Origin of the sequence: Mesorhizobium sp. BR1-1-6, from assembly GCF_020165355.1 — a bacterium.
In the GTDB taxonomy this organism is placed as follows: domain Bacteria; phylum Pseudomonadota; class Alphaproteobacteria; order Rhizobiales; family Rhizobiaceae; genus Mesorhizobium.
Genome location: NZ_JAIUHZ010000014.1, coordinates 1 through 56,616, shown reverse-complemented (window position 1 = coordinate 56,616; position 56,616 = coordinate 1). Strand labels below are relative to the sequence as shown.

Here is a 56,616-nt window from a genome sequence, read left to right as displayed (position 1 = left end):
ATAGCCTGGAAATCGGCGCCCGACGGCGAGGCGGCCCAGCGGCCTTTCCAGCTCGGATCGGCAAGGTCGAGCAGCGACTTGGGCAACTGGTCGGCCTTGAGCTTGGTGGTATTGTAGGCAAAGACGGTGCTGCGGGCGGCAACGCCGACCCATTTGCCGCTCGCTGCCTGATAATCCTGCGGAACCTGCGCCAGTGTGTCGGCGTCGACCGGCGCGAACAGGCCGGCATTCTCGACCAGCACCATGGCCGGCGAATTCTCGGTCAGGAACACGTCGGCGGGCGAGGCGGTGCCCTCCGCGACGATCTGGTTGGAGAAATCGCTGTCGCCGCCATTGCGCAGCGTGACCTTGATGCCGGTTTCCTTGGTGAAGCCGTCGGCCCATTCCTTGGCGAGGCTCTCGTGCTGGGCATTGTAGACGATGATGCCTGTATCCTCAGCCATCGCCTGGCCAGCCATCAGGCTGACCGCCACCACCGCGGCGCCGGCAAGGGTGGAAAGAGCGTATTTCATGGGCGTCGTCCTCGATCTCGTTGAACTGGCACGCAGCACCTATCGATACATGACAGGTGTAGTCAACATTTTTGGCCTGCTTCAATCGGCCGCTGGCGGCATAGGCCCATGCCAGGCGGACAATTCCGCGTGATGGCCGCGCGCGACCGACGGTCCAGGACACAGTCGCCGTCGACGAGCCCAAGTTCGCGTTCGCCCGCAATCTTTCGTGACTTGCCGGTAGTTTGCCTTGGACATTATTTCGCCGGCCACGTAACAAATCAGCGCCGAGGCGCGAAGATCGGGGAGTGAACTCTTGTGAGCGGCAAGGACGAGGCCGAGCTTTCCCGGCTGATGCGAGCCGCGATCGCGGGAGATGAAAGGGCCTATGCCGACTTTCTGCACCGGACGGCCGCTCTGGTTCGCGGTTTTGCCAGGCGCAAGATCGTCAAAGGCGGGGTCGATCCCGAGGATGTCGTGCAGGAAACCTTGCTGGCCATTCATGTGAAACGGCACACCTGGCGCCAGGACGCACCTGTGCTGCCCTGGGTCTATGCCATCGCGCGCTTCAAGTTGATCGACGCGTTCCGGCGGCGCGGACGGCGCATCGAGATCGATGTCGACGATATCGCCGAAACCTTCGCCGAGCCGGAAACGGAAACCGTCAGCGAACGCGACATCAGCCGGGCGCTCGACGGCCTGCCGCCGGCACAGCGCTCCGTGGTGTCGTCCGTGTCGGTGGAGGGGCGCTCGATCGGCGACACGGCAGCCAAGTTCGGCATCAGCGAAACAGCGGTGCGGGTTTCTTTGCATCGCGGACTTGCAGCCATTGCCAAGCGGTTCGGGCAGGGGCGGTTTGGGCGGGAATGACATGAGGACCGAGGATCTCATCAAGGCGCTTGATGCCGACGCCCGCAGCAAGGCGATGCCGCTGCGCTCGGCCTGGTGGCTGGCTGCCGGTGTGGCCGCCGTGATCGCGGGCGCGGTTTTCATGATGACGATCGGTCCGCGCCCCGACTTCATGGCTGCCGCACATACGATGCGCTTTCTTTCGAAGTTCCTGTTCACCATCGTGCTCGCCGCCAGCGCCTTCGCCTTCGTCAGGACATTGTCGACACCGGGAGCATCGACAGGCAAGGCGGCGGCCTGGATGGCGGCTGCGCCCGTGCTCGTGGCAGTGGCCGTGGTGCTGGAGCTTTACGCCGTGCCCGAGGCCGACTGGGGCAGGCGTCTCGTCGGTTCCAACATGATGGTCTGCATGGGGCTCATCCCGCTGATCGGCATCGGCCCGCTTGCCATCTTCCTGTGGATGCTGCGCTATGGCGCGCCGACACGGCCGGTGCTGGCCGGCACGGCCGCGGGCCTGCTCGCCGGCGGGCTGGCGGCAACCTTCTATGCCGCGCATTGCTTTGATGATTCGCCGCTTTTCGTCGCCACCTGGTATACGATCGCGATCGCCGCGCTGGCGCTGCTCGGCGCGCTCGGCGGCCGGTTTTTCGTGCGCTGGTAGCGCGACGCCCGCTGCTGCATCCCGCGCATACCGATCCTTAATCATGCCGGCAAATGTTTGCCGGCCGGCGGCATCGCCGATACCCGACGCAACCTTTCCTTAAAATCGATCCGTCAGGATTTTCACGGGAAATGCGATTGCCCACGGGGTGGTACAAATCGTGGCAATGCGAAGGATCATCGGGCCGGCGCCGCACAGACATGCGGGGTTGGCTCTGCTCGTGGGCGGGACAGCGGCGATGACGGCATCGATCCTGCTGTCGCGGCTGGATCCCGGCGCCGAGACGCTCGAATTATGTGTGCAGGCGTCGGTCGGTGTGGCAGCCGGCGCACTTCTCCTGGCCTGCATGTTCGCGCGCGTCATCCGCAAGGACCGCCGCCAGATCGCCGAGAGCGAGCAGCGCTTCCGCCGTGCCATGGAGGATTCCTCCATCGGCGTCGCCATCGTCGGCCTCGACGGGCGCATTCTCGAGGCCAACCCGGCTTTCGCTGCCATGCTCGACTACCGCCGCGACGAGATCGAGGCGTTGACCTTCTTCCAGCTCACGCATGCCGACGATCTGGAGATCGGGCGGGAGACGATGGAAGACCTGAAGGCCGGCAAGATCGATTCCTTTCATTTCGAGAAGCGCTATCTCAAGAAGGACGGCACGCCCGTCTGGGCCAGGCTGGCCGGCTCCGTCATTCGCGACGGGAATAGCGGCCGGCCGCTGTATCTCGTCTCGCAGATAGAGGACATCGATGCGCGCAAGCAGGCCGAGGCGCGGATCGCCGAGGCCGAAACGCGCTGGAACTTTGCATTGGCCGGCGCCGGCCAGGGCGTCTGGGACTTCGACAAGCGCAGGGGCGGCACTAACTATTCCTCGACCTGGGTCAAGATGCTGGGTTACGCCGACGGGGAACTCGACGGTGACCCCGATCACTGGCTGGCGATGATACATCCCGACGACCGCGAAGCAGTGGCCGAGGCGGACCGCGCCCATCTCGAAGGCCGCACGCCGTTCTTCGAGGCCGAATTCAGGATGCGCCACAAGGATGGCCGCTGGCTCTGGTTCCTCGACCGCGGCAAGGCGATCGAGCGCGACGAAGAGGGGCGGCTGATCAGGGCGATAGGCAGCCTGACCGACATCACCCGGCGCAAGCAGGCGGAGGAGCGCCTCGCCGTGTCGGCGGCCATGCTGGCGGACGAAAAGGAGCGCCTCAAAGTGACGCTCCAGTCGATCGGCGATGCCGTCATCTGCACCGATGCCGCCAACCGCGTCACCTTCATGAATCCTGTCGCCGAAAAGCTGACCGGTGTCTCCTGCAATGATGCCCTCGGCAAGACGCTCGGCCATGTCTATTGGGCGGTCGACGAGGAGACCGGCCACAGGATCGGCGTGGCGCGGCCTGCGATCGGCGGCCAGGGAGCCGATGACCAGAACAGCCGCGCCGTCCTCATCCGGCGCGACGAGACGCGCTGCAGCATCCGGCAGGTCGTGTCGCCGATCATGAACGAACGCAACGAATTCTGCGGACTGGTCATCGTCTTCCAGGACTTCACCGATGCGCGCGCGCTGCAGCGCCAGCTTGCCCACGCCGCCGCGCATGATGCGCTGACCGGCCTTGCCAACCGCGCGAGTTTCATCCGCGCCATGGAAGAACTGGTCGATCAGGCCCGCAAGGAGGGGATCGGACATCAGTTCATGTTCATCGACCTCGATCATTTCAAACTGGTCAACGACACAGGTGGCCACGCGGCGGGAGACGCATTGCTCAAGTGCGTTGCCGAGGCCGTGCGTGGCGTGCTTGGTCCGCAGGACATGGTCGCGCGTCTGGGCGGCGACGAATTCGCGGTCATTCTGAAGTCGGGCTCGGCCGCCGGGGCCAGGATCGCGGCGCGATCCATCATCGATGCGATACAAGGCCTCGATTTCACCTGGGAAGGCCGTCCCCATTCGATCGGCGCCAGCATCGGACTGGCTCCTATCGACGCCGATTGCGGCGCTGTCGACGAGATCATCGCCAGGGCAGACGCCGGCTGCTACGTGGCCAAGGCTGCGGGTCGCGGATGCGTGTCCATGGCGCCCGAGAATGACGCCACGGACGACAGGATCGAAATCGAGACACCCAAGCCCCTGGCCGCAGCGTCGTAGCCCCGCGATAGGGCCGCGATCAACCCTGGCGGGTCAGCGTGTTGGAACCGGATGCTCGCCGCGATAATCGTAGAAGCCGCGGCCGGTCTTGCGGCCGAGCCAGCCGGCCTCGACATATTTGACCAGCAACGGGCAGGGGCGGTACTTCGAATCCGACAGGCCGTCATGCAGCACCTGCATGATCGACAGGCAGGTGTCCAGGCCGATGAAATCGGCCAGCTGCAGCGGCCCCATCGGATGGTTGGCGCCGAGCCGCATGGCGGTGTCGATGGCATCGACCGTGCCGACGCCCTCATAGAGCGTGTAGATCGCCTCGTTGATCATCGGCAAAAGGATGCGGTTGACGATGAAGGCCGGAAAATCCTCCGAGACCGTGATCGTCTTGTCGAGCTGCTTCACATAGGTCTTTGCCGCCTCGAAGGTCTGGTCCTCGGTGGCGATGCCGCGCACCAGTTCGACCAGCTTCATCAGGGGAACCGGGTTCATGAAATGGATGCCGATGAAGCGCTCGGGGCGGTCGGTCTGCGCGGCTAGCCGCGTGATCGAGATCGACGAGGTATTGGTCGCCAGTATGGCCTCGGGATTGAGCTGCGGACAAAGCTGGGCGTAGATCTTGCGCTTGACCGTCTCGTCCTCGGTCGCTGCCTCGATGACCAGGTCGGCACCGGCGAGATCGGCCATGGATGGCGCCGCCGCGATGCGCGCCATCGCCTGGTTGCGGAGCTTCTCGTCGAGCTTGCCGGACCCCACCTGGCGGGCCATGTTGCCGCTGACAGTGGCGATGCCCTTCTCGATACGGTCGGGCGATATATCGTAGATCAGCACCTTGTAGCCCGAAAGTGCGGAGACATGGGCGATGCCGCCGCCCATCTGGCCCGCGCCGATGATGCCGATCGTTTCGATCTTGCTCATTACACCGATCCCGTCGAAAAAGGCCTTTGCGGCCTGCTTTTTGTGCGGTGCAAACTAAAAGGGTGGGGCGACTTCGTCTACCCCACCCCTCACAATTTAATACGCTTTGCGGCAGGGCGTCAAAGCGCCTTCTGCAACTCCGGCAGGACAACGAACAGATCGCCGACGAGGCCATAGTCGGCAACCTGGAAGATCGGCGCTTCCTCGTCCTTGTTGATGGCGACGATGACCTTCGAATCCTTCATGCCGGCGAGGTGCTGGATGGCGCCGGAGATGCCGACGGCGATGTAGAGGTCGGGGGCGACGACCTTGCCGGTCTGGCCGACCTGCCAGTCATTCGGCGCATAACCGGCATCGACGGCGGCGCGGGATGCGCCGACGGCAGCGCCGAGCTTGTCGGCGACCGGCAGGATGACCTCCTGGAACTTCTCCGAGGAGCCGAGCGCGCGGCCGCCCGAGATGATGATCTTGGCCGAGGTCAGTTCCGGACGATCAGTCTCCGATAGCTTGTTCTCGACGAAGGAGGAGAGGCCAGGATTGGCCGCAGCGCTGACGGTTTCGACAGCGGCCGAACCGCCCTCGGGCGCCGCCTGGAAGGAGGCGGTGCGCACGGTAATGACCTTCGTGGCATCGGTCGACTGTACCGTCTGGATGGCGTTGCCGGCATAGATCGGCCGCTTGAAGGTGTCCGGCGAGACCACTTCGATGATCTCGGAGACCTGCGCCACGTCGAGCAAAGCGGCTACGCGCGGCGCGACGTTCTTGCCCGACGAGGTTGCCGGCGCGACGATGGTGTCATAGGAGCCGGCCAGCGACACGACGAGCGCCCCGGTCGGCTCGGCGAGACGCTCGGCAAGCTCGTCGGCTTCGGCCAGCAGCACCTTGCTCACGCCCTTCAGCTTGGCGGCGGCATCAGCTGCGCCCTTGGCGTTCTTGCCGGCCACCAGCACATGCACGTCCGAGCCGATCTGCAGCGCGGCCGACAGCGCCTTGGCGGTCTGGTCGGAAAGGGTTGCGTTGTCGTGTTCGGCGATGAGGAGAATGGTCATTTATCTGTTCCTTCCGATCTCAGAGCACGCCGGCTTCGTTCTTCAGCTTGTCGATGAGCTCGGCGACGCTCTTGACCTTGACGCCCGCCTTGCGGCCGCCCGGCTCTTCGGTCTTGATGACCTTCAGCCGCGGCTTGACGTCAGCGCCGTAGTCGGCCGGGCTCTTCTCGTCGAGCGGCTTCTTCTTGGCCTTCATGATGTTGGGCAGCGATGCATAGCGCGGCTGGTTGAGGCGAAGGTCGGCAGTGACGATCGCCGGCATCTTCAGCTCAACCGTCTGCAGGCCGCCGTCGACCTCGCGCGTCACCCTGGCCTTGTCGCCCTCCAGCACCACCTTGGAAGCAAACGTGCCCTGCGCCCAGCCGAGAAGGGCTGCGAGCATCTGGCCGGTCTGGTTGGAATCATCGTCGATCGCCTGCTTGCCGAGGATGACAAGGCCGGGCTGCTCGGCCTCGACCACGCCCTTCAGCACCTTGGCGACGCCCAGTGGCTCTGTCTGCTCGTCGGTCTTGACCAGGATGGCGCGGTCGGCGCCCATGGCGAGCGCGGTGCGAAGCGTCTCCTGCGCCTGCTGCGGGCCGATCGACACGACGATGATCTCTTCGGCCTTGCCGGCTTCCTTGAGCCGGATCGCCTCTTCCACCGCGATCTCGTCGAATGGGTTCATCGCCATCTTGACGTTGGCCAATTCCACCGCCGAACCGTCAGCCTTGACGCGAACCTTCACATTCGCATCCACAACCCGCTTCACGGGCACAAGGATCTTCATTTTCCTGTCACCTCTCTTGAGATAGTTGGGGCGCGCTATACCAGCGTGAACCCTGTCAGAGTTGTCGAAAGCCGACATTCCGGATGGAAATTCTGCTCTTCAACCGCCAAAGGCGGGCGGAAACGCTTCCGTAGTTGCGGCGAACCCGCACGTCAATATGCCACGGCGTCGGGCAATTCACTCAATCGGTTCAGTCGGGGCCGGGGGCACTTCCCCGACCCCAGCGTGGCACGGGCTGCGCGGCAATCGGCTCGTTTACGGCCGGATCTACGGCGATGGCGGGCTGGTCGGCGGGTGCGGCCTCTTCGTCCGCGCCCGCAAAAAGCGGCACGCCGCGGCTGCGCAGCACGAGCACCAGCACGGCGCCGGCGATGATGCCGCCTATGTGGCAGGCCCAGGAAATCTGGTCCTCGCCACCGGCGGCGAACATGACGATCTGGAACAGCACCCACAGGAGGAGCGGGATGAAGGCCGGGATGCGCAGCGGAATGCGGGCAAAGGCCAGCACCCAGACCTTCACCCTGGGATAGAGGATCAGGTAGGCGACGACCACGCCGGCGATGGCGCCGGAGGCGCCGATCAGCGGCACCTGCGAGTCCCACGCGATGAGGCCCTGGAAGGCGGCTCCGGCGATGGCGCACAGGAGGTAGAAGATGAGATAGCGGATATGGCCGAGCGCGTCCTCGACATTGTCGCCGAACACCCACAGGAACAGCATGTTGCCGCCAAGGTGGAAAATGTCGGCATGCAGGAATGAGTAAGTGAGATAGCTCAGGCTTTCGGGAATGACGATAAAGCGCGGGTCGAGCTCTGCCGTGTCATGCACCACGGAGGGGATGAAGCCGAGGCCGAGCACGGCGGCGTTGGTGAAATTCTCGCCCCCGAGCGCGGTGGCGCAATAGACCAGCGCGTTGGCCAGGATCAGGGCGATCGTCACATATTGCAGCCTGATGTGCCGCAGCCTGTTGGTGTCGTAGAGCGGGATGAACATAGGTGCCTGGCCTCTCCCGCCTTGGCATAGTTCAGCGGTTCTTGCCAGGAACCCATAACACGTCGGCATTTCCATTGTCATTGACCGCCCTGGCGGCGACGAACAGGAAATCGGAGACGCGGTTGATGTATTTCAGCCCGTCGCGGTTGACGTGCTCACCAGGATGCTGTGCGAGCGCCACCATCAGCCGCTCGGCCCGCCGCGCCACCGTGCGGGCGAGATGGAGCGCAGCGGCGGCCGGCGTGCCGCCGTTCAGCACGAAGGATTTGAGCGGCTGGAGGTCGTTGTTGAGGAGATCGATGTCGTGTTCGACGCGCTCGGTCTGCGCGGCAATGATGCGCAGCGGTTCGTAGCCGAGCGGCTTGCCGTCGTCGGGCACAGCCAGATCGGCGCCGAGGTCGAAGAGATCGTTCTGGATGCGGGCAAGCATGGCGTCAATCGCCGGGTGGCTTGGGGCGGTGTGAACACGAGCCATGCCAATGCAGGCGTTGGCTTCGTCGACAGTGCCGTAGGCGTCCACCCTGAGATCGGACTTCAGCCGCCGCTCACCCGTGCCGAGCCCGGTGGTGCCGTTGTCGCCGGTGCGGGTGTAGATCTTGTTGAGCTTGACCACGTCGCCTCCCGAACGGCCGGTGTCCTCATTTGCGGGTGAAATACACGGCCAGCAGGATCAGCGCCAGCGCCACGGCCTGCAGCACGACGCGCGTCTGCATCAGCTTGTTGGAGGTCATGCCGGAACCGCCGCGCATCATGTTGATCAGGCCCCGGACCAGCACGATCACCACGGCGACCATGACCAGGATGGCAAGGATGTTGAAGACGGATGCCATTTTGCGTTTCCAGTCCTTTTCTTGTTCAGGCGCGTTTGGCGAGCAGGCGGTAAAGCATCGATGCCGGCAGGATTCGTTTGAGCGTGGCGCCGACCTTGGCCGGCACTGTTACCACATAGTGCGGGCGCGGGCGCCGCGACAGAAGTGCATGGCGAAGCGCCTTGTGGACCACTTCCGGCCCGGGCTTCAGCGCCGATTGGCTGCCGCCGGTGCGCATCCGTTCCAACTGCGCCTCATAGTCCGCGCGGTGCACGGAATTCTCATGGTCGATATTCTTGAGAAACCAGGCGAGGCCATTGCTGGCGATCTTCGATTTCACCGGCCCCGGCTCGATCAGCGAGACATGCACGCCGCTGCCGGCCAGTTCCTGGCGCTGACAGAGCATCAGCGCCTCCAAAGCGTGTTTGGATGCCGAATAGGCGCCGCGAAAACGTACCGGCACCAGGCCAAGGATCGACGAGCAATGAACGATCCGGCCACGGCCCTGGCGGCGCATCACCGGCACGAGCCGGCGGGTCAGGTCGTGCCAGCCGAAGAAATTGGCCTCGAACTGCTCGCGCAAGGCGGCCACCGGCAGATCCTCGACCGCGCCCGCTTGTGCATAGGCGCCATTGTTGAACAGAGCATCGATTCTGCCGCCGGTCCGCTCCAGCACTGATGCCGCAAGCGCTTCGATGGAGGCAGGTTCGCGATAGTCCAGATAGAACGCCTCGATGCCCTCCTTTTCCAGGGCCGCGATGTCTTCGGGCTTGCGCGCCGTGGCGAACACCCGCCAGCCTTCCGCCTTGAGCGCCCGCGCGCAATAAGCGCCTATGCCGGACGACGCGCCGGTGACGATGATGACGCGCAACGCGCGTGCCGACGGATTCGTCTTATGACCAAGGGTTGCCATTTGCCGCATTCCCTTCCCATATTCGCGGCGTCGAGACAATCGAAGGGGAGCGCGGTTCTTGTTGCGGAATATCGTCGCCCTGCGCCGCGTGCTCTACGACGCGATCGGTCATTTCAACACCGATGACGGCTGGGCGATGGCCAGCCATCTGGCAATCACCTCGCTGATGGCGTTGTTTCCGTTCCTGATCTTCGCCACCACGCTGGCGAGCTTCCTCGGCGCGCAAGCCTTCGCCGACACGGCCGTGCACCTGGTCTTTGACACCTGGCCGGAACAAATCGCCAAACCGATCGCGCGAGAGGTGCTGAACGTGCTCACCGTGCGACGATCGGATCTGCTCACCTACGGCGTGCTGCTGGCCGCCTATTTCGCCTCGAACGGCATCGAGGCGCTGCGCACCTCGCTCAACCGGGCCTATCGCGTCACCGAGACGCGCGGCATCATCTATCGCCGCGTGCAGAGCATCTTCTTCGTGCTGATCGCCACGGCAGGCTTCCTGGCGATCAGCGTGCTCCTGGTCTTCGCGCCATTGCTGGCGCGGCTGGCCGAGGCGCATTTCGAGTGGATAAAACCCTATACGGGCACCATCACGCTGTGGCGCTACGTCATCGCCTCGACCGTCATCGTCGGCGGTCTGTTTTCAGTGCATTACTGGCTGCCGGCCGGCAAGCGCCGTTTCGTCTCGCTGATCCCCGGCATCGTCTTCACGCTCGCCGCATGGCTGATCGGCTCGACCATTTTCGCCACCTATCTCGACCATTTCTCGTCCTATGTGACGACCTATGCCGGGCTTGCCTCGATCATGATCGCGGTGGTCTTTCTCTACATCGTGTCCGCGATCTTCATTCTCGGCGGCGAACTCAACGCAGCAATCAGCCGCTATCTCGAGGCACGCGCGCGGGTGGGATGACCGGCTGAATTGAAGAACTGGAGAATTGGAGAATTGGAGAATTGAAGAAGAAGCCCCCAGCGCCAGATGGCACCATTTTCCTCAATTCCTCAATTCCTCAATTCCTCAATTCCTCATTTCTACAATTCTTCCCTTGGTCTGCCGCGCCGTTGCCAGACCGACACCGAAGGTCGTGATCGCCATGCCGGCAATCTGAAGCGCGTTGAGCTGCTCGTCGAACAAGGCCCAGGCGATGACGGCCGTCACCGCCGGCACCAGATAGAACAGCGAAGCGACCTTCGACATCTCGCCGTCCCGGATCATCACCATCAGAAGGAAGATGGCGCCGATCGACAGCACCAGCACCAGCCAGACCATGGCGAAGATCAATTCGCCGTTGATGACAACCGTGTGGGTCTCGAAGGCCAGTGAAGCCAGGATCATCACCGAAGCGCCGCCGACATATTGCCACATGGTCGCGGCGACGAGGTCGCCGCCGGAAGCAAAACGCTTCTGCCATATCGTGCCGGCGCTCATGCCGAGCACCGAGACCAGCGAGGCGGTCAGCGTGGCTGACGTCACGCCGCCGCCGAGCGCGCCGAGCTTTGGCCAGAGCACGATGACGACGCCGGCCAGGCCGACCGCGAGGCCGGCCCAATGGCGCGGCAGGATCGCCTCGCCGAGAAACTTGCCGGCGAGCACCGCCGTGATCAGCGGCTGCAGGCCGACAATCAGCGCCGACAGCCCGGCGGGCATGCCCCTGTGGATAGCCCAGAAGACCGCGCCGAGATAGACGCCATGCATCAGAATGCCGGCCCCGGTGGCGTGCAATGCCTCTTCGCGGGAGGCTCTCTTGGAGCCAAGCACGACCACCAGGCCGGCGAACAACGCCGCCGCCAGGACGAAGCGCGCAGCCAGGAACGTAAACGGTTCGGCCCACGGCATGGCATAGCGGGCGCCGATGAAGCCGGTCGCCCACAGGACGACGAAAGTGGCGGGGATGAGCCGCTTGACGCTGTGCATTTTCCGGGGACCGCGCTTGACGAGAATTGAGCCGTGGCGAAGCTCTAGTCCGGTTCAAGCCGGCGCGCAAAACGAAACGATTGATCCATGCATCACCGGAATTCAACCGGCCGCCTTTTCCGCAAACTGCCTCTTCGGCCTTCGCCTGCATCAGAGACCGACCATCCGCCTGACATCGTGAGCCGACACGCCCGCTTCGCGCAAGACGGCAAGGCCGGTGTCCTTCAGGCTTTTCGACAGCTTGCGCCCGTCGGGTCCCAGGATCAGCCGGTGATGGAAATAGGCTGGCTGCGGCAGGCCAAGCAGTTCCTGAAGCAGCCGCTGCACCCCGGTGGCGGAATAAAGATCCTCGCCGCGCACGACATGGCTGACGCCCTGCAGCGCATCGTCGACGACGACGGCGAGATGATAGCTGGTCGGGATTTCGCGGCGCGCCACGATCACGTCGCCCCAATCGCGCGGGCGGGCCTCGACGACGCGCGTCGCGGAAAGCGATTCGTCTGAAAATTCGTTCCATGACAAATCCTTGCCGACGCGTGCCATCGCCGCATCGACATCCAGCCGCCAGGCGAAGGGAGCGCCCTCGGCAATGCGGCGCTGGCGTTCCTTCGCCGGCAGAGCCTTGTCGACGGCGGGATAGACCGGCACGCCGTCGGGATCGCGCGGCCAGTCGCGCTTTTCGCTCTCGGTGATGAAAGCCCGGATCTCGCTTCTGCTCATGAAGGCGGGATAGACAAGGTCCTCCCGGATCAGCCGGTCAAGCACCGTCTCATAACAGGCGAAGTGCTCGGATTGCCGTCGTACAGGCTGTTCCCAGGCAAGACCGAGCCATTTCAGGTCGGCAAAGATGCCCGCCTCGAATTCCGGCGAGCAGCGCGTGGTGTCGATATCCTCGATGCGCAGCAGCAGGCGGCCGCCGACCGCTCGCGCCAGTTTCTGGTTGAGCAGCGCCGAAAAGGCATGGCCGAGATGCAGTTCGCCATTGGGACTGGGCGCGAAACGGAATGTCAGGAGTGTCATCTCTTGAGCGGCAATCGGGTTGTGCGGCGGTTTTGCCAATTGCTACCGTGCGGCCGGTTCAGGAACAAGAAAGCATGCAACGTATCGCCACATTGGACGACATCGCCCGGGGGCTCGACGCGCTTTGCGCGATCGACCCAAGGCTGGAAAAGATCCGCGGCATGGCGGGCGAGGTGCCGCTACGGCTTTCCCAACCGGGATTCTTGAGCCTTGCCTCGATCATCGTCTCGCAGCAGGTGTCGCGCGCCAGCGCCGATGCGATCTTCGGCCGGCTGACGAAACTGGTCGACCCGCTGACGCCGCTGGCGATCCTTGCCGCCGGCGAGGACATGTTTCGCGAGGCGGGCCTGTCGCGACCCAAGCAACGCGGCCTCCTCGCCGCCGCCCAGGCGGTGGCGGACGGCCTCGATCTTCATCATTTGTGTTCGCTTGACGCCGGCGAGGCAATCACGACCATGACGGCGGTGCCCGGTATCGGTCCGTGGACGGCGCAGGTGTATCTGCTGTTCGCCGCAGGCCATCCCGACATCTTCCCGGCGCGCGATGTCGCGCTCCAGACCGCCGTCGGCCATGCGCTCGGCATCGACCCGCGTCCGCAGGAGAAAACACTGATCCAACTCGCCGAATCATGGAGCCCATGGAGAGGTGTCGCATCGCGGCTTTTCTGGTCCTATTATCGCGAATTGAAGGGCAGGGATGCCGCACCCCCGGCCTGAAAACGCGAAAAAGCATCAAAATCTCGTTTTTTTGTGCCTTCGGACGCGTGACAATCCGCTTCACATCCCTGTCATGTCGGGCTTACAGTATCCGCGCCATTCAGGTTAGAGAACCAAGGAGGCCAACGACGTGACGGTTGCCGTATCTCCGGATGGGCTTCCAGCGCTGGTGCTGAATGCGGATTACCGTCCGCTCAGCTATTACCCCCTGTCGCTCTGGTCGTGGCAGGACGCCATCAAGGCGGTGTTCCTCGAACGGGTGAACATCGTCGCCGAATACGAGCACGCGGTGTCCTCGCCGACCTTCTCGATGAAGCTGCCGAGCGTCGTCAGCCTGAAGGCCTATGTGAAGCCGTCGCGGCATCCAGCCTTCACACGCTTCAACGTCTTCCTGCGCGACCGCTTCCAGTGCCAGTATTGCGGCACGCCCGACGATCTGACCTTCGATCACGTCATCCCCCGCCATCGCGGGGGTGCTACGACGTGGGAGAATGTCGTCGCCGCCTGTTCGCCCTGCAATCTCAGGAAAGGTGGCATGATGCCGGCCCATGCCAAGATGTGGCCGTTGCAGAAGCCCTACCAGCCGACGGTGCACGACCTGCACAATAATGGCCGTCTGTTCCCGCCCAACCATCTGCATGAAAGCTGGATGGATTATCTGTACTGGGATGTCGAACTCGAACCCTGAGATCGTCCGAGAATTCGGGACGCTGGCCGTCTGAAGCGATTGTCTCCATGATAGTCTGACATACCCTGATATCGGACCAGCTCGGCCGCGCTCACTTATCAGCGGCTTCGCGTTTTGAGGACCGGCTTCCTCCACTCCGTCGCTGCTTCGCAGCGCCACCTCTCCCCCCTCCGGAGGGAGAGGAAAGGAGCCTGAGGCAATAGGTTCGCGCCATTCCTCTCCCCCGTCGATCGGGGGAGAGGTGGCTCGGCGGAGCCGAGACGGAGTGGGGGTCGACCTGGCTCGGACGTCGAAAGCCGCGCTATCCGACTCGGCCCGCCGGATTTCTGCTCGAACTCTTGTCGTGCCGTTCGGTTGAACGGACTCAGTCGCGCGAAAGCGCGCTGCGGAAGGCGATGGCCGCGAGGACAAGGCTGGCGATGGCGTTCCAGCCGGCGAGCGACAGGCCGAGAATGCGAAGCGCGGCCTTGTCGCAGGACGGGGGCACGAATTTGTCGAGCGCGTCGAGGACGCCTTTGCCGCCGGTGTCGACCGGGCCTCCGCCCGCGGTGCAATCGGCCGGGCCCTGCCACCAGGCCCACTCCACGCCGGCATGATAGATGCCGAGATAAAGGCCATAGAGCATCAGCAGGCCGCCGATGGCCAGCAAGCCGCGCACCACCCATGCCGGCGCGTGCAGCGCCGATGCAAGCAGCGCCAGCAGCATCAGCGGCACGCCGATATAGTAGGGCGTGCGCTGTTCCAGGCAGAGATGGCAAGGGATGTAGCCGCCAATGTACTGGAAGGCGAGCGCGGAGCCGACAGTGGCGGCCATGGCTACGGCAAGGAACAGGGCCGTCATGGTCCGCTGGCGTCCGGTGTTGGCAGTCATGGTCGCAGTCATGGGGTCTTTCGTCCGTTATGTTCGCCGCTCGCCCGGTCTTGTGGTCCATGTCGCCACGCCGCCGCGCGGTTTGGGCGACATGAATCAGAAGGCGTATTTGACCAGGATATAGAGCAAAATCAGGGCGGCTGCCGCCGCACCCGCGATCAGGCCGAGGCGCTTTTCGATGAACTCGCGGATCGGCTCGCCATAGCGGCGCAGCAGCCAGGCCAGGAGCAGGAAGCGCCCGCCGCGCGCCACGATTGCCAGCGCGATGAACAGCAAAAGATTGACGCCGATGACCCCCGAAAGGATCGTCACCACCTTGATCGGCGGCAGATGGGCGGCGCCCGAGGTGATCAGCATCAAGATGATGAAGCCGATGCCCGAAGAGACGCGCAGCGCCTCGAACTCGTCATACTTGCCGTAGAATTCGAGGATGGGCCGCGCCAGCGCGTCGTAGGCGTAGTGGCCGATGAACCAGCCGGCGATGCCGCCCAGCACGGAGGCGACGGTGGCGATCAGCGCATAGCGATAGGCGCGATCAGGCCGCGACAGTGCCATCGGCAGATAGAGCACGTCGGCCGGCACCAGGAACACGGAACTCTCGACGAAGGCGATGAAGGCCAGCCACCATTCGGCGGATTTGCGCGCCGCCAGCGACAAGGTCCAGTCGTACAGTCCGCGAAGCATCGGCTCTCCTAATGTCGTAAATGCCTACCGCACGGCGCCCACATGCACGGCGTGGCCGGCATAAGGGCAGGCAGAAAACCAGGGGCATGGATGAAACAGGTGCATGCGTGAAACCAAGACCCGAAGCGCGCCGCGTTCCTTCTTCCGGACGCCAGGCGCTTCGACACGACGCCTGTCTAGAAAGATTTTCCGCGCCGCACAATGGCAGTGCCCGCAGGAAACCGAAAGGGGCGGTTTGGTCGCGGCTCCGCAGGCTATCGGCAACAGGCCAGTTGACGAACAGGCCTCCAACCGTATAGTCCGCGCCATCCAGGCCGCCCGGCCTGAGCCCCTATGGCGGAATTGGTAGACGCGCTCGACTCAAAATCGAGTTCCGCAAGGAGTGCTGGTTCGATCCCGGCTAGGGGCACCATTTCAGTCGCCGCTTCGATACGTCTGCCGCTAATTCCCGATCGGCGTTTCGGCAAATGCGGATATGGTGTTCGAGTTTGTCGTGCGCCGTTTAAAGCCGATATCGCAAGAGCGACATCCGGGAGCGGCTCGGCAGGGTGCAGGACGGCCTGTCCAATGCGGTAGCCGCTTTCACGCTTCAGGACCTATGTTGGCCGCCTGACCGTTCCTCGGTGTGGATATATCAGGCCCTGAGATTGCCCCTTGCATCAGTTGTTGCTTATTTATCTGAAAGGGAGGAACTCATGCCGATTCGTCAGAAAGCTCAGGAGGCTGGCGTCTTCGATTCCTCCGAAGTGGCCCTGCTTGGCCGCGTGTTCGACAGGCTGAAGCTCGACGCCCGATCGGCCCAGCAACGCGAAGCGATTTCATCCCGCATAATCGCGAATTACATGGCCGGGATCAGGGACGAAGACGAATTGGTTTCGGCATCCAGACAGCCGCTGGGACGCTAGCGCAATTCTGGTGCAAGTCGGGTCAAAACGGTTTCATCGACGAGCTTCGGAATCCACGTGAAAACAAACGGTTAGGGTGAGCCGGCGGTTCCATCAATGCCGAACCGCGCCAATGGGTCGGCGTAGACACCGGCCATAGTCGCAAGAAACGCCACTCCTGCCGTCCCATCCGACGACATCTGGGTTCAACACGGAAATCCCGCGAAGCTGAATTCGGCGACCGTGCCGTCCTCCGATCTGGTGACCCGAACGAACAGCGCGCCTGGAATGCGGGGTTGCATCGGATGACCGGTTGCCCGTCTGGCAGCCCCTGCGGGACTTGAAGCCGCCACCTCGTGCGTGCCGATAATTCTCTCGCCCAGGATTTCCTCCACCTTGTAGCTGGTCATTTTCCCCGTTGGGCGACGATCTTGACTATCGACAGAAGGAGCCCGGCCTGCTTTTGGCGGTAGGTTCGGCACTTGGCGAGCAGGCCGGGCTGTGCTCCCGGCTGTCAGGTACCTTGGTGGAGGGCTTAGCCGGTGCGAAAGGCAGACTGTCTCCTTCTCCTCGGACCCGCAATTGGGACTGAAGTCCGAAGCATCGACGCATTGGTCCTAAACCCTGAACATAAGCCGCCGTTCCTCATTGGCGTGGAAGCCGTCGAGTAAAGTCCCTTCATCGACGGTCCTTGGACGCCCGCCGTTGCTGCGAGCGGCGGGTGTCCGACTTCGGGGAGAAAGACATGCAGCTTGGCGAGATCATCGCGAACACCTTCGCTGTCCTGCTGCTGATTTGTTTTCTCGCGATCGTGTGCTTCCTGTTTGGAAAGCCGCTGTGGCCGGACCACTATGCTCGCATGTCGATTATTCTCCCGGTCGACGCGATGACCACGGCTTCGGTGAGACGGACCGGCGCGCATCCTCACCTGCCGGACACTTTCGACATGGCGCTCGCTCGCCCAAGACCGTCCCCGTAGGGCTCCGTGGCGGGCTTTACGCGTCCAGGATTCTGGCGCCGGCAGCTTTCCCATTGGCGGCTCCCCCGCTGGTTCCGGCAGGTGGATTTCTCGCGTTCAGCGCCTGTTCCTCGCAATCCGCGCGCCACCGCCGAAAGCGCCGTGGAAGAAAGAGGACGAGTGGCTCAAGTTGGATCTGGTCGGCCGTTTCAAGTTCCTGAAGAGCAATGAAGATTAGCCTCATGCTCGCTGCCGGATTTCGTGAAGGCGGACCAAAGTCCCAGGGCCTGGTCCCAAAGGTCTTATGTTACCACTTAAGTTCCGTGAATGTCCTTTATATGTTCGAATGAATTAGCTAATTCTGATGTCCGCCACGAGGAAAAGCGCTGAAGAAAAACGGATGCGCCGCCGGCAAGCGACATGAATTATACCCAAAATCGTATCACCTTTGTCGCGCTTTGTTGAAAGATTGTGACTGTTGCTCAAGCAGGCGCTGGCGAATAAACGCTATCAATACAGTGACTGTTTATCCCATGAAGCAACCAAATGCTCAGGCTTGAAGCAAGCATCCACGCGCTCCAGAAGATGCGAGCGCGTCTATCGTCTCTTGAGCAGGCTCTTCATCCGGTTGCGCAGCAGGCGGGCCATGTTGCGGGTCTCCCGGTAGAGATGCAGTTGCGAGGCCGCCTGGCGGGCGAGACGGTCGGCGTCCGGCGTCAGGCCGATCACCAGCGTGCCCATCGGCTTGCGCTCGGTCCACAGCCTGCTCATCACCGGATGGTCGGGCACGGCACAGGAATCGGTCATCATGATGTTGGGGTCGTCGAGATGCTGCCTGGTCACCTCGATCATCAGCAGCGTGCCTGGTGAATAGCCGGCCAGAGTTTCGTCGTAGGCCGTCTTCCAGGTGTAGGCAACGCCGGCTTCGACGAAGACGATCAGGCACGCAATGGTGCGGCCGTCCAGCGTCAGCGAATGGATGCGGCACAGGTCCTGCTCGGCCAGCCTGTGCACGGCCTCGCGGGCGAAGGCGGCGCGGTAGCGGTCGATCGCCATGGCCGTGCGCTCGCGGCCCTTCCAGCCGGCCGCCTCCAGCGTCAGGAAGCTCTCGATGGCGTGACGGATCTCGTCGGGGCCGCGCGCCACGACATGTTCAAGCTTACCGAGGTCACCCAGCCGCCGCTTGAGGCGGCGGAACTCGCGATAATGGTGCGCGCGCAGCGAAGCCTTCAGATAGTCCTCGGCGTCGCGTTCGCTCTCGAGCAGCGGACGCTGGGCGTGACCGGTGGTGACCAACATCAGGCCACGCGTTTCGGCCACAGTGGCAACCAGGCTCGCCACCGCGCCGTCGAGCCTGATGTCGGGCAGGACGAACACTTTCGGCAGCTTCAGATGCGGGCGCGACAGCATGGAGAAGAAATCCTCGAGGACACCGACCGGATCGTCGCGGTCGACCAGCGGGGTGCCGAGCGGGCCGAACGGGCTCGACCATGTGCGCATGACCGGAACCCCGAGCGGCACCACCGGCCGCTCCACCGAGAACGGCACCAGAAGGCGTAGCCGGTTGCGGTATTCATCGCCGTCACGGATGACGGCCAGACGCACCTCGCGGTCTTCCAGCCGGGGCATTGCGGGCGCGAGGAAACGCGGGTTGAAGAAGACGTTGGGCTCGATGGTGCGGGCGCACAGATAATCCAGCTCCTCGACGAGGTCGAACCCGGCCGACGCCGGATAGATGGCCAGTTTCCGCTCGGGCCGGTTGTTGGCGAGGATCTCGATATGGGCCGGGTCGGTGTCGCGCCCCAGTCCGGCAAGGCCGGACACCATGGCGCCGGCGGGGCCGCCGCTGGTTTCCTCGAGCAAGGGGATGGCGGCCATCACGCGGCTCCTTTGGCTGGCACGAAGATCGCCATGACGATGCCGAGCTTGCGCCAGACCGTGAAGGACAGCGCGCCGGCCTCGAAGATCATGGCGAAGGCGGTGGCCATTGCGGCGCCCCACAGGCCGAAGAGCGGGATCAGCACCACGTTCAGGCCAATGTTGAAGGCCAGCGTCATGGCATAGACGGCGGCGCAGACATTCTGGTTGCCGCTCATGGTGAGCAGGCTTTCGCACGGGCCCACGGCGGCGCGCGCCACGACGCCGAAGACGAGCAGGAACAGAAGCGGATAACCCGATGTGAATTCGGGACCGAACAGCATCAGCATCGGTTTGCCAAGCGCCAGCACCAGCAGCGCCATGGCGAGCGATGGCCAGAAGGTCCACGACACCGTCTCGCGGGCGAAGGCGGCGAGCTTTTCCGGCTCGCCATGGGTGAACTGGGCATAGCGCTGAGCGACGCCTGCCTTGACGGCGAAGTAGACGAAATGCACCAGCGCCAGTGTCTTGACCGTGGCGAAATAGACGGCGACGTCGTTGGGGTCCATATAGGCGCCGACCATCAGCACGTCGGCATTGGTGAGCAGGAAAAAGAAGCTTTCGACCAAGAAGATCGGCAGCGAGACAATGAACCATTGTGCGAAATGCACCTTCATCGGCCCGGCCGGAATCTGCTTTTCCATGCGCCGGGTGACGCCGATAAGCTGGGCGAGCGTGGTGACGTAAGTGGCGGCGATCGAGGCGAAGATCGCGGTCTTCGCGTCGGGCGCGTAGCCGGCGAAAAGCATCAGCGCCATGAACAGCAGGATCAGCACGGGCCGTATCAGATAGGTCGGCGCCAGGGCGAACAGCGCCCAGCTGTTCGCCCTGGCTTGGCCCTGCAGCAGGTCCGACAGCGCTATCATCGGCAGGCAGATGACGCCGAGGATGAACGGCAGGACATAGTAGTTTTCAGTCCATGACGAAGCGAGCCACACGCCGAGCGCGCCGAGCCCGGCGATGACCGTCGAAGCGATCAGGACGAACAGGCGGCTGGCCACGACGATACCGCGCAACTCGTCGATGAGGCCGCGCTCGCGGTATTCGGGAATGAAGCGGATAACCGAGGTGTGGAAGCCGAGGCAGGCGAGATTGCCGACGATGACCATGGTCACCCAGACAAGGACGAAGATGCCGTATTCGAACGAGCCCATCCAGCGTGCCATCAACACCTGGCTGACGAAGGCGATGACGGCGCTGACGATGCGGATGGAAAAGGCAATGACCGACATGCGGCCGGCCTCGCCGCGCTCGTCGGCGGTGAACAGCACGGCGTCGACGCGGCCAAGCAACGGCTCCACGCGCAGCGCCAAACGCTGCGGCAAGAACCGCCCGGCTGTCGTGGCCGCGGAAAAGCGCACCCCGATTGTTCTCCGTTTTCCGCTTCTTTTCAGGCTTTGGTGTAGCGGAGACACCTTAAGAAAGGGTGGGTGGAAGAGGCATACACAATGGCAGAGAGGCCAGCGAGGACGACCGGTGTGGGTTCCATGCCGCAAGCAGGAGACAGGCGCTCTGTCGGTCCAACTCCCAGCCAAGCCTAAGAGCGGCGCGCTTCGCCGTGAGTTGCGACATAGTCGATCTCGGAACGGCTGATGCCGATGTCTTTCAGCATGAAATCGGGCATCGCCTCCAGGTGACGCCGCTCATGTCGGAGGCGCCGTCCGCGCGCCAGCCAAGCGAGGATGGCCATCAGCCGCCATGGTGGGGCGCGCAGCCTTGCCAGGAAGATAGCTATCTCGGGCATGGTTTCTCCTCGCGACGCGTAAAAGGCCTGCCGGCACTGTTCCGGCAGGCCGGTGCCGTCAGTCGGCCTTTTTCATGGCGTCGCATGAGACATTCGGGTTCATGTCGGCGAAGGCGCCGGTCGGGTTCTGCTTCCAGGCCCAGACATGAAGTTCGTAGAAGGGGCCGAGGCCGTAGCGGTTGGGAGCGCTGTCGAAGTTGAACAGCTGGCCTTCGAGCGACGCAGGACCCTTCGCGGTGATATATTCGACGGCCACCAGCTTCAGCTTGCCATCGGCCATCGGCTCGTACATCACGGCCTCCGGCTTGGCGAGGTCGACGGCATCGTCCTTGAGATAGGCGCCATTGACGTAGTGAATGCCCATGGCGCCGCCGGTGATGCCGCTGGCGCAGGGAATCGGCGCATAGCCCTCGGCGGTGGCCGCCGCGACATTCACGAAGCGGCCGTTGGCCGCCCGCACCTCGGCGGCCAGCCGATTGCCACTCTCCGCAGATGCGGCAGTGGCGGCGATCGCCATGATGGACAGCGCGGCAAGGCGCCAGAAATTGACGTTCATTTTATTCTCCATTGGTTGTTGGTGACGCGCAGGCGGCAGGACCGGCCTGTAAGGCCCTGCTGCTGCCATGCCTGCGCGTTGGATCGTCAGTTGCGGGACGGGTCCGATCCGTTCCTCTCTAGCCGGGCGGCGGTCTCATTGATGCCACCACCAATATTCCCAGTAGTCCCGCCGCATCTCGTGCTCCGGCAGGCCGACGTCCCGCCTTAAATAATCGTCTTGCGGTGGCAGGCGCCTGCGCCGGCTTCGCAACGGCGCGAGCAGCGCGGAGACAATCCGCGATGCGAGACCACGCCGGGAGGGTGCATGGTCGAACGCCACGACGGCGGCTGCCGTTTCGGGAGGAAACAGCACGGAAAGCCGACACCCATCGCTGCCCAGGACGATCTCACGCTCATTGTTCCATCCTTGGTCCATAGGGTCAGCGATAAAAGTAAGGGTCCAGGACCCTCACCTCCGTGATCTTGTCCACCGGTAGCGAATTCTTCTGCGCCGTGCTGCGGATCGCCTCCGGCGAGGGGGCGTCGTAGATGCAGAAACTCTTGTTCCTGTCGGGCGACACGAAGGAGTGCAGCCAGGTGACCCCCTTCTCGGCGTTGCGCATGATGATGCCGCCGAGCGCCGTCGCGCCGACGTCGTTCGTCGGCACGTTGAGCCCGTCGGGGAATGTCCGTTCGATCAGATAGCGAGGCATGGAGTGGCTTCCTTTTGTGACTGATTCACGCTCGAAATGAGCGCGGTTGGAGAAAAATCACGATCGTCGAAAGCGCACATCGGAGCCTTTCCCCATATTGCGCGGGACGATTCCCTATGTTTTCGACGTTTGGTCTGGGAGCCACACTGCGGATACCGAAGCGGGGGTATTTTGGAGAAGGGTCGAGGGACGACGATACTTATGGGCCAGTGACGATGCTTCTGGAACGGCAGGCACAACTCGATCAGTTGGAGGAACTGCTCGCGGAGGCCGCGCGCGGTCGCGGCCGCGTGGCGGCATTGCTGGGCGAGGCCGGCGCCGGCAAGACGGCACTCGTCGAGGCGTTCGTAACCCGTGCCGGGCAGCACGTTTCCATATTCCGCAGCGCTTGCGAGGACCTGTCGATTCCCGATCCGCTGGGACCGCTCTATGATCTGGCCCGGGACGCGCAGTGGGCACTGCCCCGGGCAATCGACGACCGCCAAGGTCAGCGGCTGCCCCTGTTTTCAGACGCTCTCGAGGTTTTCGAGGCGAGGTCTCGGCCGGGTTTGCTGGTCATCGAGGATATGCACTGGGCCGACGACGCGACCCTGGATTTCGTCCGTTTCCTGGGCCGGCGCATCACCAACACGCATATGCTGGTGCTGTTCACGGCACGCACCGACCGCAGCGAAGGGCAGATGCGTGCGCGCCGGGTGCTCGGCGAAATTCCAGCCGGCAACGTCCAGCGCATCGAAGTGCCACTGCTCAGCGAGGCGGCGGTGTTGTCGCTTGCCGAAGCAGCCAACCGCGACGGCAGCGCAATCTATCGCGCCACCGCGGGCAACGCCTTCTTCGTCACCGAATTGCTGGCTGCCGAAAGCGAGATGATCCCGCCGGCCAGCGTCCGCGACGCCGTGCTGGCGCGTGCCGAGCGCCTGTCGCAGGGAGCGCGCTCGATGCTCGACGCGGTGTCTGTGTTTCCACGCCGCGCCGATGCCTGGGCGCTGCGCGGCCTCTGTGGCGTCGCCAGCGCCGGCCAGCTGGCGGAATGTGTCTCGAATGGCTTGCTCGACGATCTCGGCGATGGCTACGCCTTCCGGCACGAGATCGCCCGTCGCGCCATCGAGATGGCGCTGACCTCGAGCCGTCGGCGCGAATTCAACCAACGCGCGCTTTCCGCACTGCAGGAAAACGCCGAGGTGACTACCGCAAGGCTTGTGCACCATGCGGTGGAGGCCCAGAATCTTGAGGCGGTGCGCGAGCTTGCCCCGCTCGCAGCGCGCGAGGCTTCCCGCGTCGGCGCGCATCGCGATGCCGCCGGCTACTACGAGGTCGCCTTGCGGCATGCCGACAGCCTGCCGATGAGCGACCGGGCGAGGCTTTACGAAGGATATGCGTTTGAATGCCATCTGATCGGCCGCATCGATGCGGCCATCGAGGCGCAGAGCCAGGCGCGCCGGCTACAGCAGGCGCTGGGCGACACGCTCAGGGAGGGCGACAGCCTCAGATGCCTGTCGCGCTTCGCCTATCTGGTGGGTGACCGCGAACAGGCGGACCTGTTCGGGGCCCAGGCAGTGGAACTGCTGGAACAGGCGCCTGCCAGTCCGGAGCTTGCCATGGCCTATTCCAATCTCTCGCAGCTGGCGATGCTGGCCGAGAAGCTCGATGAGACGCTGCTGCTTGGCGGCAAGGCAGTCGCTCTGGCCGAACGGTTGAACAAGCCGGAGATAATCTGCCACGCGCTCAACAATCTTGGTTCGGCCGAGCAGTGGCTTGACCTGGCCAAGGGCCGGCTGCACCTCGCCCGCAGCCTTGAAATCGCACTCGTGCAGAATTTCCAGGAGCACGCGGCACGCGGCTTCACCAATTGCGCCTGCGCCGAAATGAACCAGCTCGATCTTGTGCGCGCGCAATCCTTTCTCGACCGCGGCATTGCCTATTGCGTTGAGAACGACCTCGCGACCTGGCGCGACTATATGCGGGGCGTGCAGGCGCAGCTGCTTTTGCGACGCGGCCTTTGGGACGATGCGGCGGCCATGGCTCTCGACGTCATCGACGATGCTGCAACGACAGCCCTGGTGCGTTACCCATCCCTGGTCGCGCTGGCGAAACTGCGCATAAGGCGAGGCGATCCGGCTGGGCCGGTGCTGGAGGAAATGAAGCGGTTCCTGGACAGGGGAATGGAGCTGCAGCGGCTGGTGCCTTACACGGCGTCGATGGCCGAACTGGCATGGCTTGGGCAAGGCGACGCCAGTGAGGCGCTTCGCCTGATCGAGCTGGCAGAAAGCCTGTCGCCGACGAGGGCGATGTTCGCCGAACTGGCCGTCTGGCGGCTGCTCTTGTCGCCTGAAAGCGACCCTGGCGATACGACCGGCATGGCGGAGCCCTATCGCCTGCTGCTCGCCGGCGATTGGCACGGTGCCGCGACGCTGTGGGCCCGGCTGGGTGCTCCGTTCGAGCAGGCGCTCGCCCTGCTGCGCGGCGACGAGCCGGCCCTGCGCCTGGCCCTGGATATATTCGAGGGGCTCGGTGCCCGGCCGGTCGCCCAGCACGTCCGCGCCGTCATGCGGCAGAATGGCGTCAATAACATTGCAAGGGGACCGCGGCAGAGCACGCGCGCCAATCAAGCTGGCCTGACGCTGCGCCAGATGCAGGTCCTGCAACTGATCGAACGCGGTTTTTCCAACAAGAGAATAGCCGAGCACCTGACCATCTCACCGAAGACCGTCGATCATCATGTCTCGGCGGTGCTGGGCAAGCTGGACGCCATTTCGCGTGGCGAGGCGACCGCCGCCGCGCGCGATTCCGGGCTGATCTGAGCACGTAGGAATCTCGCCCGGATCAGAAATCCGGGAATGTGAGCCCTGCAGGTTTTCCTTACGCGAAAGCGCCGTGGCAGTGCTTGTATTTCTTGCCGGAGCCGCAGGGGCACGCTTCGTTGCGGCCGACCTTGCCCCAGGTGGCGGGGTTGTTGGGGTCGCGGTCTTCGGGGGCGACGATGGCGTTGCTTTCCTGGCGCACCAGAAGGGCGGTTTCGCCGCCTTCGAAATCGTTCTCGCCGGTGGTACCGTCAATATGCGTGCCGAACATGTCGGGGGCTTCCGGCGGCGGGGCCTCGGCAGCCTGGCGGACCAGTTCGACGCGCATCAGCTGCGCGGTGACGGCCTGGCGCAGATTGCCCAGCATCGCCTGGAACAGCTCGAACGCCTCGCTCTTGTATTCCTGCAAAGGATCGCGCTGGGCGTAGCCGCGGAAGCCGACAACCGAACGCAGATGGTCGAGATTAACGATGTGCTCGCGCCACAGATGGTCGAGCGTCTGCAGCACCACGGAGCGCTCGACATAGGTCATCACCTCGGGCCCGAAGCGCTCGGCGCGCTCCTTGGCGGCGGCGTCGGCGGCTTGCGTGATGCGCTCGCGAATGTCGTCCTCGGCGATGCCTTCTTCCTTGACCCATTCCTCAATCGGCAGGTCGAGATTGAGGAACTCGGCGACCTCGGCCTTCAACCCGGCGACATCCCACTGCTCGGCATAGGCGTTCTCGGGAATGGCCTTGGCGACGATCTCGTCGATAACGCCTTCGCGCATCTCGGCAATGGTCTCCGACAGGCCTTCGCCGTCCATCAGCTCGATGCGCTGTTCGAACACGACCTTGCGCTGGTCGTTGGAAACGTCGTCATATTTCAGAAGATTCTTGCGGATGTCGAAGTTGCGCGCCTCGACCTTCTTCTGCGCCTTTTCCAGCGCCTTGTTGATCCAGGGATGGATGATGGCCTCGTCTTCCTTGAGGCCGAGCTTCTGCAACATGCCGTCCATGCGCTCGGAGCCGAAGATGCGCATCAGATCGTCCTGCAGCGACAGGAAGAATTTCGAGCGGCCGGGGTCGCCCTGGCGGCCGGAGCGGCCACGAAGCTGGTTGTCGATGCGGCGTGATTCATGGCGCTCGGTGGCGAGCACGTAGAGGCCGCCGGCGGCCAGCGCCTTTTCCTTCAGGCGCTCGACGTCGGCATAGATTTCCTTTTCCCGCGCCTCGCGCTCGGGCCCTTCGGGCATGTCGCCCAGTTCCTCGGCGATGCGCATCTCGGCATTGCCGCCGAGCTTGATGTCGGTGCCGCGGCCGGCCATGTTGGTGGCGATGGTGATGGCGCCGGGCTTGCCCGCCTGGGCGACGATCGCCGCCTCGCGCTCGTGATGGCGGGCGTTCAGCACCTCGAAATCCTTAAAACCTTCCTTGCGCAGCCGCTCGGCCAGTTGCTCGGACTTCTCGATCGAGGTGGTGCCGACCAGCGTCGGCTGGCCCTTGGCGCTGGCTTCGCGGATCTCCTTGACGATCGCCTTGTATTTCTCCTCGACCGTCCGGTAGACCTCGTCGTCCTCATCCTTGCGGATGACCGGCAGGTTGGTCGGGATCTCGGTGACTTCGAGGCCGTAGATGTTGCCGAATTCCTCGGCCTCGGTCAGCGCGGTGCCGGTCATGCCGGAAAGCTTCTTGTAGAGGCGGAAATAGTTCTGGAAGGTAACGGAGGCGAGCGTCTGGTTCTCCGGCTGGATTGCCACATGCTCCTTGGCTTCAAGCGCCTGGTGCAGGCCTTCCGAATAGCGGCGGCCGGGCATCATGCGGCCGGTGAACTCGTCGATGATGACGATCTCGCCGTTGCGCACGATATAGTCCTTGTCGCGCTGGAACAGGCGGTGCGCCTTCAGCGCATTGTTGACGTGATGGACGATGGCGACGTTCTCGACGTCATAGAGCGACTCGCCCTTGAGCAGGCCGGCGTCGCGCAGCAGGTTCTCGAGCTTCTCGGTGCCTTCCTCGGTGAAGATGGAGGTCTTCTGCTTCTCGTCGATCTCATAATCCTGCGGCTGCAGCTGGATGATGAAAGTGTCGATGGTGTTGTACATTTCCGAACGGTCCTCGAGCGGACCGGAAATGATCAGCGGCGTGCGCGCTTCATCGACCAGGATGGAATCGACTTCGTCGACGATCGCGTAGTTGTGACCACGCTGTACCATCTGGGCGCGCTCGTACTTCATGTTGTCGCGCAGATAGTCGAAGCCGAGTTCGTTGTTGGTGGCATAGGTGACGTCGGCGGCGTAGGCGACGCGGCGCTCCTCGTCGGACAGGCCATGGACGATGACGCCGACCGAGAGGCCGAGGAACTTATAGACGCGGCCCATCCATTCGGAGTCGCGGGTGGCGAGATAATCGTTGACGGTGACGACGTGGACGCCATTGCCGGCCAGTGCATTGAGATAGACGGGCAAGGTCGCGACCAGCGTCTTGCCCTCACCGGTGCGCATCTCGGCGATGCCGCCATTGTGCAGCACCATGCCGCCGATCAGCTGGACGTCGAAGGGGCGCATGCCGAGCACGCGGCGCGCCGCCTCGCGGGCGGTGGCGAAGGCCGGGATCAGCAGGTCCTCGAGGCTGGCGCCGTTGGCGATGTCTTGGCGGAACTTTTCCGTGCGGCCGGCGAGCTCTGCATCGGAGAGCGCCCGCATCTCGTTTTCCATGGCATTGATCGCCTCGACACGGGGCCGGGTCGACTTGACCCTGCGGTCGTTGGAGGAGCCGAAAACCTTACGGGCGAGACCGCCGAGACTGACCATCCAATGGTCCTTTCGATAGAATTCTCAAACTGAGACGAGCGCCGGCCGGCCCCATCAAATCCACGTGAATGCGCCGCCTGTATGCGGGCAACGCAAAAAGCGCCCGGAAAACGGTTCTGGACGCAAAGTCGTTGGACAGATAAGAGGGGGCTCAACTGATGTCAACGCCGCGCTGGCCCTGCCGGTCGCGCCAAATTCGGCCACAATCTGGCTGATCTGGAAGCCTCCTGTCCTTCACATCCTCATCGGAGTCATCTTAATGTCCCTGTTGTTCCGCCGTGCGTCGCTCGCCAGCCTCGGCCTGGCCGTCGGCCTGTCGGCTCTTTGCCTGTCGCCGCTGATGGCGCAGGAAACCGCACCAGCCCAGCCGGCACCACCAGCGGCACCGGCCGCACCGGCGGCACCGGTCGATCCGAATACAGTGGTTGCCACCGTCAACGGCCAACCCCTCACCGAAGCAGATCTCGTGCTTGCCGAAGGCGAGCTGTCGCAGCAGTTCGCGCAACTCCCGGCCGAGCAACGCCGCGCCGCGGCGCTTTCGGCCGCAATCGAGATCCGCGTCATGGCCGCCCAGGCCGTCTCGACCGGTCTCGACAAGGATCCCGATTTCCAGCGCCGCATGGCCTTCCTGCAGCAGCGCGCGCTGCATGGCGAGATGGTCGAGAAAGGCGTCGTCGACAAGGTCACCGACGCCGAGATCCGCGCCCGCTACGACCAGGAGATCGCCAACACGCCGCCGGTCAACGAGGTGCATGCCCGTCACATCCTCGTGAAGACGAAGGAAGAGGCCGAAGCGATCATCAAGCAACTCGACGGCGGCGCCGATTTCCAGAAGCTCGCCAACGAGCACACCTCGGATCCGAGCGGCAAGACCAGTGGCGGCGATCTCGGCTGGTTCGGACCTGGCCAGATGGTGCCGGAATTCGACAAGGCCGCTTTCGCGCTCGAGGTCGGCAAATACACCGAGCAGCCGGTGCAGTCGCAGTTCGGCTGGCATGTGATCAAGCTCGATGACAAGCGCACCAAGCAGCCGCCGGCCTTCGACGACGTCAAGGACCAGGCCAAGCAGGCGGTCATCCGCGACAAGTATTTCGCGCTGGTCAAGTCGCTGCGCGCCGATGCCAAGGTCGAAATTCCCGACGCCAATTTGAAGAAGGCCGTCGATACGCTGGAAAGCGCCAAGTAAACCAGAACGGTCTCGAAAAAGGGGCGCGGTGGCCAAAGGGCGCTGCGCCCTTTTTTGCGTCAGTTCAGCCGTCGGGCCCCTCTATGCCTCGCAGGAGATAGCGGACCACCTTGCGTATCGTCGCCTCGTCTTCGTCGAGCCGGTTGGTCAGGAGCTGCCGCCACGCATAGGAGGCCACCAGGTCGGCGGCCACAGCCGGATCGACATCGGCCGCGACCTCGCCCCTTGCCTTGGCGCGCTCGATGATCTGGCCGGTGTGGGCCCGGCGCCCGCCGGTATAGCCGGCAAGGGCCGTGGCCGCCGTTTCGTCCGACTGCGCCTCGGCGATCAGCGACCTGAACACGCTGCCCGACGACGTCTCGCGCCAGTGCGCGAACAGGTTTTTGAGGAAGCCGACGAGATCCTCTTCCAGTCTTCCCGTATCGGGAACATCGACGCGTTTCTGGCGCTGGTAGACCTCCAGCAGCAGCGAGGCCTTGCTCGGCCACCAGCGATAGATGGTCGGCTTTCCGGCACGCGCCCGCCGCGCCACGGCCTCGATCGAGAAGCCGGCATAGCCGGCCTCGACCAACACCGCCTCGGCGGCATCGAGAATGGCTTCCGCGCTGTCGGGATTGCGCCGCGCACCGATGGATTTACGCGCCGTATCCGTCTCTTCGGCCATCCTGTCGCCCTCGCCGTCGGTTTAGGCCGGCAATATAAGTGATCCGGCGATGAAACGAAACGGCCCGTTCTTGGCGGCTGAGGCAGGAGAGATTTTGCCTGCCATGTCCCCCCGCACGATGCGCAGGCCGCCATCGGTGCTGACCAACTCTGCCCGCGCTCCCGCGCCGAGTCGCAACGGCTCCCAGAAATACCAGGGCCAGGGTCAGAAGCTGCCCTCGGGAGAGATCGCAACCTGGGCGGGGCGGTGCCAGCGAACTGCAACGGAGCCGGCTGCGAACCGGTCAAGGCCAATTCCGGTTCTCACGCCGCCACCAAAACGCCTTGCGCGGGCGCGCCGTATCGGGCAAACCGGCGTTTCTCCGCCGATTTTTCCCGTCCGAGGTTCCATGTCCACGACGATTTCGCCGCTCGCGCCGAAGAAATACCCCAAGATGCCTGAGATCGAGGGGGTGCGCATCGCCACCGCCGAAGCGGGGATAAAATACAAGAACCGCACCGATCTCCTGGCCATGGTCTTCGAGCCCGGCACGGCGGTCGCCGGCGTGTTCACAAAGTCGAAATGCCCCTCGGCGCCAGTCGATTTCTGCCGGCAGAACCTTGCCGCGGGCAAGGCCCGGGTGCTCGTCGTCAATTCCGGCAACGCCAACGCCTTCACCGGCAAGAAGGGCCGGGACTCCACCGCGCTGACGGGCGAAGCGGCAGCCAAGGCTGCCGGCTGCACGCCAGGCGAGGTGTTCCTGGCCTCGACCGGCGTCATCGGCGAGCCGCTTGACACAACCAAGTTCAGCCATCTGCTGGCTGGTCTGGTCAGCAACGGCAAGCCCGACCTGTGGACCGAGGCGGCCAAAGCCATCATGACCACGGACACTTATCCGAAGGTGGCGACGCAGACCGTCAAGCTCGGTGACACCGATGTCACCATCAACGGTATTTCCAAGGGCGCCGGCATGATCGCACCCGACATGGCCACGATGCTGTCCTTTGTCGCCACCGATGCGCCGATCGCCGCCCCCGTGCTGCAGGATCTGCTGTCGCGCGGCACGGCCAAGACCTTCAACGCGGTGACCGTCGACAGCGACACCTCCACCAGCGACACGCTGCTGCTCTTCGCCACCGGAAAGGCCGCCAAACGCGGCGCGCCGGAGGTAACCGACCCCAAGGATGCCCGTCTGGGGGCGTTCCGCCGTGCGCTCGGCAAAGTGCTGAAGTCGCTGGCGCTGCAAGTGGTGCGCGACGGTGAGGGCGCCCGCAAGCAGGTCGAAGTCACCGTTACCGGCGCGAAATCGGCGCGCTCGGCCAAGCGCATCGCGCTCTCGATCGCCAATTCGCCGCTGGTCAAGACCGCGGTCGCCGGCGAGGACGCCAATTGGGGCCGCGTCGTCATGGCCGTCGGCAAGGCCGGCGAGCCGGCTGACCGCGACCGCCTGTCGATCTGGTTCGGCGACAACAGGCTGGCGCATGAGGGCGAGCGCGATCCGGCCTATTCGGAGGAAGCGACCTCGGCGTATATGAAGCGCGACGACATCCGCATCCGCGCCGATATCGGCATCGGCCGCGGCAAGGCGACGGTGTGGACCTGCGACCTCACCAAGGAATACGTCGCCATCAATGGCGACTACCGGAGCTGACGGACTTGGTTTCCAAACATCCGGCCAGCATGCTGGCGACAGTGCGCCGCTATGAGGCGGCCGGGTTCCGCGCCTGGCCCGCGGCGGCAGTCCATTATGACGGCACCTGGGTGGTGCGGCTGACGGCCGGACATCCGGCCAAGCGGCTGAATTCGGTCAATCCGCTCGATCCCGGCGACACCCAGCACATCGCCGACCGCATCGGCCGCGCCAGCCGCCGTTTCGATGCCTATGGCCGTCCGCTGACCTTCCGCATGTCGCCGTTATCGGGGCCGGATCTGGCCAGCCATCTCGACCGCGAGGGTTGGAGTCGGTTCGACGAATCGCTGGTGATGCGGCTGCCGCTGGCGGATGCGCAACTCGACGCCGCCATGGACCAGATCCCGTTGAAGGACATCAGCCGCTTCATCGGCGCGTCGCTCAAGGTCAGCGGCTCGGACGCGTCGCTGCGGCCAGGCCTGTCGGAGATCATCGGCGCCATCCAGCCCGAGGCCGGGCTGTTCGCGCTCGAGGCTGGAGCGGAACCACTGGCGACGCTGATCTGCGTCCATGACGGCGATCTCGCCGGCCTGTTCGAGGTCGCCACCGACAAGTCGGCACGCAACAAGGGCCACGGCCGCAACCTGATCCTGTCGGCGCTGAAATGGGCGCGGCTGCGCGGCGCGCGGGAAGCCTGGCTGCAGGTCGAGGCCGGCAATGTGCCGGCGCTGGCGCTCTATCATTCTCTCGGCTTCGACGAGGTCTATCGCTACCACTACCGCCGGCCGCCTGTTCATGGGTGAAATCGGGCATGAATGATGTGACGATCGCCGGCAAGCGCCTGCTCCTGGTCGCCGCCTGCGCCCTGGTCGACGCCGACGGGCGCGTGCTCCTGGCGCAGCGGCCCGAGGGCAAGCAGCTTGCCGGGCTCTGGGAGTTTCCCGGCGGCAAGGTCGAGCCCGGCGAGACGCCGGAGCAATGCCTTATCCGCGAGCTCTATGAGGAGATCGGCATCGAGACCGAGATCCCGTGCCTGGCACCGCTCACCTTCGCCAGTCATAGCTACGACGATTTCCATCTTTTGATGCCGCTTTTCATCTGCCGCCGCTTTCGCGGCATCGCCCAGCCGAAGGAGGGGCAGGCGCTGAAATGGGTGCGGCCCAGGCAGATGCGCGACTACCCGATGCCGCCGGCCGACGCTCCGCTGATCCCGTTCCTGATCGACCTCCTGTAGGCGAACAGAACCGCTAGCGGCCTGTGGCTGAGCGGAGCTGCGGGGCGCATAAACCAGCATTAATGGAAGATTTATCTCATCATGAAAAATTGATGCAAGGCTGCCTCGTCGCGGCCGTGCCGGCGATTTTCTGGGGAGCGACAGCATGAGCCTAGACAGGGATTGGGATTCGATCCGGCCCGACCGCAGTTTTCGCGCCGCGGATGCGGGCATGGGCGTGCTGCGCGTCACGCTGCTGTTCGGGTCGGCCGCGGTGGCGCTGGCCCTGATCGCAACGCCCTTCCTCGAGAGCCAGACGCGCTCGCAATCGGCTCGGAATTTTGCCAGCGGTCTCGACATGACTGCCACTGGTTCGATCACTGGTCGCGATACCTATACGGTGCGCCGCAGCGTGCTTCAGCCGCAGCCCGATTCGGTCTGCATCATCCGATCCGACGGCCGGACCAGCGGCGACTGCTGATCGGGTCCAAGACATTTTCAGAGGCGGCGGTTTCATCGCCTATTAAGCCTGTGCCGTTAACCTTTCTTAACAGGTCGGCGGTATGGTTCCGGCAAGAGGGATCGACGTGATGAAAACAGTGCTGCTGCGTTTCCTGAACGATGAAAAGGGCGCCACGGCCGTCGAATACGGCTTGATCGTCGCCGTACTGTCGCTGACGATCGTCGGCGGCATCAGCCAGGTCTTCAACGCGATCACCTGGCTGTTCAGCGACAATGGCAGCAGGCTTGCCAACGCTTTCGCACCCTGATCTGGCTGTCCGCGTCCGCGGACACTGTCATTGCCCCTTGGGCTGCTCCAACACAGTCTTCAGCGAGATCTTGGCCGAACCCGGCTTGAGCGGCTTTTGCTGCGATGCATCGGGCGCCCAGCCGGACATCCAGACCATCGAAAAGCTTGCGCGGATGCGGCCGTCGGGATCCGAAAACCGCTCGGCGTAGATTTGCGCGGCGCGGGCGAACAGCTGGCGTGTGCCCGGCCGCCGGCTGCGATCGGCAAGCGCGCTGGTTTCGCCCATGGCGCGCAAATCGGCCATCAGGTTGAAAAGACTGTCATAGCGCACCGTCACCGTCTCGACATCGGCGACCGGCAGAGCGAGGCCGGCGCGCTGCAGCAGCGCTCCCGCGTCGCGAACGTCGGTGAACGGAATGACGCGCGGGCTGGCGCCGCCGTGAAGCTCGGTCTCGGCCGCCAGCAGGCTTTCACGCAATTCGCCGAGCGTGCCGGCGCCGGCGAAGGCGCCGAGGAAAAGCCCGTCCGGACGCAGCGCACGGCGGATCTGCACCAGCATGCCGGGAATGTCGTTCATGGCCTGCAACGAAAGAAGCGACACCGCCAGGTCGAGGCTTTGCGGCTCGAAGGGCACGGTTTCCAGCGGCGCGACCATGCCGGCGGAATCGCCCAGGAAAGCCGCATCCGCCTCGACACGGACGATGTCCGCCACCTTGCCGCTCGCGGCGAGGATGTCGGCTGCGGCCGACGTCTGGCAAAACAGCACCGCTGCCTTGCTAAACCTGCGCTCCACGGCACCCAGCCGGTCGGCAAGATCGTCGGCACTGCGCCGCATCAGGAAGTCCGCGCCGCCGACCGGATGATCGAGCGCGCGCCGCTTGTGCGCCAGCCACAGTGAGGTGTCCATTATCGGCAGCAAACGGGCAGATCCTTTGTTTGTCCATTCCCCGATGGAGTTGATATAGTGGCGCACAGCACCCACCACGTGGCCGATCCCATGCCCAAGATCAAGCCTCTGGACATCAGGAACCTTGCACGGTCGGCGGCGAACTGGCCGGCGCGCATCCTGTTCCCGCCTGTCTGCGCCGGCTGCCGCAGGCATGTCTCGCAGCCCGGCGTTCTGTGCGGCGCCTGCTGGCCGAAGTTGCGCCTCCTGGAGCGGCCCTGGTGCCCGGTGATGGGCACGCCGTTCACCCACCATATGGGCGAGGGCTTTCTGTCCGCCGAGGCGAGCGCCGATCCGCCGCCCTTCGAGCGGGCGCGGGCGGCCGTCGCGTATTCCGGCGTCGCCCGCCAGATGGTGCAGGGGCTGAAGTACCAGGATCGCACCGACCTGGCGCCGTGGATGGCGCGCTGGATGCTGCGCGCGGGCGCCGACCTCATTGCCGAGGCGGATGTGGTGGTGCCGGTGCCGCTGCACTGGCGCCGCTTCTTCAGGCGGCGGTTCAACCAGTCGGCGGAATTGGCGAGGGCGGTCTGCGAGCTCAGCGGCCTGTCTTTCGCACCCTCGGCCATGCGGCGTGTCAAGCTCACGCGCCAGCAGGTCGGGCTGGAGCGCAAGGACCGCGAGGAGAATGTGCGGGCCGCCTTTCGCGTGCCTGCCGAAGCGGAAATCGAGATCGCCGGCCGCCGCGTGCTTTTGATCGACGACGTCTACACCACGGGTGCCACGGTTCGCGCCGCCAGCAAGGCGCTGAAAAAAGCAGGGGCCGGCGCCGTCGATGTGCTGACCTTCGCACGCGTGCTGCCGGGGGACTTTCGGGCCGACGAGTCCACGACTATATAAGTCGGCAACAAACAGTGGAAATTCGTCATGGTCGACGTCACCATCTATACACGCATGATGTGCGGCTACTGCACGGCCGCCAAGCGGCTGCTCGAGCGCAAGGGCATCGCCTATACGGAGCATGACGCGTCGTTTTCACCGGAACTGCGCCAGGAGATGATTTCGCGCGCCCATGGCCGCACAACCTTTCCGCAGATTTTCGTCGGCGACACGCATGTCGGCGGCTGCGACGACCTCCACGAGCTGGAGGCGCAAGGCCGACTGGACAAGTTGCTCGCCAATGGCTCGACGAATTGAGGATATGACGATGGGTGTTTTCAAGGCGGCCGCGATCCAGATGCGTTCGGGGGAGAGGCCAGAGCGCAACGCAATCGAGCTCGAGCGCCTGGTGCGCGAGGCAGCCGGCCAGGGGGCCACCTACATCCAGACACCGGAAATGACCGGAGCGCTGGTGCGTGACAAGAAGGCCGCGTCTTTCACCTCAGAGGACAAGGACATCATCGTCGGGACCGCCCGCCGACTGGCCCGCGAACTTGGCGTCCACCTGCATATCGGCTCGACCGCCATCCTGCGCGCCGACGGCAAGCTCGCCAACCGGGCGCTGCTGTTCGGCCCGGACGGCGCCACGCTCGCCTCCTATGACAAGATCCATATGTTCGACGTCGATCTCGACAATGGCGAGAGCTGGCGCGAATCCGCGACCTACGAGCCCGGCACGGAGGCGGTCGTCACGACCATCGAAGGCGCCAAGCTGGGCTTTGCCGTCTGTTATGACCTGCGGTTTCCGCAACTGTTCCGCGCCGAGGCGCTGGCCGGCGCCGACCTGCTTTCCGTGCCCGCCGCCTTCACCCGCCAAACCGGCGAGGCGCATTGGCACGTGCTGCTCAGGGCCCGCGCCATCGAGAACGGCGCCTATGTCGTGGCCGCTGCGCAAGGCGGCCTTCACGAGGACGGCCGCGAAACCTATGGCCATTCGCTGATCGTCGATCCGTGGGGCCGCGTCATCGCGGAGGCGGCGCACAATGAGCCGGCGGTGATCGTCGCCGAGATCGACCCGGCGCAGTCGCTGGCGGCGCGCAAGAAGATCCCCAATCTGAAAAATGCGCGGGATTTCGCTGTCAATGCCGGTTCGTCCGAGACATCGCGTCTCAGGGGAGCGGCCTCTTGATCCGCTTCTCCCTGATCTGCGAAAACGAGCACGAGTTCGAGGGCTGGTTCCGCAGCAATGACGATTTCGACACGCAGAAGAAGCGTGGCTTCGTCGATTGCCCGAGCTGCGGCTCGCACAAGGTGGAGAAAGCCCTGATGGCGCCGGCCGTGTCGACGGCGCGCAAGCAGGAAACGATAGCGCTCGCCATGGGCGAGGCGCAGAAGCAGGCGCTGGCGCAACTGAAGGCAATGGCCGAGAAGGTTCGCGAGAATGCCGATTACGTCGGCGACAAATTCGCCGAGGAAGCGCGCAAGATCCATTTCGGCGAGACCGACCCGCGCGGCATCTATGGCGAGGCGACGCTGGAGGAGGCCAAGAGCCTGGCCGAGGACGGCGTCGAGTTCATGCCGATCCCGGTGTTTCCGGAGGATCGGAACTGAGCGGTCAGCTTACGCTGCCGATCAATTTTTCAAGCAGGCGCGAAAGCGTTTCCCGTTCGGCTTGCGTCAGGCCGGAAAGAATCTCGTGCTCGTTGGCGACGTGGGCAGCAATGGCCTCGTCGATCAAAGCGAGGCCTTTTTCAGTCAGCCGCACGACGATGCCGCGCCGGTCGTTGGGATGCGGACCACGCACGATCAACCCTGAGGTTTCGAGCCGGTCGAGCCGGTTGGTCATGGCGCCCGAGGTCACCATCGTCGCCTCGTAAAGGGCGGTCGGGGTCAGCGCGTAGGGCGCGCCCGAGCGGCGCAACGTGGCCAGCACGTCGAATTCGCCGGCCTGCAATCCATAGCGCGCAAACAACGGCGCGAGGCGCTCGCGGGCAATCAGCGAGGATGCTTCATTCAACCGCCCGATCACGCCCATCGGCGAGACGTCAAGGTCCGGCCTCTCCCTGTTCCATTGTTCGATCGCCTTTGCCGCCCTGTCCATCTATTCTGCCATGTATCTTGACGTTAAGAATCTTTTCGTTATCTTATCGGAAAATGAAGTGGCGGCCAAGTGCCGGCGACGATGACGAGGACCATCAGATGAAATTTCTCTGGGATTCGGCGCTTGGCCTGCTGGTCGTGACGGGCGCCCTGCTTGGCCTGACGCTGCCGTTCGGCAAGCTTGCGACCGCCGCCGGCGTTCCGGCCATGGTCTGGGCCTTCGTCATCTCGCTCGGTGCCGGCGGCGTGCTGTTGCTGGCTCTCCTGCTGCGTGGCGAGCGCATCAAGCTTACGGCGCGCAAGCTGCGCTATTTCTTCGTCACGGCGGCGGTGTCCTATGCCTTTCCCAACCTCTTGATGTTTTCGGCCATCCCGCATCTCGGCGCGGGATATACGGGCATCATGTTCACGCTATCGCCGGTGATCACGCTCGTGTTCTCGATCTTGCTTGGCGTTCGGCGCCCCAACCTGCTCGGCGTCATCGGCATTGCGGTCGGCTTCATCGGTGCGGTCATGGTCGCGCTTACACGCGGCGAAGCTGGCCAACCGGCCGATTATTTCTGGGTAACGATCGGATTGCTGATCCCGGTCAGCCTTGCCGCGGGCAACATCTACCGCACCGTCGACTGGCCCGAAGGAACCGGCCCGATCGAGCTTGCCGTGGGCAGCCATCTGGCGTCGGCGACCTTGCTTCTCCTCGGCATCCTGACGCTTTTCGGCTGGCAAGCGTTTGTTCCGCTGGGCGCGGTACCGCCTGTGGTCGTCGCGCAGATGGCGTCGGCTTCGGCAATGTTTGCCTTCTTCTTCCGGCTGCAGGCGGTGGGCGGCCCGGTCTATCTCAGCCAGATCGGCTATGTGGCGGCGGCCGTCGGGCTGTTCGCGGGCACGATCTTCCTCGGCGAGCACTATCAACTGCTGACCTGGGCAGGCGCTGTCATCATCACGGCCGGCGTGTTTATCACCACCAAGGCGCAAAGCGGGACCAGCGCGAGGGCGCAGAGTCAGGCGGCGTGAGCCGGTTCAGACCGTGCCCTTTTCCGCCAGCACCATATAGTTGACGTCCATGTCTTTCGACCGCTGCCAGCGGTCGGCGAGCGGGTGGTAGACGACGCCGGTGCGGTCGATGACGGTCAGGCCGGCGCCGCCGAGCGCCTTTTCCAGCTCTTCCGGGCGCACCAGCTTGCCGAACTGATGAGTGCCGCGCGGCAGCCAGCGCAGCACATATTCGGCGCCGATGATGGCCAGCCCTAGCGCCTTCAGCGTGCGGTTGATCGTGGCCACGAACATGATGCCGCCGGGCTTGACCATCTCGCCGCATTTGGCGACGAACAGGTCGATGTCGGCGACATGCTCGACCACTTCCATATTGAGGATAACGTCGAATTTTTCGCCGGCGTCGGCCAGGTCCTCGGCCGTGGTGGCGCGGTAGTCGATCGGCACGCCGACTTCGGCGGCGTGCAATTTGGCCACTTCGATATTGGTGGCGGAAGCATCGGCGCCGACCACTTCGGCGCCAAGCCGCGCCATCGGCTCGCACAGCAGGCCGCCGCCGCAACCGATGTCGAGAAAGCGCAGGCCCTCGAATGGCCGTGCCGCGCGCGGATCGCGGCCGAAGCGCGTTGCCACCTGGTCGCGTATGTAGGCAAGCCGGATGGGGTTGAACTTGTGCAGCGGCCGGAACTTGCCGTTTGGGTTCCACCATTCGGCGGCAAGGGCGGAAAAGCGCTCCACTTCTCCGGCATCGATCGTCGATCGTCGGGGCTCTGGCATCGATTGGTCTCCTCGGACGCTAGCAAGTCGGGCGTGGGGGAGGGAAAGTCAAGGCTGCATTTTCGCCTGCTGACAGTGCGAGGCCGGCACCGCCGACAAGCGCCCTGTATTGCCGGCGGCGCTCTGTCAGGACGTGTCAGCTCAGGGCATCTCGGCCGAAACAAAATCGCGGCGGTGTGCGAAAAAGGGAAGATCGTGTTGAAAAAAGGAGATGGCCGTGGCTCAGACCGCATCGATCCTTTGGCGCAGGCTCGACTTTGAAGGTCACGATTCCTGCATGCTCTCGCAGCGGCCCAGTGGGCACGGCCTGAAGGGGCAGGCCATCTTCCTGCAAGACGACAGGCCGTGTTGCATCGCCTACGAGGTGGATTGCGATGCCGGCTGGCACACGCGCTCGGCACGGGTCGAGGGCTTTCTCGGCCCGCAAGAGCTTTCCCTGGGGATCGAACGCCGCGCCGACGGCTCCTGGGCGCTGAATGGCGAGCCGCAGCCGGAGGTGGCCGGCCTGATAGACGTCGATCTCGGCTTCACGCCGGCTTCGAACCTCCTGGCGATCCGCCGGTTCGCGCTCGCCGTCGGCGAAGCGACGCCCGCGCCGGCCGCCTATCTGGCCTTTCCCGGGCTCAGAATGACGCGGATCGAGCAGACCTACCGGCGCCTCGACCCGGCCCGCTACGCCTATGCCGCGCCGGCATTCGGCTATGAGGCGGTTCTGGAGGTCTCTCCACTCGGCTTCGTGCTCGACTATCCACATTTGTGGAAAAGCATCGTGCGCCTGGGCTGACGCCCGTCGCCGTGTGAGCCTTGCCGGTTGGGCCCTGCGCAAAATGAAGTTACCGTTCAGCCCGCGCGGCGCTCTTCTTATGAGCCGTCGCTTGCGAAGCCTGGATGTTTTGGCTAAGGAGGCCGCGCATTCAGCGGCCGGCGCCAGCCGGGCGCTTTCCTCGGTTTTTCGGCGCAGAGCCGGCTTCAGTCAAAGGCATTTCGCTTCCATGGCGCGCATCGTGATGAAATTCGGCGGAACCTCCGTCGCCGACATCGCCCGCATCCGCAATGTGGCGCGTCACGTCAAACGGGAGGTCGATGCCGGCCACGAGGTGGCGGTGGTGGTCTCGGCGATGGCCGGCAAGACCAACGAACTGGTCGGCTGGACGCGCGAGGCCTCGCCGATGCACGACGCGCGCGAATATGATGCCGTGGTTGCGTCCGGCGAGCAGGTGACGGCAGGCCTCCTGGCGATCACCTTGCAGAACATGGGCGTGCACGCCCGCTCCTGGCAGGGCTGGCAGATCCCGATCAAGACCGACAACGCGCATGGCGCGGCACGCATCCTCGACATCGACGGCGCTTTCCTGGTCAAACGCTTCGGCGAGGGCCAGGTGGCCGTCATCGCAGGTTTCCAGGGCATCGGACCGGACAACCGCATCGCAACGCTTGGTCGTGGCGGCTCCGACACCAGCGCGGTGGCGATCGCGGCCTCCGTCAAAGCCGACCGCTGCGACATCTATACCGACGTCGACGGCGTCTACACCACCGATCCACGCATCGAGCCCAAGGCGCGGCGGCTGGCCAAGATATCGTTCGAGGAAATGCTTGAAATGGCCTCGCTCGGCGCCAAGGTTCTGCAGGTGCGATCGGTCGAGCTTGCCATGGTGCACAGGGTGCGTACCTTCGTGCGGTCGTCCTTCGACGATCCCGACGCGCCCGGAATGGGGGATTTGCTCAATCCGCCCGGAACGCTTATTTGCGACGAGGAAGAAATCGTGGAACAGCAGGTCGTCACCGGAATTGCCTATGCCAAGGACGAGGCGCAGATTTCGCTGCGCCGTGTCGGCGACCGGCCGGGCGTTGCCGCCGGCATCTTCGGGCCGCTGGCCGAGGCCAACATCAACGTAGACATGATCGTCCAGAACATTTCCGAGGACGGCAAGCTTACCGACATGACCTTCACGGTGCCCTCCGGAGACGTGGACAAAGCGCTGGCCGTGCTCGACCGGCTGAAGGCCGATGTCGGCTACGACGTCGTGCAGTCGGAAGCCGGCATGTCGAAGGTCTCGGTCATCGGCATCGGCATGAGAAGCCATGCCGGCGTTGCCGCCACCGCCTTCAAGGCGCTGGCCGACAAGGCGATCAACATCCGCGCCATCACCACCTCCGAGATCAAGATTTCGATACTGATCGACGGTCCTTACACGGAACTCGCGGTTCGCACTTTGCATTCCGTCTACGGTCTGGATAAGCAGTAGCAGACTGAATCAGTTGTTGCGTGCGTGCCGGCGGCGGCCGAAACTGCGCCGGCAAGAAGCCTATTGGAGAAGAAGCCGCGATGCGTGACCCGGCCAGTGGCCCGCGCGTTCTGCTGAAACGGCTCCGCGAGCTCATGCAGGAGCCGCTGGAGCCGCAGGAGCGGCTCGACCGCATCGTGCGCGACATCGCCTCCAACATGGTCGCCGAAGTGTGCTCGCTCTATGTGCTGCGCGCCGATTCCGTGCTCGAACTCTACGCCACCGAAGGCCTGAACCCGAACGCGGTGCACCTGGCGCAGCTCAGGCTGGGGCAAGGCCTGGTCGGCACGATTGCCGCCAGCGCGCGGCCGCTCAACCTTTCCAATGCGCAGGAACATCCGGCCTTCGCTTACCTGCCGGAAACCGGGGAAGAGATCTACAATTCCTTCCTCGGCGTGCCGGTGCTCAGGGCAGGGCGCACGCTGGGCGTGCTGGTGGTGCAAAACAAAACCATGCGCCATTACCGCGACGACGAGGTCGAGGCGCTGGAAACCACCGCAATGGTGATCGCCGAGATGATCGCCACCGGCGATCTGGCGCGGCTGACGCGGCCCGGCCTCGAGCTCGACCTGCGCCGCCCGGTCAGCTTCACCGGCCTGTCCTTCAACGAGGGCGTCGGACTCGGTCATGTCGTGCTGCACGAGCCGCGCATCGTCGTCACCAACCTGTTCAACGAGGACAGCGAAGAGGAAGTCCGCCGGCTCGAGGCATCGCTCGGCTCGCTCAGGCTTTCCATCGACGACATGCTCGAGCGCCGCGACGTCGCCTTCGAGGGCGAACATCGCCAGGTGCTGGAAGCCTACCGCATGTTCGCCAACGACCGCGGCTGGGTCCGGCGGCTGGAAGAGGCGATCCGCAACGGCCTGACGGCGGAAGCTGCGGTCGAAAAGGTGCAGAGCGACATGCGCGCGCGCATGCTGCACATGACCGATCCTTATCTGCGCGAGCGGATGAGCGATTTCGACGATCTCGCCAACCGGCTTCTGCGCCAGCTGATGGGACGCGGGCCTGACGATGTCGCGGCCTCGCTGCCGAAGGATGCCATCATTGTCGCCCGCTCGATGGGCGCCGCCGAACTGCTCGACTACCCCCGGGACAAATTGCGCGGACTGGTGCTCGAGGATGGCGCCGCCACCAGCCACGTCGTCATCGTCGCGCGCGCCATGGGCATTCCCGTCGCCGGGCAGATGAAGGGCGCCGTTTCCATGGCGGAAAACGGCGATGCCATCATCGTCGACGGCGAGGAAGGCGCGATCCATCTTCGTCCGCAGTCGGATCTCGAAGCCGCCTATGCCGAAAAGGTGCGGTTCCGGGCGCGCCGGCAGGAAGTCTACCGCGAACTGCGCAAGAAGCCGTCGGTGACCAAGGATGGCGTTGCGGTCGACCTTTTGATGAATGCCGGGCTTGCCGTCGACCTGCCGCAACTGGCCGAATCGGGTGCCGCCGGGATCGGCCTGTTCCGCACCGAATTGCAATTCATGGTCGCCTCGACCTTTCCCCGTGCCGAGGCGCAGGAGCGGCTCTACCGCGACGTGCTCGATGCCGCGCGCGGCAAGCCGGTCACCTTCCGCACCATCGACATCGGCGGCGACAAGGTGCTGCCCTATTTCAAAGGCGCCATCCAGGAAGAGAACCCGGCGCTCGGCTGGCGGGCGATCCGCCTGACGCTGGACCGTCCGGGATTGCTGCGCACCCAGATCCGCGCCCTGCTGAAAGCCTGCGGCGGGCGGGAGCTCAAGCTGATGCTGCCGATGGTCACCGAGCTCGGCGAGATCGCCCAGGCGCGCGAAATCATCGACCGCGAGGTGCGGCATCTGTCGCGCTTTGCCCATCATTTGCCGACCAGCCTCAAGCTCGGGGCAATGTTGGAGGTGCCGTCCCTCCTGTTCCAGCTTGACGAGTTGATGAAGGCGGTCGACTTCGTCTCGGTCGGCTCGAACGACCTGTTCCAGTTCGTGATGGCGGTCGACCGCGGCAACACGCAGCTTTCCGATCGCTTCGACACGTTGTCGACGCCGTTCCTGCGGGTGCTCAAGACCATCGCCGATGCCGGCGCCCGCAACCACACGCCCGTCACACTCTGCGGCGAACTCGCCGGCAAGCCGATCTCGGCAATGGCGCTGGTCGGCCTCGGTTTCCGTTCTATCTCGATGTCGCCCGCTTCGATCGGTCCGGTCAAGGCGATGCTGACCGAATTGCCGCTGGAGGCGTTGAAAGCGTTCTTCGACGACAATCTGATGGCGCCGGCCCAGGGGCTGCCGATGCGGGCGCTGCTGCAGGCCTTTGCCGACGACCGCTCAATTCCGTTATAGCACCTTTGCAATGATCTCCCTTCCCCGCGACCGCATGGATCAAGTCGTCAAGCGTTTCGAAATGCTCGAAGCGCAGATGTCGGCCGGCCCGGCGCCGGATGCCTATGTTAAGATGGCATCGGAATATGCCGAGCTCCAGGAGATGGTTGCCAAGGTCAGAGCCTTGCGCTCGGCCGAGCAGGAGCAGGCCGATCTCGAGGCGATGCTCGCCGACAAGGGCACCGATGCCGAGATGCGGGCTCTCGCCGAGGCCGACCTGCCAGAGGTCGATGAGCGCATCGAAGCGTTGCAGAAGGACATCCAGATCCTGCTCTTGCCCAGGGATGCGGCCGACGACAAGAACGCCATCCTGGAAATCCGCGCCGGCACCGGCGGCGACGAGGCAGCATTGTTCGCCGGCGACCTGTTTCGCATGTATGAGCGCTATGCCGCTTCGCGCGGCTGGCGGTTCGAGACGGTATCGGCCAGCGAGGGCGATGCCGGCGGCTATAAGGAAATCATCGCCACGGTTTCCGGCAAGGGGGTTTTCGCGCATCTGAAATTCGAGTCCGGCGTCCACCGGGTGCAGCGCGTGCCCGCGACCGAGGCCAGCGGACGCATTCACACCTCGGCGGCGACGGTAGCCGTGCTGCCGGAGGCGGAGGAAGTCGACATCGACATCCGGGCCGAAGACATCCGCATCGACACGATGCGCGCGTCGGGCTCGGGCGGCCAGCACGTCAACACCACCGATTCGGCAGTGCGCATCACCCATTTGCCGACCGGCATCATGGTGGTGCAGGCGGAGAAATCGCAGCACCAGAACCGGGCCAAGGCCATGCAGATCCTGCGGGCCCGGCTCTACGACCTGGAACGCAGCAAGGCCGATGAGGAGCGCTCGGAATCGCGCAAGTCGCAGGTCGGCTCCGGCGACCGCTCGGAACGCATCCGCACCTACAATTTTCCGCAAGGCCGCGTCACCGATCATCGCATCAACCTGACGCTCTACAAGCTCGACCGGGTGATGATGGGCGAACTCGACGAAGTCATCGACGCTCTGATCGCCGATCACCAGTCGAAGCTGCTCGCCGATATCGGTCTTGATGGCTGATCCTTTGCCCCAGGCGCTGGGGCCGCTGCTGCGGGCAGCGCGAGCGCGCCTGGCCGCGGTCGATGATCCCGCGCTCGATGCAAGACTGATCGTGGAGCACTTTTCAGGTACGACCCGCACGCAGGCCATTGCCGATCCCGAACATGCGGTCGATGCCGCCGCTCTTGTCCAGATCGACCGCGCCTTGAGGCGCCGCGCGGGCGGCGAGCCCGTGCACCGCATCCTGGGCTATCGGGAGTTCTACGGGTTGCGGCTGTCGCTGTCGCCGGAAACGCTGGAGCCGCGGCCCGACACCGAAACGCTGGTCGAGGCCATACTGCCCTTTGTCAGGGCAACCGTCATGCGCGAGGGCGAGTGCCGCATCCTCGATCTGGGAACCGGCAGCGGAGCCATCGCGCTGGCGCTGCTCAGCGCCGTGCCGGCAGCGATTGCCACCGGGGTCGACTTCTCGGAAGGGGCGTTGAGGACGGCAACGCGCAATGCCGCGCAATTGGGGCTTGGCGACCGGTTCACGGCGCTGCTGTCCGACTGGTTTGAAAAAGTTTCTGGTCGATACCATGTAATTGTCGCAAACCCTCCCTATATACGATCGGAGGACATCGGAAATCTGCAGGATGAAGTCCGGGATTTCGACCCGCGCCTGGCCCTGGATGGCGGCGCGGATGGGTTGGCCCCTTACAGGGTCATCGCCGCTGAGGCGGCTAAGTTTCTAGAAGCCGGAAGCAGGATTGCGGTCGAGATCGGCTACACACAGCACATCGAGGTCACCGCTATATTTCGCTCGTCCGGCTATGCGGTCGCTGGTGCGTTCGGCGACCTCGGCGGAAACGACAGGGTTCTTGTCTTTCAACGGGGAAAGCCTTGACGCAGTGCGAAAAAAACCGCTTGGCAATGCCGGGGAATGCGGCTAGGGTCGCGTTAACCGGATGAGACGAAGCAGGCAGTGCTCTTAGCGATTCGGTTTTCCTTGGAAATAGCTGCCTTCTTGCGCAAACGACGCCCAAGCTTCGTGCGGGAATCGTCCGGCAAGTGATGTAACCGGAACAGGATGGCACGTGGCGCCAACGCAATTGATGCGGGCGAACGCCGGTGAAGAAACGAAACGGCTGGCTGCATGAGCGCCACCGTTCGTGAAGAGTTTTCGAAAATTTCAATATGAAGAGAGTCGAATGAGGCCACAACAGCAGAACAGGCGCATGCGCGGTCGCAACAACAATGGCGGCGGCGGCAACAACAACAATAACAACAACCGCAAGGGGCCAAATCCCCTGACGCGCAACTACGAGAGCAACGGCCCGGACGTGAAGATCCGTGGGTCTGCTCAGCAGATCGCTGAAAAGTACGCCACCCTTGCCCGTGATGCGCAAAGCTCCGGCGACCGGGTGATGGCGGAGAACTATCTCCAGCACGCCGAGCACTATAATCGCATCATTGCCGCCGCGCAGGCGCAGATGCCGATCCAGAACGTCCAGCAGAATCGCGACGAATTCGACGATGATGGCGATGAGGATCGCGACGAGTTCGACAATGCCGGCAACGCCGGCAACAACGTTGCGGATGCGCCGGTTCCGGTGATCAACCACGGCGCGGGTCCGCAGCCGGTTATCGAAGGCATGCCGGCCGAAGTCGCGCTGAACCGGGAAAACGGCCGCGATCGTGATAATCGCGATCGTGATAATAATGGCGGGCGCAACAGTGGCGGCCGCGACAACAATGGCGGACGCCATCGCGACCGCCGCCCCAATGGCGGCTATGGCCAGAACAGCCAGCGCGGCGATTATGGTTCGTCCGCCGAGCAGGGTGCCCAGCAGCAGCGCAACGAGACGGCCGAACAGGCCGAGGTCGCCACGCCAGCCGAATCCGCCGCGCCGGTCGAGCAGGCGGCGCCGCTGTTCGAGAACCTGTCGCCGGCCGGGCTCGCAGCCCAGGCCGAACTCAATGAGACGGCCGCGGAGACTAGTCCCAGCCGTCGTCCGAGGCGTCCGCGCCGCCCGCGCGGCAATGCCGACCAGATCACCAGCGGCAACGACAATGCCGACGCTGGCGAGGTGGTCGCGGCGCCGACGGACAATGGCAACGCCGACACCGCGGTCGCCGACATCGACAACTGAGCGGCGACGCTTCCATGCATTGAACGGCGGAGAGAAATCTCCGCCGTTTTCGTTTTGCGCGGCCGTGGAATATTATGCTTTCGCAGCCATCGAGACGTCTTGAGGGTTCGCGGGTTGCGCACCATATCAGCCTCAACTGGATCCGGCTCTCACGGGCGGGTCCGTCACCGCAAACTGATCCGGTGCCGCAAAGCGGGCCGGTGATGGAAGGAGACAGGTATGAATCTCGAGAAATACTCGGAGCGCGTGCGCGGCTTCATCCAATCCGCGCAAACCATGGCGCTCTCGCGCAACCACCAGCAATTCACCCCCGAACATATCCTGAAAGTGCTCGTCGATGACGACGAGGGTCTGGCTGCGTCGCTCATCGAGCGCGCCGGCGGCAGCGTCCGCGACGTCAAGCTCGGCATCGAGACGGCACTCGAAGCGATGCCCAAGGTGGAGGGCGGCAACGGCCAGCTCTATCTGGCACAGCCGTTGGCCAAGGTGTTTTCGACAGCCGAGGAACTGGCCAAGAAGGCCGGTGACAGCTTCGTCACGGTCGAAAGGCTACTGACGGCGCTGGCGGTCGAGAAATCAGCCAAGACATCAGACATACTGGCCAAGGCCGGCGTCACCGCGCAGGCGCTCAACCAGGTGATCAACGACGTCCGCAAGGGCCGCACCGCCGATTCGGCGAATGCCGAACAGGGCTATGACGCGCTGAAGAAATACGCGCGCGATCTCACCGCCGATGCCCGCGCCGGCAAGCTCGATCCGGTCATCGGCCGCGACGACGAGATCCGCCGCACCATCCAGGTGCTGTCGCGCCGCACCAAGAACAATCCGGTGCTGATCGGCGAGCCGGGCGTCGGCAAGACGGCGATCGCCGAAGGCCTGGCGCTGCGCATCGTCAATGGCGACGTGCCGGAATCGCTGAAGGACAAGCAGCTGATGGCGCTCGACATGGGCGCGCTGATCGCCGGCGCCAAATATCGCGGTGAGTTCGAGGAGCGGCTGAAGGCCGTGCTTTCCGAGGTCACTGCCGCTGCTGGTGGCATCATCCTGTTCATCGACGAGATGCACACCCTGGTCGGCGCCGGCAAGGCGGACGGCGCCATGGACGCGTCCAACCTTCTGAAGCCGGCGCTGGCGCGCGGCGAACTGCACTGCGTCGGCGCCACCACGCTCGACGAATACCGCAAGCATGTGGAGAAGGATGCCGCACTCGCCCGCCGCTTCCAGCCGGTCTTCGTCGAGGAGCCGACGGTGGAGGACACGGTCTCGATCCTGCGCGGCCTGAAGGAGAAATACGAACAGCACCACAAGGTGCGCATTTCCGATTCGGCGCTGGTCGCGGCGGCGACGCTGTCCAACCGCTACATCGCCGACCGGTTCCTGCCGGACAAGGCGATCGACCTCGTCGACGAAGCCGCTTCGAGGCTTCGCATGCAGGTCGATTCCAAGCCCGAAGCGCTGGACGAGATCGACCGCCGCATCATGCAGCTCAAGATCGAGCGCGAAGCGCTGAAGGTCGAGAAGGACGAGGCTTCGAAGGACAGGCTTGCCCGGCTCGAGAAGGACCTCGCTAGCCTTGAGGAGGAATCGACCGAGATGACCTCGAAATGGCAGGCAGAGAAGCAGAAGCTCGGGCTCGCCGCCGATCTCAAGAAGCAGCTTGACGAGGCGCGCAACGAACTGGCCATCGCCCAGCGCAAGGGTGAGTTCCAGCGCGCCGGCGAGCTTGCCTATGGCAAGATCCCGGAACTGGAAAAGAAGCTGAAGGAAGCCGAGGCCCAGGACGGCAAGGCTGGCATGGTCGAGGAAGTGGTCACGCCCGATCATGTCGCCCACATCGTCTCGCGCTGGACCGGAATTCCGGTCGACAAGATGCTGGAAGGCGAGCGCGACAAGCTGTTGCGCATGGAAGACGAGATCGGCAAGCGCGTCGTCGGCCAGGGCGAGGCGGTGCAAGCGGTTTCCAAGGCAGTGCGGCGCGCTCGCGCCGGCCTGCAGGATCCGAACCGGCCGATCGGCTCGTTCATGTTCCTCGGCCCGACCGGCGTTGGCAAGACCGAACTGACCAAGGCGCTGGCGAACTTCCTGTTCGACGACGAGAGCGCGATGGTGCGCATCGACATGTCGGAGTTCATGGAGAAGCATTCGGTTGCCCGATTGATCGGCGCGCCTCCCGGCTATGTCGGTTATGAGGAAGGCGGCGCGCTAACCGAAGCGGTGCGGCGCCGGCCCTATCAGGTCGTGCTGTTCGATGAGATCGAGAAAGCGCATCCCGACGTGTTCAACGTGCTCCTGCAGGTGCTCGACGACGGCCGGCTCACCGATGGGCAGGGCCGCACGGTCGACTTCCGCAACACGCTGATCATCATGACGTCGAACCTCGGCGCCGAATACCTGGTCAATCTCCGAGAGGACCAGGATGTCGACCAGGTTCGCGACGAAGTGATGAACGTCGTCAAGGCGTCGTTCCGGCCGGAGTTCCTCAACCGCGTCGACGAGGTGATCCTGTTCCATCGGCTGCGCCGGCAGGATATGGGCCGCATCGTCGAAATCCAGCTCAAGCGGCTGGAGAACCTGCTGGTCGACCGCAAGATCACGCTGTCGCTGGACCAGGAGGCGATCGACTGGCTGGCATCCAAGGGTTACGACCCTGCCTATGGCGCGCGGCCGTTAAAGCGGGTGATGCAGAAAGACTTGCAGGATCCGCTGGCTGAGAAGATCCTGCTCGGCGAGATTCTCCACGGCTCGACCGTCAAGGTGACCGCCGGCTCCGACCGGCTGAATTTCCGTTCGAAGCCGACGGTCGTCGCGACCGAAGCGGCAGCATGATTGAACGCCGCGCGCCCAGGACGGGCGCGCGGCCTTTTCGCGTCTTTCGGCAGGAGCACGCATGACGCTGGACGACTATAACGGCTTCTGCGCCTCGCTGCCCGCCACATCGCATGTCGTCCAGTGGGGCGGCGCCCATGTCTGGAAGGTCGGCGCCAAGGTCTTTGCGATCGGCGGCTGGAGCGAGGGCCGCGACCCTTTCATCACCTTCAAATGTTCCGACATTGCCTATGATGTGCTGAAGGAGCAGCCGGGCTTGCGGCCCGCACCCTATCTTGCCTCGCGCGGCATGAAATGGATCCAGCGCCAGACAAGCAAGAGCAAGGATGATGGCGCGCTGAAGGACTACCTGCGCGAGAGCCATCGTCTTGTCGCCCTGAAGTTGACGAAGCAGGCGCGAAGGGAACTGGGACTTGCCTGAGGCTAAAGCGCGTCACGTTCGACGGATTCAGGCGACGCGCTTTAGCTCTTGGTTCTATGCATGTCGTTCGCCCCAAACCGGGCCGCTTTTGGACGATATGCATTTAGCTGATATTCGTCGAGGCGCCGGAAAACCGCCATCTTCATGCCCGGTTCATATTGGAACCTTATGGTCGGGCGGTGGTTCGCTGGCGAAGGATTCGCTACGCGCGAAAGCCGCCTGCGACGGCAATTACGGACCGGAGAGTTTGCCCACGATGTTGCGGACGATCTTCACCCTTTCGGCACTTGCGGCCGGACTGGCGTTTTCAAGCGCGTTCGCCGCGCCGACTGAGGACGCTTCGCCGCGGGTCGTCCGCCCCGCTGACGGCGGCATCCTGCTGGCCCAGGACGGCAATCTCGACATCTATTACGACGCCAGGGGGAACCGCGTCATCGTCGATGCGGACACGGGCAAGGTCGTCGCCATCCAACCGCCGCAGACCAGGCTCGACCGACGCGCGCTGCGCCGCGAGACACGGCTGCGCGAACTCGGCCGCGTTCCCGCCGACGACGACCGCTACTATCTCGACGATCCGGAAGACATGGCACGCTTCCGCCGCAGGCAGATGGAAGACGAAGGCCGGGTCATCGCGCCGCCCGTCCAGGGATATGATCCCTATGGCGACAATTCCGTCGAGGCCTACCCGCCGGCCCCCGGCGGCGACGGCGTCTACGACAACTATCCGGAAGCGCCCCAGCCGGCAACGCCGCCCTCCATCAAGCGCCAGCCGCTGAACGAGGCCTCGATAGAGCCGGTCGAGCCCACGGCTCCCGCCGCGCAGCCGGCGCCCGCAGACGAGGCGGGATTACCGCCGAAAGCAGGCGGCAAGACTGTGGTCGACCCGTCGCTTTCGCTCGGAGCACGCCAGGATGTCGCGGCTCTGCAGGTGCTGCTTGATCGCGGCGGCGCTTCGCCTGGCGTCATCGACGGGCGCTTCGGTTCGAATGTCGACAAGGCGCTGGCTGCCTACAACCAGATCACCGGCAGCAATCTGCGATCGACCGACGCCGTCGGCATTCAGGCGGCCCTTGCACAATCGGGCGGCGATGCCTTGGCCAACTACACGATCACGCCGGAGGATGCGGCCGGTCCCTATGTTGCGTCGATCCCGGAAGATTACAGCCAGAAGGCGCAGCTCGACCGCATGGGCTATACGTCCGTCACGGAAGCGCTTGCCGAGCGCTTCCACATGGACGAGAACTATCTCAAGGCGCTCAACCCGGAGGCCAATTTCAACCGTCCCGGAACGATCATCAAGGTTGCCAATTTCGGCAGACTGGTGTCGTCGCCGGTGGCTCGCATCGTCGCCGACAAGGGCAAGAAAGAGGTCTTTGCCTATGATACGGCGGGCAAGCTGGTCGCGGCCTATCCCGCCACCATCGGCTCGTCCGACACGCCGTCGCCGTCCGGCATTCATGCCGTGTCCCGTGTCGCGCTTGATCCGAACTACACCTACAACCCCAACATCAATTTCAAACAGGGCGAGAACAATAAGGTCCTGACCATTCCGCCCGGCCCGAATGGCCCCGTCGGCTCGGTGTGGATCGCGTTGGACAAGCCGACCTACGGCATCCATGGCACGCCGGATCCCTCGAAGATCGGCAAGACCGAAAGCCATGGTTGCGTGCGACTGACCAATTGGGATGCCCGCGAACTGGCCAAGCTGGTTTCGCCCGGCGTGACGGTGGAATTCGTCGACTGAGACGATGCGGCGTTCGTCGCTGGCTAGAGCGGTTCAGTGTTCGATGGACTTCCGAGCCGCTCCAGCGCTTCGCGCTTTTCCCGGGAAACCGCCACGTTTTTCCTGGAATTGCTCTACCCGATCATCCTGCGCAACCATTTCGCGCTCGGTGTCGCGGCATAAATCAGCTGCACCATGAGAATGAAGCCGACGCTGAGCAGCGGGGTGACCAGACAGAGCAGGGCGCCGACCGCCCACAGAAGCTGCGCCTTGACGATGCGAAGGTAGACTGTGCGTTTCGTTTCGAGGTCGACGTCATCCGCCAGAAAGCCATTTTTCTCCGCATAGCGCCAGCTGGCGATCAGGGTGACGCCGAGCATCAGCAGATTGAGCCAATAGACGGCGACCGCGGTTCTGAATTCGAGGAAGTCGGCCAGAAGATCGGTGGAGAACGGCAGCAGGGCAATAAAGGCGAGAAAACACAAATTGAGCGTTGCCAGCCGCCTGTCGGATCTGGTGATCAACCCATGCTGCGCCTGCTGGCCGAACCAGAAGATGGTCAGCGTCAGGAAGGAAAGCGAATAGGTCAGGAAGCGCGGCGCCAAGGCCAGAACAGCGTCGATGAGATCGCCTTCGGAATGGATCGCCTCGTGCGTCGGCACACGAATCTCCAGAACGATCAGGGTCAGCGCGATGGCGAAGACGCCGTCGGTCAGCCCGACGACGCGGTGGAGCCCGGACTGGGATGGTTCGAGCGGTCGCTTCATCGGTTTTCTCCCCTGCCTGATCGGCTCCCATTGGATGCCGCGTGAAAACTTAGCATGCCGGCGCTTGTTTGCACCTGCGTGGGCCGGCACCTGCCAATGCGGCCAGGTGGCTGCGCAGCTGGTTTCAACGACCGGGACCGCTGGCTGGTTGTTGCGCGCGCGCCGCGGGTTTATGCAGGTTGCATGCATTCACCGAGCAAAGCCGCTGCCGTCCCGCCACCGACCGCCAACGGTACGTTCTGCCCGCAGTCGCAGCGGCGTTATGTGCTGATCGCCGCGATCCTGGCTTCAGCGCTTGGTTTCATCGACGGTTCGATCCTTGCCATCGCCACGCCGGCAATCCGCGTCGATCTCGGCGCCAGCCTGGCGCAAGCGCAGTGGATATCCAATGCCTATGCGCTGACGCTTTCGGCGCTCATCCTTGCCGGCGGTGCTGCGGGCGACCGCTTCGGCCTGCGCCGCGCCTTCGTCGCCGGCATCGCGCTGTTCATCGCCGCTTCATTGGCCTGCGCGCTGGCGCCCAATCCGGCGGTGCTGATCGCGTTTCGCGCAATCCAGGGCGTCGGCGCGGCGATCATGGTGCCGGGCAGCCTTGCCATCATCGCCAAGGCCTATCCGAAAAAGGAGCGCGGCCGCGCAATCGGCATCTGGGCCGCCGCTTCGGCGCTGACCACGGCACTCGGTCCGGTGCTGGGCGGTTTCGTGCTGTCGACCCTCGGCAATGGAATCTGGCGTGCGATATTTGCCATCAACCTGCCGCTTGGGCTGGTTTCGATCTACCTGCTGCTCGCCAAGATCCCGGCGGATCGGCCGACCGAAAAGCGCAGCCTCGATCTTGGCGGCGCGGCGCTGGCGACACTGGCCTTCGGGTTGCTGGCCTACGGGCTGACGGCGATGAACGCGGAGGCTGCCGGATTCATGTCGGGTTCGGCAATCGTTGCCGGCGTGGTCCTGCTTTTCGTCTTCATTTTCTACGAGCGCCGGCAGCGCGAGCCGATGATCGATCTCAATCTGTTTCGCATCGGCGCCTTCGCCGGCGCCAATCTCGCGACCTTCTTCCTCTATTTCGCGCTGTCGGCCAATCTTTTCTACCTGCCCATGCTTTTGATCGCCGGCTGGGGGCTGAGCACGGCCGAGGTCGGCTTCATCTTCCTGCCGCTGTCTGCATTGATCGCACTGCTGTCTGGGCCTGTCGGCCAGTGGTCCGACCGGATCGGACCGCGTTTTCCGATCGCCAGCGGCAGTCTGGTGGTTGCCTTCGCCTTCGCCGGGCTTGGCTTGTTGACGCATGCCGGTATCCACAATTTCTGGACCGGAACATTTCCGCTGATGGCGCTGATGGGGTTCGGCATGGCGCTGGTGGTGTCGCCGCTGTCGACCGCGATCATGACGGCGGTGGAAGACAAGGATACGGGCGCGGCCTCCGGTATCAACAATGCCGTCTCGCGCATAGGCGGCCTGATAGCGGTTGCGGCTATGGGGTCGCTTGCCGCCTGGGTCTACGCGAAGGCCCTGGATGGCAGCGCCTTGCCCGGCGTGCCGGGGTTCGGTGAACCGGCGACGACCGGACTGGCCCCGGCTGTCGACGCCGCACGGCTTGCCGCCAGCGACGCCGCATTCTCGGCTGTTTCCTTTGTAACGGCGCTGCTTTGCCTGCTTTCGGCTGTCATCGCCTGGATGACGATTTCAGGCGAATCATTGCCATGGCGCCGGCCCGCCGAAAACCCTCGCGACTGACGGGTGGATCGAAGGAACTATCCTTCGATCTTGGCGCTCGCGACCTTCAGCGAATCACTGTCTTCCTGCTTCAGCAGGTCGTCGATGCGCTCGCGTTCACGCTTGAAGGCGACAAGGTCCTCGCCCTTCAGCACCTTGCCGACCGGCAGGCGGACGCGCATCGGATCGACCTTGGTGCCATTGACGATCAGCTCGTAGTGAAGATGCGGGCCGGTGGCGAGGCCGGTCTGGCCGAGATAGCCGATGGTCTGGCCTTGGCGGACGTGAACGCCCGGTTCGATGCCTTTGGCAAAAGCGCTCTGGTGATTGTAGGAGGTCTCATAGCCGTTGGCATGGCGAATGATGATCTGCTTGCCATAGCCGCCGGCCCAGCCGACCTTCTCGATGACGCCATTGCCCGCGGCGATGATCGGCGTGCCGATGGGGGCTGCCCAGTCGACGCCGGTATGCATGCGGACATAGCCGAGGATCGGGTGCCTGCGCGCGCCAAAGCCGGAGCGGAACTTTCCGGCCGGCAACGGATTGCGCAGCAGGAACTGCTGGGCGCTCGAGCCGTCCTCGTCGAAATAATCCGTGCTGCCGTCCTGCATCTGAAAACGGTAGAAATTGCGCGTCTGCCCGCCGAAGGTCGCCGAGACGTAAAGCAGTTCGGAATTGTCCGAGGTCTGGTCGTCGCCGTCGGGCTGCGAGAACAGCACTTCGAGACGGTCGGCCGGATTGAGGCGGGACTGGAAGTCGACATCGGAAGCCAACAGCTTGATGAGCCGCTGCGTCATGGCCTTGGACATGCCGTAGGAATAGGCGGCGCGGTAGATGCCGTCATAGACGTTGGGCAGGTTGCCGCGCACCACCACTGGCGCCGACGAATCATCGAACGCCGTCAGCAACTCCGGATTGGGCTCCGGTTCCTGCGCCGGCACATACTGGCCGCGATCGTCGAGCGCGATGGTGACGATATGCTGGGTCCGATCGTAGACGCTGGTGCGCACGACCTTGGCGGCGTCGCCATGGACCTCGAGACCAACACGCAGCACGGTTCCAGCCTTGAGCGCCGGGGCGTTCAAGAGCTTGGTGATCGCCTCGGCCATGCCGGCGGCGTCCTCGCCCGTATAGCCCGAATCTGCGAAGGCTTCCGTGATGGCGAGATCCTTGGTGAAAGGGATGATTTCCTCGGCGAAGGCCGGTGCCTGGTCATCGGCGTTGGCACGTGGCGCGACCGAAACGTTCTCCGGCACGATCCTGACGTCGTAGGAGCCGGCCATGCTCTCGGCAAAGGCCTCGCCAAATCGCTGCGGGTCGACATAGTGGAGCGAAGCGACCTGGACGGCGCCGTCGCTGAGATCGGTGCCGGCCTCGCGCACTACCTTTTCCACCTCATCGGCGGAAAGGTCGCTCTTTTCATCGAAGGAAGCCGTTTCAATGGGGAAGTCGACGGTCTTCAGGCTCATTTCGCTTTCGACCTTGGTGCCGTAGATCTGGCCCGGCGTAGCGGCGGCCGTCGCCGGTTGCGCCGATGCGTCGTCACCGTCGTCGCCGAACACCTGCATCGGATCGAAGGGCGGGTAGGGCCGGTTGGTAGTATGGCCGGCGGCCAGCGCCATCTTGATCTGCACGAAAGGCATGGTGTGGATGACATCGCGGTCGCCGACCTTGGTAACCATCGACACTTCCATGCGTCGACGGTCCTTGGCCTTGGCGATCTGGCGCGGCGCCACCAGCCTGGTGGTCTTGGCCATCTCGCCCGAATCGCCATTGCCGGCAAGGCCGATCAGTTCGGCGATCTCGGGTGGCGTCGCCAGTTGCTGGCGCCCGTCGAGGGCGGCGAACAGCGCCACGCCCATCAGCACGCTTGAGGTCACGCCGGTCAAGAATGTCCCCGACAGCCAGCGCGCGGAAACCTCGCGCCGGTCGGGTGGGCCACTGCGGCCGTCCGCGATAAGCGGCGGCTCGTTGCCGAGTTCGGCTATGACATCTTCCGTATCTGGCATCCAGAAAGGCTGCTTTTTCCCCGGGCGGAACGGCTTGTCGCTTTTGTTGTGGCCATGACATTTGCCTGTCACGGCAGGTTAAGTCAACGAAGCCTCGGGCCCCGGTCGAATTCCCCTCGCGCGCTTCTCTTATAGAGCGCTCTGCAAAGAGGGCGGCGTTTCCCTCTCTCGAGGGCTCATCGCACACCTCTATATGAGGCTCTTAAAAGAGGCACCGCGCCGCTGCGCTGCGCCCGCTTTGTTGGTTCTGGTGTCGAACGGCAATGCGGCGGCAATAGGGCTCCTTCGTGGCTGGATACTCCTTAGCGTCCTGTTCCCCAACGGCAGCCGGCTATCGACAAATCGGGCCTGAAATTTCTGTCGCAAAAAATTCAAAAACTTCTTGGATCGGTGTTGACAGTTTGTCGGGGTGGCGACTATATACGCCTCACGAACGAGGGCGGTGCGCCGCTGGCGACGAAGAAGTTTGCTTCTAAGACTGCCC

General features: G+C 64.0%; 55 protein-coding genes and 1 tRNA gene (1 of these 56 only partly in view). 31 read left to right on the top strand and 25 right to left on the bottom strand.

Features of this window, described 5'->3' with window-relative positions:
• Nucleotides 1-512, bottom strand: the 5' portion of a protein-coding gene (locus tag LB545_RS22495; protein WP_140513868.1) for an iron ABC transporter substrate-binding protein. It extends 496 nt beyond the left edge of the window; 512 of the gene's 1,008 nt are visible here — the first part of the coding sequence; it begins with the start codon at nt 510-512; its stop codon lies off the left edge, out of view.
• Nucleotides 513-809: 297 nt separating this feature from the next.
• On the opposite strand from LB545_RS22495, the gene LB545_RS22490 reads away from it, so the two are divergent.
• From LB545_RS22490 to LB545_RS22480, 3 genes are all read left to right on the top strand, one after another.
• Entirely contained in the window at nt 810-1,361 is a 552-nt protein-coding gene (locus LB545_RS22490) for a sigma-70 family RNA polymerase sigma factor (RefSeq protein WP_140500812.1), read from the top strand.
• 1 nt (nt 1,362) lies between these two features.
• Entirely contained in the window at nt 1,363-2,001 is a 639-nt protein-coding gene (locus LB545_RS22485; protein WP_140525439.1) for an NrsF family protein, read from the top strand.
• 238 nt (nt 2,002-2,239) lie between these two features.
• Nucleotides 2,240-4,135, top strand: a complete 1,896-nt coding sequence (locus LB545_RS22480; protein ID WP_224705868.1) for a PAS domain S-box protein — start codon at nt 2,240-2,242, stop codon at nt 4,133-4,135.
• 33 nt (nt 4,136-4,168) lie between these two features.
• On the opposite strand, the gene LB545_RS22475 is transcribed toward LB545_RS22480, so the two are convergent.
• From LB545_RS22475 to LB545_RS22445, 7 genes are all read right to left on the bottom strand, one after another.
• Nucleotides 4,169-5,047 carry a 3-hydroxybutyryl-CoA dehydrogenase gene (locus tag LB545_RS22475; RefSeq protein WP_140500869.1) on the bottom strand — a complete coding sequence of 293 codons (879 nt, stop codon included), beginning with the start codon at nt 5,045-5,047 and terminating at the stop codon, nt 4,169-4,171.
• Nucleotides 5,048-5,166: 119 nt separating this feature from the next.
• Entirely contained in the window at nt 5,167-6,096 is a 930-nt protein-coding gene (locus LB545_RS22470) for an electron transfer flavoprotein subunit alpha/FixB family protein (protein ID WP_224705867.1), read from the bottom strand.
• A gap of 19 nt (nt 6,097-6,115) precedes the next feature.
• Nucleotides 6,116-6,865, bottom strand: coding sequence for an electron transfer flavoprotein subunit beta/FixA family protein (locus LB545_RS22465; RefSeq protein ID WP_140525441.1), 750 nt, complete (start codon nt 6,863-6,865; stop codon nt 6,116-6,118).
• A 190-nt stretch (nt 6,866-7,055) separates the two neighbouring features.
• Nucleotides 7,056-7,856: a rhomboid family intramembrane serine protease gene (locus LB545_RS22460; RefSeq protein ID WP_140500872.1), complete on the bottom strand. Its 801-nt coding sequence runs from the start codon at nt 7,854-7,856 to the stop codon at nt 7,056-7,058.
• A 31-nt stretch (nt 7,857-7,887) separates the two neighbouring features.
• Nucleotides 7,888-8,469, bottom strand: coding sequence for a cob(I)yrinic acid a,c-diamide adenosyltransferase (locus LB545_RS22455; RefSeq protein WP_140500873.1), 582 nt, complete (start codon nt 8,467-8,469; stop codon nt 7,888-7,890).
• Between the two features lie 25 nt (nt 8,470-8,494).
• A complete protein-coding gene (locus tag LB545_RS22450) occupies nt 8,495-8,686 on the bottom strand; it encodes a twin transmembrane helix small protein (RefSeq protein WP_140500874.1) in 192 nt (63 codons plus the stop codon).
• Nucleotides 8,687-8,711: 25 nt separating this feature from the next.
• Nucleotides 8,712-9,578, bottom strand: a complete 867-nt coding sequence (locus LB545_RS22445; protein ID WP_224619250.1) for an SDR family oxidoreductase — start codon at nt 9,576-9,578, stop codon at nt 8,712-8,714.
• Nucleotides 9,579-9,636: 58 nt separating this feature from the next.
• On the opposite strand from LB545_RS22445, the gene LB545_RS22440 reads away from it, so the two are divergent.
• Entirely contained in the window at nt 9,637-10,488 is an 852-nt protein-coding gene (locus LB545_RS22440) for a YihY/virulence factor BrkB family protein (RefSeq protein ID WP_140500876.1), read from the top strand.
• 105 nt (nt 10,489-10,593) lie between these two features.
• On the opposite strand, the gene LB545_RS22435 is transcribed toward LB545_RS22440, so the two are convergent.
• Complete coding sequence (locus LB545_RS22435; RefSeq protein ID WP_140560188.1) at nt 10,594-11,490, bottom strand: DMT family transporter; 897 nt, start codon at nt 11,488-11,490, stop codon at nt 10,594-10,596.
• 150 nt (nt 11,491-11,640) lie between these two features.
• Nucleotides 11,641-12,510 carry a tRNA glutamyl-Q(34) synthetase GluQRS gene (gene gluQRS / locus LB545_RS22430; protein ID WP_140625583.1) on the bottom strand — a complete coding sequence of 290 codons (870 nt, stop codon included), beginning with the start codon at nt 12,508-12,510 and terminating at the stop codon, nt 11,641-11,643.
• Nucleotides 12,511-12,584: 74 nt separating this feature from the next.
• Here gluQRS and LB545_RS22425 point away from each other — a divergent pair, with 74 nt between their 5' ends.
• Nucleotides 12,585-13,226, top strand: a complete 642-nt coding sequence (locus tag LB545_RS22425) for a DNA-3-methyladenine glycosylase family protein (protein WP_140500879.1) — start codon at nt 12,585-12,587, stop codon at nt 13,224-13,226.
• A 130-nt stretch (nt 13,227-13,356) separates the two neighbouring features.
• Entirely contained in the window at nt 13,357-13,914 is a 558-nt protein-coding gene (locus tag LB545_RS22420) for an HNH endonuclease (RefSeq protein ID WP_023677956.1), read from the top strand.
• A gap of 364 nt (nt 13,915-14,278) precedes the next feature.
• On the opposite strand, the gene LB545_RS22415 is transcribed toward LB545_RS22420, so the two are convergent.
• Complete coding sequence (locus tag LB545_RS22415; protein ID WP_140500880.1) at nt 14,279-14,797, bottom strand: disulfide bond formation protein B; 519 nt, start codon at nt 14,795-14,797, stop codon at nt 14,279-14,281.
• Between the two features lie 84 nt (nt 14,798-14,881).
• The gene (locus LB545_RS22410) at nt 14,882-15,469 is read right to left on the bottom strand and encodes a YqaA family protein (RefSeq protein ID WP_140500881.1); all 588 of its coding nucleotides are present in this window, start codon (nt 15,467-15,469) and stop codon (nt 14,882-14,884) included.
• 327 nt (nt 15,470-15,796) lie between these two features.
• On the opposite strand from LB545_RS22410, the gene LB545_RS22405 reads away from it, so the two are divergent.
• Nucleotides 15,797-15,881, top strand: a tRNA-Leu gene (locus LB545_RS22405).
• 283 nt (nt 15,882-16,164) lie between these two features.
• Complete coding sequence (locus tag LB545_RS22400) at nt 16,165-16,374, top strand: hypothetical protein (RefSeq protein ID WP_140500898.1); 210 nt, start codon at nt 16,165-16,167, stop codon at nt 16,372-16,374.
• Nucleotides 16,375-16,559: 185 nt separating this feature from the next.
• On the opposite strand, the gene LB545_RS22395 is transcribed toward LB545_RS22400, so the two are convergent.
• On the bottom strand, nt 16,560-16,763 hold the full coding sequence (locus tag LB545_RS22395; protein WP_140500899.1) for a hypothetical protein: 204 nt from the start codon (nt 16,761-16,763) through the stop codon (nt 16,560-16,562).
• Nucleotides 16,764-17,098: 335 nt separating this feature from the next.
• On the opposite strand from LB545_RS22395, the gene LB545_RS22390 reads away from it, so the two are divergent.
• Nucleotides 17,099-17,332, top strand: a complete 234-nt coding sequence (locus LB545_RS22390) for a polymerase (protein ID WP_140625584.1) — start codon at nt 17,099-17,101, stop codon at nt 17,330-17,332.
• Nucleotides 17,333-17,908: 576 nt separating this feature from the next.
• On the opposite strand, the gene LB545_RS22385 is transcribed toward LB545_RS22390, so the two are convergent.
• From LB545_RS22385 to LB545_RS22365, 5 genes are all read right to left on the bottom strand, one after another.
• A complete protein-coding gene (locus LB545_RS22385; protein WP_140525444.1) occupies nt 17,909-19,189 on the bottom strand; it encodes a GNAT family N-acetyltransferase in 1,281 nt (426 codons plus the stop codon).
• Nucleotides 19,189-20,589 carry a lipopolysaccharide biosynthesis protein gene (locus LB545_RS22380; protein ID WP_140513849.1) on the bottom strand — a complete coding sequence of 467 codons (1,401 nt, stop codon included), beginning with the start codon at nt 20,587-20,589 and terminating at the stop codon, nt 19,189-19,191. Before LB545_RS22380 ends, LB545_RS22385 begins: the two co-directional genes overlap by 1 nt.
• 176 nt (nt 20,590-20,765) lie before the next feature.
• Nucleotides 20,766-20,972, bottom strand: coding sequence for a DUF1127 domain-containing protein (locus LB545_RS22375; protein WP_140525446.1), 207 nt, complete (start codon nt 20,970-20,972; stop codon nt 20,766-20,768).
• Between the two features lie 58 nt (nt 20,973-21,030).
• Complete coding sequence (locus LB545_RS22370; RefSeq protein ID WP_140584055.1) at nt 21,031-21,528, bottom strand: hypothetical protein; 498 nt, start codon at nt 21,526-21,528, stop codon at nt 21,031-21,033.
• Nucleotides 21,529-21,949: 421 nt separating this feature from the next.
• Nucleotides 21,950-22,222, bottom strand: a complete 273-nt coding sequence (locus LB545_RS22365) for a DUF4242 domain-containing protein (RefSeq protein ID WP_140500909.1) — start codon at nt 22,220-22,222, stop codon at nt 21,950-21,952.
• 215 nt (nt 22,223-22,437) lie between these two features.
• On the opposite strand from LB545_RS22365, the gene LB545_RS22360 reads away from it, so the two are divergent.
• Nucleotides 22,438-25,023: a helix-turn-helix transcriptional regulator gene (locus LB545_RS22360; protein WP_140625594.1), complete on the top strand. Its 2,586-nt coding sequence runs from the start codon at nt 22,438-22,440 to the stop codon at nt 25,021-25,023.
• A gap of 58 nt (nt 25,024-25,081) precedes the next feature.
• Here LB545_RS22360 and secA read toward each other — a convergent pair whose 3' ends face one another.
• Complete coding sequence (secA, locus tag LB545_RS22355) at nt 25,082-27,814, bottom strand: preprotein translocase subunit SecA (RefSeq protein WP_140500910.1); 2,733 nt, start codon at nt 27,812-27,814, stop codon at nt 25,082-25,084.
• Between the two features lie 259 nt (nt 27,815-28,073).
• Between secA and LB545_RS22350 the strand changes: the two genes are divergently transcribed.
• Nucleotides 28,074-29,000, top strand: coding sequence for a peptidylprolyl isomerase (locus LB545_RS22350; protein ID WP_140729335.1), 927 nt, complete (start codon nt 28,074-28,076; stop codon nt 28,998-29,000).
• Nucleotides 29,001-29,064: 64 nt separating this feature from the next.
• Here the strand turns inward: LB545_RS22350 and LB545_RS22345 are convergent, their stop codons facing one another.
• The gene (locus tag LB545_RS22345; RefSeq protein ID WP_140729336.1) at nt 29,065-29,664 is read right to left on the bottom strand and encodes a TetR/AcrR family transcriptional regulator; all 600 of its coding nucleotides are present in this window, start codon (nt 29,662-29,664) and stop codon (nt 29,065-29,067) included.
• Nucleotides 29,665-30,052: 388 nt separating this feature from the next.
• On the opposite strand from LB545_RS22345, the gene argJ reads away from it, so the two are divergent.
• From argJ to LB545_RS22320, 5 genes are all read left to right on the top strand, one after another.
• On the top strand, nt 30,053-31,294 hold the full coding sequence (gene argJ, locus LB545_RS22340; protein ID WP_140565928.1) for a bifunctional glutamate N-acetyltransferase/amino-acid acetyltransferase ArgJ: 1,242 nt from the start codon (nt 30,053-30,055) through the stop codon (nt 31,292-31,294).
• Between the two features lie 29 nt (nt 31,295-31,323).
• Entirely contained in the window at nt 31,324-32,076 is a 753-nt protein-coding gene (locus tag LB545_RS22335; RefSeq protein WP_140500961.1) for a GNAT family N-acetyltransferase, read from the top strand.
• 8 nt (nt 32,077-32,084) lie between these two features.
• Nucleotides 32,085-32,507, top strand: a complete 423-nt coding sequence (locus tag LB545_RS22330) for a (deoxy)nucleoside triphosphate pyrophosphohydrolase (RefSeq protein WP_140500914.1) — start codon at nt 32,085-32,087, stop codon at nt 32,505-32,507.
• 145 nt (nt 32,508-32,652) lie between these two features.
• The gene (locus LB545_RS22325) at nt 32,653-32,967 is read left to right on the top strand and encodes a hypothetical protein (RefSeq protein WP_224705866.1); all 315 of its coding nucleotides are present in this window, start codon (nt 32,653-32,655) and stop codon (nt 32,965-32,967) included.
• A gap of 109 nt (nt 32,968-33,076) precedes the next feature.
• A complete protein-coding gene (locus LB545_RS22320) occupies nt 33,077-33,256 on the top strand; it encodes a Flp family type IVb pilin (RefSeq protein WP_140500916.1) in 180 nt (59 codons plus the stop codon).
• Nucleotides 33,257-33,283: 27 nt separating this feature from the next.
• Here LB545_RS22320 and LB545_RS22315 read toward each other — a convergent pair whose 3' ends face one another.
• Nucleotides 33,284-34,156, bottom strand: a complete 873-nt coding sequence (locus LB545_RS22315; protein ID WP_140500917.1) for a methyltransferase domain-containing protein — start codon at nt 34,154-34,156, stop codon at nt 33,284-33,286.
• A gap of 66 nt (nt 34,157-34,222) precedes the next feature.
• On the opposite strand from LB545_RS22315, the gene LB545_RS22310 reads away from it, so the two are divergent.
• From LB545_RS22310 to LB545_RS22295, 4 genes are read left to right on the top strand one after another with little or no spacing between them, the layout of a single operon-like run.
• Nucleotides 34,223-35,023, top strand: a complete 801-nt coding sequence (locus LB545_RS22310) for a ComF family protein (RefSeq protein WP_224705887.1) — start codon at nt 34,223-34,225, stop codon at nt 35,021-35,023.
• A gap of 27 nt (nt 35,024-35,050) precedes the next feature.
• Entirely contained in the window at nt 35,051-35,320 is a 270-nt protein-coding gene (gene grxC / locus LB545_RS22305; RefSeq protein ID WP_140500918.1) for a glutaredoxin 3, read from the top strand.
• 10 nt (nt 35,321-35,330) lie between these two features.
• Nucleotides 35,331-36,191 (top strand): carbon-nitrogen hydrolase family protein, encoded by an 861-nt coding sequence (locus tag LB545_RS22300; protein ID WP_140500919.1) that lies wholly within the window; start codon nt 35,331-35,333, stop codon nt 36,189-36,191.
• Entirely contained in the window at nt 36,188-36,613 is a 426-nt protein-coding gene (locus LB545_RS22295) for a DUF1178 family protein (protein WP_140500920.1), read from the top strand. The genes LB545_RS22300 and LB545_RS22295 overlap by 4 nt, the downstream gene beginning before the upstream one ends.
• A gap of 4 nt (nt 36,614-36,617) precedes the next feature.
• Here the strand turns inward: LB545_RS22295 and LB545_RS22290 are convergent, their stop codons facing one another.
• Entirely contained in the window at nt 36,618-37,103 is a 486-nt protein-coding gene (locus tag LB545_RS22290; protein WP_140500921.1) for a MarR family winged helix-turn-helix transcriptional regulator, read from the bottom strand.
• Nucleotides 37,104-37,201: 98 nt separating this feature from the next.
• Here LB545_RS22290 and LB545_RS22285 point away from each other — a divergent pair, with 98 nt between their 5' ends.
• On the top strand, nt 37,202-38,116 hold the full coding sequence (locus LB545_RS22285; RefSeq protein ID WP_140513841.1) for a DMT family transporter: 915 nt from the start codon (nt 37,202-37,204) through the stop codon (nt 38,114-38,116).
• 6 nt (nt 38,117-38,122) lie between these two features.
• On the opposite strand, the gene ubiG is transcribed toward LB545_RS22285, so the two are convergent.
• Nucleotides 38,123-38,872: a bifunctional 2-polyprenyl-6-hydroxyphenol methylase/3-demethylubiquinol 3-O-methyltransferase UbiG gene (gene ubiG / locus LB545_RS22280; protein ID WP_140500923.1), complete on the bottom strand. Its 750-nt coding sequence runs from the start codon at nt 38,870-38,872 to the stop codon at nt 38,123-38,125.
• 217 nt (nt 38,873-39,089) lie between these two features.
• Between ubiG and LB545_RS22275 the strand changes: the two genes are divergently transcribed.
• The 9 genes from LB545_RS22275 to LB545_RS22235 all read left to right on the top strand — a co-directional run bounded on the left by LB545_RS22275 (nt 39,090) and on the right by LB545_RS22235 (nt 51,661).
• On the top strand, nt 39,090-39,656 hold the full coding sequence (locus LB545_RS22275; RefSeq protein WP_224705865.1) for a putative glycolipid-binding domain-containing protein: 567 nt from the start codon (nt 39,090-39,092) through the stop codon (nt 39,654-39,656).
• 208 nt (nt 39,657-39,864) lie between these two features.
• On the top strand, nt 39,865-41,118 hold the full coding sequence (locus LB545_RS22270; RefSeq protein WP_140500924.1) for an aspartate kinase: 1,254 nt from the start codon (nt 39,865-39,867) through the stop codon (nt 41,116-41,118).
• Between the two features lie 80 nt (nt 41,119-41,198).
• Nucleotides 41,199-43,469 (top strand): phosphoenolpyruvate--protein phosphotransferase, encoded by a 2,271-nt coding sequence (ptsP, locus tag LB545_RS22265; protein ID WP_140525455.1) that lies wholly within the window; start codon nt 41,199-41,201, stop codon nt 43,467-43,469.
• Nucleotides 43,470-43,479: 10 nt separating this feature from the next.
• Complete coding sequence (gene prfA / locus LB545_RS22260; RefSeq protein ID WP_140500926.1) at nt 43,480-44,559, top strand: peptide chain release factor 1; 1,080 nt, start codon at nt 43,480-43,482, stop codon at nt 44,557-44,559.
• Nucleotides 44,552-45,424, top strand: coding sequence for a peptide chain release factor N(5)-glutamine methyltransferase (gene prmC / locus LB545_RS22255; RefSeq protein WP_140633236.1), 873 nt, complete (start codon nt 44,552-44,554; stop codon nt 45,422-45,424). The genes prfA and prmC overlap by 8 nt, the downstream gene beginning before the upstream one ends.
• A gap of 304 nt (nt 45,425-45,728) precedes the next feature.
• On the top strand, nt 45,729-46,670 hold the full coding sequence (locus LB545_RS22250; protein ID WP_140560200.1) for a DUF4167 domain-containing protein: 942 nt from the start codon (nt 45,729-45,731) through the stop codon (nt 46,668-46,670).
• A gap of 219 nt (nt 46,671-46,889) precedes the next feature.
• Nucleotides 46,890-49,496: an ATP-dependent chaperone ClpB gene (gene clpB, locus LB545_RS22245; protein WP_140565946.1), complete on the top strand. Its 2,607-nt coding sequence runs from the start codon at nt 46,890-46,892 to the stop codon at nt 49,494-49,496.
• Nucleotides 49,497-49,557: 61 nt separating this feature from the next.
• Complete coding sequence (locus LB545_RS22240; RefSeq protein ID WP_224705864.1) at nt 49,558-49,917, top strand: MmcQ/YjbR family DNA-binding protein; 360 nt, start codon at nt 49,558-49,560, stop codon at nt 49,915-49,917.
• Between the two features lie 256 nt (nt 49,918-50,173).
• Nucleotides 50,174-51,661, top strand: coding sequence for a L,D-transpeptidase family protein (locus tag LB545_RS22235; protein ID WP_224705863.1), 1,488 nt, complete (start codon nt 50,174-50,176; stop codon nt 51,659-51,661).
• A gap of 113 nt (nt 51,662-51,774) precedes the next feature.
• On the opposite strand, the gene LB545_RS22230 is transcribed toward LB545_RS22235, so the two are convergent.
• A complete protein-coding gene (locus LB545_RS22230) occupies nt 51,775-52,407 on the bottom strand; it encodes a TMEM175 family protein (RefSeq protein WP_140879507.1) in 633 nt (210 codons plus the stop codon).
• A gap of 183 nt (nt 52,408-52,590) precedes the next feature.
• Here LB545_RS22230 and LB545_RS22225 point away from each other — a divergent pair, with 183 nt between their 5' ends.
• A complete protein-coding gene (locus tag LB545_RS22225; RefSeq protein WP_140513831.1) occupies nt 52,591-54,144 on the top strand; it encodes an MFS transporter in 1,554 nt (517 codons plus the stop codon).
• Nucleotides 54,145-54,161: 17 nt separating this feature from the next.
• Here LB545_RS22225 and LB545_RS22220 read toward each other — a convergent pair whose 3' ends face one another.
• Nucleotides 54,162-56,132 carry a M23 family metallopeptidase gene (locus LB545_RS22220; RefSeq protein WP_181165386.1) on the bottom strand — a complete coding sequence of 657 codons (1,971 nt, stop codon included), beginning with the start codon at nt 56,130-56,132 and terminating at the stop codon, nt 54,162-54,164.
• Nucleotides 56,133-56,616: the final 484 nt, after the last annotated feature.

Bases quoted from the DNA above. Each gene is read 5' to 3' on its own strand.
- ubiG (WP_140500923.1), bottom strand. From the start codon at position 38,872: ATGCCAGAGCCCCGACGATCGACGATCGATGCCGGAGAAGTGGAGCGC.
- argJ (WP_140565928.1), top strand. From the start codon at position 30,053: ATGTCCACGACGATTTCGCCGCTCGCGCCGAAGAAATACCCCAAGATG.
- LB545_RS22240 (WP_224705864.1), top strand. From the start codon at position 49,558: ATGACGCTGGACGACTATAACGGCTTCTGCGCCTCGCTGCCCGCCACA.
- LB545_RS22410 (WP_140500881.1), bottom strand. From the start codon at position 15,469: ATGCTTCGCGGACTGTACGACTGGACCTTGTCGCTGGCGGCGCGCAAA.
- LB545_RS22465 (WP_140525441.1), bottom strand. From the start codon at position 6,865: ATGAAGATCCTTGTGCCCGTGAAGCGGGTTGTGGATGCGAATGTGAAG.
- LB545_RS22470 (WP_224705867.1), bottom strand. From the start codon at position 6,096: ATGACCATTCTCCTCATCGCCGAACACGACAACGCAACCCTTTCCGAC.
- LB545_RS22285 (WP_140513841.1), top strand. From the start codon at position 37,202: ATGAAATTTCTCTGGGATTCGGCGCTTGGCCTGCTGGTCGTGACGGGC.
- LB545_RS22475 (WP_140500869.1), bottom strand. From the start codon at position 5,047: ATGAGCAAGATCGAAACGATCGGCATCATCGGCGCGGGCCAGATGGGC.
- LB545_RS22425 (WP_140500879.1), top strand. From the start codon at position 12,585: ATGCAACGTATCGCCACATTGGACGACATCGCCCGGGGGCTCGACGCG.
- gluQRS (WP_140625583.1), bottom strand. From the start codon at position 12,510: ATGACACTCCTGACATTCCGTTTCGCGCCCAGTCCCAATGGCGAACTG.
- LB545_RS22485 (WP_140525439.1), top strand. From the start codon at position 1,363: ATGAGGACCGAGGATCTCATCAAGGCGCTTGATGCCGACGCCCGCAGC.
- LB545_RS22320 (WP_140500916.1), top strand. From the start codon at position 33,077: ATGAAAACAGTGCTGCTGCGTTTCCTGAACGATGAAAAGGGCGCCACG.
- LB545_RS22365 (WP_140500909.1), bottom strand. From the start codon at position 22,222: ATGCCTCGCTATCTGATCGAACGGACATTCCCCGACGGGCTCAACGTG.
- LB545_RS22460 (WP_140500872.1), bottom strand. From the start codon at position 7,856: ATGTTCATCCCGCTCTACGACACCAACAGGCTGCGGCACATCAGGCTG.
- LB545_RS22290 (WP_140500921.1), bottom strand. From the start codon at position 37,103: ATGGACAGGGCGGCAAAGGCGATCGAACAATGGAACAGGGAGAGGCCG.
- LB545_RS22325 (WP_224705866.1), top strand. From the start codon at position 32,653: ATGAGCCTAGACAGGGATTGGGATTCGATCCGGCCCGACCGCAGTTTT.
- LB545_RS22250 (WP_140560200.1), top strand. From the start codon at position 45,729: ATGAGGCCACAACAGCAGAACAGGCGCATGCGCGGTCGCAACAACAAT.
- LB545_RS22230 (WP_140879507.1), bottom strand. From the start codon at position 52,407: ATGAAGCGACCGCTCGAACCATCCCAGTCCGGGCTCCACCGCGTCGTC.
- LB545_RS22395 (WP_140500899.1), bottom strand. From the start codon at position 16,763: ATGACCAGCTACAAGGTGGAGGAAATCCTGGGCGAGAGAATTATCGGC.
- prmC (WP_140633236.1), top strand. From the start codon at position 44,552: ATGGCTGATCCTTTGCCCCAGGCGCTGGGGCCGCTGCTGCGGGCAGCG.
- LB545_RS22445 (WP_224619250.1), bottom strand. From the start codon at position 9,578: ATGGCAACCCTTGGTCATAAGACGAATCCGTCGGCACGCGCGTTGCGC.
- LB545_RS22360 (WP_140625594.1), top strand. From the start codon at position 22,438: ATGCTTCTGGAACGGCAGGCACAACTCGATCAGTTGGAGGAACTGCTC.
- LB545_RS22385 (WP_140525444.1), bottom strand. From the start codon at position 19,189: ATGGCCGCCATCCCCTTGCTCGAGGAAACCAGCGGCGGCCCCGCCGGC.
- LB545_RS22435 (WP_140560188.1), bottom strand. From the start codon at position 11,490: ATGCACAGCGTCAAGCGGCTCATCCCCGCCACTTTCGTCGTCCTGTGG.
- prfA (WP_140500926.1), top strand. From the start codon at position 43,480: ATGATCTCCCTTCCCCGCGACCGCATGGATCAAGTCGTCAAGCGTTTC.
- grxC (WP_140500918.1), top strand. From the start codon at position 35,051: ATGGTCGACGTCACCATCTATACACGCATGATGTGCGGCTACTGCACG.
- LB545_RS22300 (WP_140500919.1), top strand. From the start codon at position 35,331: ATGGGTGTTTTCAAGGCGGCCGCGATCCAGATGCGTTCGGGGGAGAGG.
- LB545_RS22335 (WP_140500961.1), top strand. From the start codon at position 31,324: ATGCTGGCGACAGTGCGCCGCTATGAGGCGGCCGGGTTCCGCGCCTGG.
- LB545_RS22220 (WP_181165386.1), bottom strand. From the start codon at position 56,132: ATGCCAGATACGGAAGATGTCATAGCCGAACTCGGCAACGAGCCGCCG.
- LB545_RS22375 (WP_140525446.1), bottom strand. From the start codon at position 20,972: ATGCCCGAGATAGCTATCTTCCTGGCAAGGCTGCGCGCCCCACCATGG.
- LB545_RS22390 (WP_140625584.1), top strand. From the start codon at position 17,099: ATGCAGCTTGGCGAGATCATCGCGAACACCTTCGCTGTCCTGCTGCTG.
- ptsP (WP_140525455.1), top strand. From the start codon at position 41,199: ATGCGTGACCCGGCCAGTGGCCCGCGCGTTCTGCTGAAACGGCTCCGC.
- LB545_RS22400 (WP_140500898.1), top strand. From the start codon at position 16,165: ATGCCGATTCGTCAGAAAGCTCAGGAGGCTGGCGTCTTCGATTCCTCC.
- clpB (WP_140565946.1), top strand. From the start codon at position 46,890: ATGAATCTCGAGAAATACTCGGAGCGCGTGCGCGGCTTCATCCAATCC.
- LB545_RS22450 (WP_140500874.1), bottom strand. From the start codon at position 8,686: ATGGCATCCGTCTTCAACATCCTTGCCATCCTGGTCATGGTCGCCGTG.
- LB545_RS22225 (WP_140513831.1), top strand. From the start codon at position 52,591: ATGCATTCACCGAGCAAAGCCGCTGCCGTCCCGCCACCGACCGCCAAC.
- LB545_RS22415 (WP_140500880.1), bottom strand. From the start codon at position 14,797: ATGACTGCGACCATGACTGCCAACACCGGACGCCAGCGGACCATGACG.
- secA (WP_140500910.1), bottom strand. From the start codon at position 27,814: ATGGTCAGTCTCGGCGGTCTCGCCCGTAAGGTTTTCGGCTCCTCCAAC.
- LB545_RS22370 (WP_140584055.1), bottom strand. From the start codon at position 21,528: ATGAACGTCAATTTCTGGCGCCTTGCCGCGCTGTCCATCATGGCGATC.
- LB545_RS22350 (WP_140729335.1), top strand. From the start codon at position 28,074: ATGTCCCTGTTGTTCCGCCGTGCGTCGCTCGCCAGCCTCGGCCTGGCC.
- LB545_RS22480 (WP_224705868.1), top strand. From the start codon at position 2,240: ATGACGGCATCGATCCTGCTGTCGCGGCTGGATCCCGGCGCCGAGACG.
- LB545_RS22270 (WP_140500924.1), top strand. From the start codon at position 39,865: ATGGCGCGCATCGTGATGAAATTCGGCGGAACCTCCGTCGCCGACATC.
- LB545_RS22345 (WP_140729336.1), bottom strand. From the start codon at position 29,664: ATGGCCGAAGAGACGGATACGGCGCGTAAATCCATCGGTGCGCGGCGC.
- LB545_RS22235 (WP_224705863.1), top strand. From the start codon at position 50,174: ATGTTGCGGACGATCTTCACCCTTTCGGCACTTGCGGCCGGACTGGCG.
- LB545_RS22330 (WP_140500914.1), top strand. From the start codon at position 32,085: ATGAATGATGTGACGATCGCCGGCAAGCGCCTGCTCCTGGTCGCCGCC.